General features: G+C 69.8%; 45 protein-coding genes (2 of these 45 cut by a window edge). 15 read left to right on the top strand and 30 right to left on the bottom strand.

Features of this window, described 5'->3' with window-relative positions; translation table 11 throughout:
* The 6 genes from ACP2AD_RS03035 to ACP2AD_RS03010 all read right to left on the bottom strand — a co-directional run.
* Positions 1–1,449: the 5' portion of a sensor histidine kinase gene (locus ACP2AD_RS03035; protein WP_425228744.1), read on the bottom strand. Its footprint begins 21 nt before the window's first position; only the first 1,449 of its 1,470 coding nucleotides appear in the window; the start codon lies at positions 1,447–1,449; its stop codon lies off the left edge, out of view.
* A 69-nt stretch (positions 1,450–1,518) separates the two neighbouring features.
* Positions 1,519–2,076, bottom strand: coding sequence for a single-stranded DNA-binding protein (ssb, locus tag ACP2AD_RS03030; protein WP_425228605.1), 558 nt, complete (start codon positions 2,074–2,076; stop codon positions 1,519–1,521).
* 12 nt (positions 2,077–2,088) lie between these two features.
* Complete coding sequence (gene feoB / locus ACP2AD_RS03025; RefSeq protein ID WP_425228604.1) at positions 2,089–3,975, bottom strand: ferrous iron transporter B; 1,887 nt, start codon at positions 3,973–3,975, stop codon at positions 2,089–2,091.
* A 20-nt stretch (positions 3,976–3,995) separates the two neighbouring features.
* On the bottom strand, positions 3,996–4,280 hold the full coding sequence (locus ACP2AD_RS03020) for a FeoA family protein (protein WP_425228603.1): 285 nt from the start codon (positions 4,278–4,280) through the stop codon (positions 3,996–3,998).
* Positions 4,281–4,341: 61 nt separating this feature from the next.
* Entirely contained in the window at positions 4,342–4,989 is a 648-nt protein-coding gene (locus ACP2AD_RS03015; protein WP_425228602.1) for a COQ9 family protein, read from the bottom strand.
* A gap of 7 nt (positions 4,990–4,996) precedes the next feature.
* Complete coding sequence (locus ACP2AD_RS03010) at positions 4,997–5,923, bottom strand: DMT family transporter (protein ID WP_425228601.1); 927 nt, start codon at positions 5,921–5,923, stop codon at positions 4,997–4,999.
* Positions 5,924–5,983: 60 nt separating this feature from the next.
* On the opposite strand from ACP2AD_RS03010, the gene ACP2AD_RS03005 reads away from it, so the two are divergent.
* Positions 5,984–7,054 (top strand): alkene reductase, encoded by a 1,071-nt coding sequence (locus ACP2AD_RS03005; RefSeq protein WP_425228600.1) that lies wholly within the window; start codon positions 5,984–5,986, stop codon positions 7,052–7,054.
* Positions 7,055–7,228: 174 nt separating this feature from the next.
* Here ACP2AD_RS03005 and ACP2AD_RS03000 read toward each other — a convergent pair whose 3' ends face one another.
* The 3 genes from ACP2AD_RS03000 to ACP2AD_RS02990 are packed head-to-tail and all read right to left on the bottom strand — an operon-like array spanning position 7,229 to position 9,633.
* The gene (locus ACP2AD_RS03000; protein WP_425228599.1) at positions 7,229–8,599 is read right to left on the bottom strand and encodes a cytochrome P450; all 1,371 of its coding nucleotides are present in this window, start codon (positions 8,597–8,599) and stop codon (positions 7,229–7,231) included.
* 3 nt (positions 8,600–8,602) lie between these two features.
* Positions 8,603–9,124, bottom strand: a complete 522-nt coding sequence (locus ACP2AD_RS02995; RefSeq protein WP_425228598.1) for a YceD family protein — start codon at positions 9,122–9,124, stop codon at positions 8,603–8,605.
* The gene (locus ACP2AD_RS02990) at positions 9,121–9,633 is read right to left on the bottom strand and encodes a ubiquinol-cytochrome C chaperone family protein (RefSeq protein WP_425228597.1); all 513 of its coding nucleotides are present in this window, start codon (positions 9,631–9,633) and stop codon (positions 9,121–9,123) included. Before ACP2AD_RS02990 ends, ACP2AD_RS02995 begins: the two co-directional genes overlap by 4 nt.
* A gap of 105 nt (positions 9,634–9,738) precedes the next feature.
* On the opposite strand from ACP2AD_RS02990, the gene ACP2AD_RS02985 reads away from it, so the two are divergent.
* A complete protein-coding gene (locus ACP2AD_RS02985; protein WP_425228596.1) occupies positions 9,739–10,248 on the top strand; it encodes an outer membrane protein assembly factor BamE in 510 nt (169 codons plus the stop codon).
* 103 nt (positions 10,249–10,351) lie between these two features.
* Here the strand turns inward: ACP2AD_RS02985 and pbpC are convergent, their stop codons facing one another.
* From pbpC to ACP2AD_RS02955, 6 genes are all read right to left on the bottom strand, one after another.
* Positions 10,352–12,466 carry a penicillin-binding protein 1C gene (pbpC, locus tag ACP2AD_RS02980; RefSeq protein WP_425228595.1) on the bottom strand — a complete coding sequence of 705 codons (2,115 nt, stop codon included), beginning with the start codon at positions 12,464–12,466 and terminating at the stop codon, positions 10,352–10,354.
* Positions 12,467–12,573: 107 nt separating this feature from the next.
* Complete coding sequence (locus ACP2AD_RS02975; RefSeq protein ID WP_425228594.1) at positions 12,574–18,342, bottom strand: alpha-2-macroglobulin family protein; 5,769 nt, start codon at positions 18,340–18,342, stop codon at positions 12,574–12,576.
* Between the two features lie 85 nt (positions 18,343–18,427).
* The gene (locus ACP2AD_RS02970) at positions 18,428–19,156 is read right to left on the bottom strand and encodes a TIGR02186 family protein (protein WP_425228743.1); all 729 of its coding nucleotides are present in this window, start codon (positions 19,154–19,156) and stop codon (positions 18,428–18,430) included.
* A 64-nt stretch (positions 19,157–19,220) separates the two neighbouring features.
* Positions 19,221–20,135 carry a sulfite exporter TauE/SafE family protein gene (locus tag ACP2AD_RS02965; RefSeq protein WP_425228593.1) on the bottom strand — a complete coding sequence of 305 codons (915 nt, stop codon included), beginning with the start codon at positions 20,133–20,135 and terminating at the stop codon, positions 19,221–19,223.
* A 33-nt stretch (positions 20,136–20,168) separates the two neighbouring features.
* On the bottom strand, positions 20,169–20,828 hold the full coding sequence (locus ACP2AD_RS02960; RefSeq protein ID WP_425228592.1) for a hypothetical protein: 660 nt from the start codon (positions 20,826–20,828) through the stop codon (positions 20,169–20,171).
* Positions 20,829–21,214: 386 nt separating this feature from the next.
* The gene (locus ACP2AD_RS02955) at positions 21,215–22,570 is read right to left on the bottom strand and encodes a glycosyl transferase family protein (protein WP_425228591.1); all 1,356 of its coding nucleotides are present in this window, start codon (positions 22,568–22,570) and stop codon (positions 21,215–21,217) included.
* A gap of 154 nt (positions 22,571–22,724) precedes the next feature.
* Here ACP2AD_RS02955 and ACP2AD_RS02950 point away from each other — a divergent pair, with 154 nt between their 5' ends.
* The 8 genes from ACP2AD_RS02950 to ACP2AD_RS02915 all read left to right on the top strand — a co-directional run bounded on the left by ACP2AD_RS02950 (position 22,725) and on the right by ACP2AD_RS02915 (position 30,356).
* A complete protein-coding gene (locus tag ACP2AD_RS02950; protein WP_425228590.1) occupies positions 22,725–24,377 on the top strand; it encodes an ATP-binding protein in 1,653 nt (550 codons plus the stop codon).
* Positions 24,378–24,441: 64 nt separating this feature from the next.
* Complete coding sequence (pgi, locus tag ACP2AD_RS02945; RefSeq protein ID WP_425228589.1) at positions 24,442–25,932, top strand: glucose-6-phosphate isomerase; 1,491 nt, start codon at positions 24,442–24,444, stop codon at positions 25,930–25,932.
* Between the two features lie 44 nt (positions 25,933–25,976).
* The gene (locus ACP2AD_RS02940; protein WP_425228588.1) at positions 25,977–26,168 is read left to right on the top strand and encodes a type II toxin-antitoxin system VapB family antitoxin; all 192 of its coding nucleotides are present in this window, start codon (positions 25,977–25,979) and stop codon (positions 26,166–26,168) included.
* Positions 26,165–26,575: a type II toxin-antitoxin system VapC family toxin gene (gene vapC, locus ACP2AD_RS02935; protein ID WP_425228587.1), complete on the top strand. Its 411-nt coding sequence runs from the start codon at positions 26,165–26,167 to the stop codon at positions 26,573–26,575. The genes ACP2AD_RS02940 and vapC overlap by 4 nt, the downstream gene beginning before the upstream one ends.
* Positions 26,572–27,918 carry a glutathione-disulfide reductase gene (gorA, locus tag ACP2AD_RS02930; protein ID WP_425228586.1) on the top strand — a complete coding sequence of 449 codons (1,347 nt, stop codon included), beginning with the start codon at positions 26,572–26,574 and terminating at the stop codon, positions 27,916–27,918. The genes vapC and gorA overlap by 4 nt, the downstream gene beginning before the upstream one ends.
* A 102-nt stretch (positions 27,919–28,020) precedes the next feature.
* Positions 28,021–29,217, top strand: coding sequence for an acetyl-CoA C-acyltransferase (locus ACP2AD_RS02925; protein WP_425228585.1), 1,197 nt, complete (start codon positions 28,021–28,023; stop codon positions 29,215–29,217).
* Between the two features lie 42 nt (positions 29,218–29,259).
* The gene (locus ACP2AD_RS02920) at positions 29,260–30,045 is read left to right on the top strand and encodes an SDR family NAD(P)-dependent oxidoreductase (protein WP_425228584.1); all 786 of its coding nucleotides are present in this window, start codon (positions 29,260–29,262) and stop codon (positions 30,043–30,045) included.
* Between the two features lie 89 nt (positions 30,046–30,134).
* A complete protein-coding gene (locus tag ACP2AD_RS02915) occupies positions 30,135–30,356 on the top strand; it encodes a hypothetical protein (protein ID WP_425228583.1) in 222 nt (73 codons plus the stop codon).
* A 200-nt stretch (positions 30,357–30,556) separates the two neighbouring features.
* Here the strand turns inward: ACP2AD_RS02915 and ACP2AD_RS02910 are convergent, their stop codons facing one another.
* The 6 genes from ACP2AD_RS02910 to ACP2AD_RS02885 all read right to left on the bottom strand — a co-directional run bounded on the left by ACP2AD_RS02910 (position 30,557) and on the right by ACP2AD_RS02885 (position 38,932).
* Complete coding sequence (locus ACP2AD_RS02910) at positions 30,557–32,923, bottom strand: HAD family hydrolase (protein ID WP_425228582.1); 2,367 nt, start codon at positions 32,921–32,923, stop codon at positions 30,557–30,559.
* 261 nt (positions 32,924–33,184) lie between these two features.
* Positions 33,185–34,603, bottom strand: a complete 1,419-nt coding sequence (locus ACP2AD_RS02905; RefSeq protein WP_425228581.1) for a dihydrolipoamide acetyltransferase family protein — start codon at positions 34,601–34,603, stop codon at positions 33,185–33,187.
* 4 nt (positions 34,604–34,607) lie between these two features.
* Positions 34,608–35,615 carry an alpha-ketoacid dehydrogenase subunit beta gene (locus ACP2AD_RS02900; protein ID WP_425228742.1) on the bottom strand — a complete coding sequence of 336 codons (1,008 nt, stop codon included), beginning with the start codon at positions 35,613–35,615 and terminating at the stop codon, positions 34,608–34,610.
* A gap of 35 nt (positions 35,616–35,650) precedes the next feature.
* On the bottom strand, positions 35,651–36,937 hold the full coding sequence (locus ACP2AD_RS02895) for a 3-methyl-2-oxobutanoate dehydrogenase (2-methylpropanoyl-transferring) subunit alpha (RefSeq protein WP_425228580.1): 1,287 nt from the start codon (positions 36,935–36,937) through the stop codon (positions 35,651–35,653).
* Between the two features lie 61 nt (positions 36,938–36,998).
* Positions 36,999–37,904 carry a haloalkane dehalogenase gene (locus ACP2AD_RS02890; RefSeq protein WP_425228579.1) on the bottom strand — a complete coding sequence of 302 codons (906 nt, stop codon included), beginning with the start codon at positions 37,902–37,904 and terminating at the stop codon, positions 36,999–37,001.
* Positions 37,901–38,932, bottom strand: coding sequence for a fumarylacetoacetate hydrolase family protein (locus ACP2AD_RS02885; RefSeq protein WP_425228578.1), 1,032 nt, complete (start codon positions 38,930–38,932; stop codon positions 37,901–37,903). The genes ACP2AD_RS02890 and ACP2AD_RS02885 overlap by 4 nt, the downstream gene beginning before the upstream one ends.
* A 186-nt stretch (positions 38,933–39,118) precedes the next feature.
* Here ACP2AD_RS02885 and ACP2AD_RS02880 point away from each other — a divergent pair, with 186 nt between their 5' ends.
* Positions 39,119–40,273: an acyl-CoA dehydrogenase family protein gene (locus ACP2AD_RS02880; RefSeq protein ID WP_425228741.1), complete on the top strand. Its 1,155-nt coding sequence runs from the start codon at positions 39,119–39,121 to the stop codon at positions 40,271–40,273.
* A gap of 127 nt (positions 40,274–40,400) precedes the next feature.
* Here the strand turns inward: ACP2AD_RS02880 and ACP2AD_RS02875 are convergent, their stop codons facing one another.
* On the bottom strand, positions 40,401–42,500 hold the full coding sequence (locus ACP2AD_RS02875) for a transglycosylase domain-containing protein (RefSeq protein ID WP_425228577.1): 2,100 nt from the start codon (positions 42,498–42,500) through the stop codon (positions 40,401–40,403).
* 144 nt (positions 42,501–42,644) lie between these two features.
* Here ACP2AD_RS02875 and ACP2AD_RS02870 point away from each other — a divergent pair, with 144 nt between their 5' ends.
* Positions 42,645–43,226, top strand: coding sequence for an NADPH-dependent FMN reductase (locus ACP2AD_RS02870; RefSeq protein WP_425228576.1), 582 nt, complete (start codon positions 42,645–42,647; stop codon positions 43,224–43,226).
* Positions 43,227–43,297: 71 nt separating this feature from the next.
* Here ACP2AD_RS02870 and ACP2AD_RS02865 read toward each other — a convergent pair whose 3' ends face one another.
* Entirely contained in the window at positions 43,298–44,470 is a 1,173-nt protein-coding gene (locus ACP2AD_RS02865; RefSeq protein WP_425228575.1) for a winged helix-turn-helix domain-containing protein, read from the bottom strand.
* A gap of 60 nt (positions 44,471–44,530) precedes the next feature.
* Between ACP2AD_RS02865 and ACP2AD_RS02860 the strand changes: the two genes are divergently transcribed.
* Both ACP2AD_RS02860 and ACP2AD_RS02855 read left to right on the top strand, forming a co-directional pair.
* Positions 44,531–45,532, top strand: a complete 1,002-nt coding sequence (locus tag ACP2AD_RS02860) for a threonine aldolase family protein (protein ID WP_425228574.1) — start codon at positions 44,531–44,533, stop codon at positions 45,530–45,532.
* A complete protein-coding gene (locus ACP2AD_RS02855; RefSeq protein ID WP_425228573.1) occupies positions 45,529–46,440 on the top strand; it encodes a DMT family transporter in 912 nt (303 codons plus the stop codon). The genes ACP2AD_RS02860 and ACP2AD_RS02855 overlap by 4 nt, the downstream gene beginning before the upstream one ends.
* Here ACP2AD_RS02855 and ACP2AD_RS02850 read toward each other — a convergent pair.
* Positions 46,350–47,174, bottom strand: coding sequence for an NAD(P)-dependent oxidoreductase (locus ACP2AD_RS02850; RefSeq protein WP_425228572.1), 825 nt, complete (start codon positions 47,172–47,174; stop codon positions 46,350–46,352). The genes ACP2AD_RS02855 and ACP2AD_RS02850 overlap by 91 nt on opposite strands.
* 39 nt (positions 47,175–47,213) lie before the next feature.
* Positions 47,214–48,917, bottom strand: coding sequence for a M28 family metallopeptidase (locus ACP2AD_RS02845; protein ID WP_425228571.1), 1,704 nt, complete (start codon positions 48,915–48,917; stop codon positions 47,214–47,216).
* A gap of 106 nt (positions 48,918–49,023) precedes the next feature.
* Between ACP2AD_RS02845 and pepN the strand changes: the two genes are divergently transcribed.
* Positions 49,024–51,636: an aminopeptidase N gene (gene pepN / locus ACP2AD_RS02840; RefSeq protein ID WP_425228570.1), complete on the top strand. Its 2,613-nt coding sequence runs from the start codon at positions 49,024–49,026 to the stop codon at positions 51,634–51,636.
* Here the strand turns inward: pepN and ACP2AD_RS02835 are convergent.
* The 5 genes from ACP2AD_RS02835 to gltB all read right to left on the bottom strand — a co-directional run.
* A complete protein-coding gene (locus ACP2AD_RS02835; protein WP_425228569.1) occupies positions 51,633–52,340 on the bottom strand; it encodes a DUF72 domain-containing protein in 708 nt (235 codons plus the stop codon). The two genes, pepN and ACP2AD_RS02835, sit on opposite strands and share 4 nt — an antisense overlap.
* Positions 52,340–52,711 (bottom strand): tRNA-binding protein, encoded by a 372-nt coding sequence (locus ACP2AD_RS02830; protein WP_425228568.1) that lies wholly within the window; start codon positions 52,709–52,711, stop codon positions 52,340–52,342. The genes ACP2AD_RS02835 and ACP2AD_RS02830 overlap by 1 nt, the downstream gene beginning before the upstream one ends.
* Positions 52,711–53,382 (bottom strand): glutathione S-transferase family protein, encoded by a 672-nt coding sequence (locus ACP2AD_RS02825; protein WP_425228567.1) that lies wholly within the window; start codon positions 53,380–53,382, stop codon positions 52,711–52,713. The genes ACP2AD_RS02830 and ACP2AD_RS02825 overlap by 1 nt, the downstream gene beginning before the upstream one ends.
* 66 nt (positions 53,383–53,448) lie before the next feature.
* Positions 53,449–53,892 carry a hypothetical protein gene (locus ACP2AD_RS02820; protein ID WP_425228566.1) on the bottom strand — a complete coding sequence of 148 codons (444 nt, stop codon included), beginning with the start codon at positions 53,890–53,892 and terminating at the stop codon, positions 53,449–53,451.
* An 87-nt stretch (positions 53,893–53,979) separates the two neighbouring features.
* Positions 53,980–57,671, bottom strand: the 3' portion of a protein-coding gene (gltB, locus tag ACP2AD_RS02815) for a glutamate synthase large subunit (RefSeq protein ID WP_425228565.1). It continues 814 nt past the right edge of the window; 3,692 of the gene's 4,506 nt are visible here — the last part of the coding sequence; its start codon lies off the right edge, out of view; its stop codon occupies positions 53,980–53,982.

Raw genomic sequence — 57,671 nt, 5'->3', positions numbered from 1 at the left:
GCGCGGCACGGCGGCGGTCAACACCAGCCCCTCGGGTCGCCAGTCCCGCTCCACGCTGCCGCCCAGCTGCCGCACGGCGCTGAGCTCGAGCAGCTGCGATCCGAACCCCGTGCCCGTCGGCGCCACCACCGGTGGCCCGCCGCTCTCGGACCAGCGCAGCACCACCGTCTCACCCGGCGCGCTCACGTCCAGTGTCACCCGCCCGCCATCCACCGACAACGCCCCATATTTGGCGGCGTTGGTCGCCAGCTCGTGGAACAACAGCGCCAGCGGCGTCGCTGACCGGTCATCGACCGGCAGGTCGTCGCCGGTGACCGTTACGCCCGCCCCCTCGCCGCGGTCATAGGCCGCGAACAGTTCGCCCAACAGCCCCTGCAGGCTGTCCTGCCGCGCCTCGGGCACCGAGTTGCGGCTGTGCGGACGGACGAAATCGTGCGCCCGGCCGAGCGCCACGATGCGATCACGCAGGTCGCCCGCCGCGTCCTTCATCTCCGGCCTACCCCGTGCGGCGAAACCGATCAGCCCGGAGATGACCGAAAAGATGTTCTTGATCCGGTGGCTCAGTTCCTGCGCGATCAGCTCGCGCTCGTCGGCGGCCATCTTCTGCTGGTGAATATCGGTGCACGTGCCGAACCAGCGCGTGATCTTGTCGCCGTCGCGGATCGGCAGCGCGCGGCCCAGCACCCAGCGATGGCCGCCGTCGCGGTGCCGCAGCCGATATTCGATCTGATATGGCTCGCCAGTCGTCAGCGAGTGCCGCCAGGCCGCCCAGGCTCGCTCCTGGTCGTCGGGATGGAACATGCCGTTCCACGCCTCGCCGTCGGTCGATCCCTCCGGCACCCCGGTGAACTCATACCATCGGGCATTGTAGTAATCGTGATAGCCGTCGGGGAGCGCCGACCATACCATCTGCGGCATCGTGTCCGCCAGCGTGCGAAACCGTGACTCGGAATCGCCAAGCCGCGCGCGTGCATCACGCTCACGGTGGCGCCAGGCCGCCGCGTCGCGCGTATCGCGCAGCCGCGCCAGCACGTTCTCGGCAAGGATCTCCAGCCCCTGCTGCTGGAGCGGCGTCAGCCCGTCGGGATGCGCCACCGTGTCCAGGACGCAGAGCGACCCCATCCCGATTCCGCTTTCGGTGAACAGCGGCACGCCCGCGTAGAAGCGGATATTGTGGTCGCCGGTGACCAGCGGATTGTCGATGAACCGCGCGTCGGTCGTGGCGTCGGCGACGACCATCGTCTCATCGCCCCGGACGGCATGGTCGCAGAAGGAAATCTCACGCGGCGTGCCGTCCAGATCGGTGCCGGTGCGCGACAGGAAGACCTGTTCGGTCTCCTCCAGGATCGTCACCAGCGCCACCGGTGCGTCGCACAGTGCCGCCGCGAAATCGGTGATGCGGGTCAGTTCGGGTGAGTAACGCAGACGATCCAGGTCATAGGCCGCCATCACCGCCGAGCGCTGCGCCTCGTCGACCTGCCATCCCCGTCCGATCCCTTGAGCGCCGATATCGTCCACTCAGAACGGCACGTCGTCGTCGAGATCGTCGGCAAAGCCGCCTCGTCCACCCGTGCCTCCGCCCGAGGCGCCACCACCGCCGAAACCGCCGCTACGGCCCCCCCCGCCGCCGCGCCCGGCGGAACTACCGCCGCCGCCGCCACCGAAATCGTCGCCGCCGCCGCTCCACTCGTCACGGCCGCCGCCCCCGCCGCCGCCTTGCCCGGGGGCGCCGTCGAGCATCGTCAAAACGCTGTTGAACCCCTGCAGCGTCACCTCGGTCGAATAGCGGTCCTGCCCCTGCTGGTCCTGCCACTTACGGGTCGTCAGCGCGCCCTCGATATAGACCTTCGAGCCCTTGCGCAGATATTTCTCCGCGACGTTGGCCAGCCCCTCGTTGAACACCTTGACGGTGTGCCACTCGGTCTTCTCCTTGCGCTCGCCCGAGTTGCGGTCCTTCCACGACTCCGACGTGGCGATGCGCAGCTCCACCACCTTGCCGCCGTTCTGGAAGCTGCGGCTTTCGGGATCCTTGCCCAGATTGCCGACGAGAATGACCTTGTTGACGCTGCCCGCCATGTTCGCCCCTGGTTAGAGGCCGGCGAGTCTCGCCAGCCAATATGTCGCTCCGGCCATGATGTAGGCGGCGGCGAACAGATAGCCAACCATGAAGAGCGGCCATCTCCAGCCGTTGGTCTCCCGCCGCGTCACCGCGATGGTGGAGATGCACTGCGGCGCGAACACGAACCACATCAGAAAGGCGAGCGCGGTCGGCAGGGTCCAGCGGGTGCGCAGATTATGGGTCATCGCCGCGCCGCCCGCGGTCGAATCGGGATTGTCGACCGCGTAGACGGTGCCGATCGCCGCCACCGCCGCCTCGCGCGCCGCCATCGCGGGCAACAGCGCCAGTGCGATGTCGTGGTTGAAGCCGATCGGCCTGACCACGACCTCGATCCCCGAGGCGATCCGCCCCGCGACCGAATATTCGCTCTGCCGCTGCCCCGCGGGCGCGACCGGATAGGACGACAGCACCCACAACAGCGCCACCGTCAGCGCGATGGTGGTCCCGGCCCGCTTCAGGAAGATCAGCGCCCGCGTCCACAGCCCGATCGCGACGTCGCGCAGCCGCGGCATCTGATATTTGGGCATTTCCAGCATGAAGCCCGACGACGCACCCTTTGTCACTGTCCGCCTGAGTACCAGCGCCGCGACATACGCCCCTGCCACCCCGATCAGCAGCAGCGCGAACATCACTATGCCCTGCAACCCGACACCCGGCAGCACGCGCCGTGCGGGGATGAACGCGCCGATGATAAGCGTATAGACCGGCCACCGCGCCGAACAGGTCATCAGGGGCGCGATCAGGATCGTGGTCAGCCGGTCCTTATCGTCCTCGATCGTCCGCGTCGCCATGATGCCGGGCACCGCGCAGGCGAAGCTCGACAGGAGCGGGATGAAGGCGCGCCCCGACAGCCCGACCGAGGACATCAGCCGGTCCATCAGGAACGCCGCGCGCACCATATAGCCCGACGCCTCCAGCACCAGGATGAAGGCGAACAGGATCAGGATCTGCGGCAGGAACACGATCACCGCGCCGACCCCGGCGAGCAGCCCGTCGCTCAGCAGGTCGCGGACGAACCCCGCAGGCAGCGTCGCGGTCAGCCATCCCTGCACGGCGGCGATGCCTGCGCTGATCAGGTCGGCGGGCACCGTCGCCCAGCTGAACACCGCCTGGAACATCACGAACAGGACGCCGAGCAGCAGCGCCGTGCCCCACAACGGATGCAGCGCCACCGCATCGAACGCAGAAGTCCAGCGGCGTACCGGACTCTCGGCGACAATCGCGGTCCGCGCGAACTGGCGCGCGCGACGGCCCAGCGCCTTGCCTTCCTCCGCCGCGATGGCACGGCGGTGTCCGGCGTCGATCGCCCCGCCGACCGCCGCGCGCAGCGCGTCCAGCCCGCGCTTGCGCACCGCGACGGTGGCAACCACCGGCACACCCAGCGCCGCGGCCAGCGCATCGGCATCGAGCGTCAGCCCGTCGCGCTCGGCAAGATCGACCATGTTGAGCGCCACCACCAACGGCCGCCCGAGCGCGATCAGCTGGAGCGTGAAGCGGAGGTGATGCTCCAGATTGCCCGCGTCGACGACGACGATCAACGCGTCGGGCGTGCGCTCCAGGCTGCCGCGCCCGGTCACGACGTCGCGCGTCACCGCCTCGTCGGGGGAGGAGGGGTCGAGGCTGTACGCGCCGGGGAGATCCACCAGCTCGACCGGCCGGCCGTCATCCAGCGCCCAGCGCCCGGCATGCCGCTCGACGGTGACGCCGGGATAGTTGCCGACCTTCTGCCGCGCGCCGGTCAGCGCATTGAACAGCGCGGTCTTGCCGGCGTTGGGGTTGCCAACCAGCGCGATCAGCGGCGTCGCGATGGCGGCCGCAGCGGGCGCGGGGCGGGCGGCGATCAGTTGCTCGGCCATCGGACGAGCGCGCGGGTAGATCAGGCCGCTGAAGCGGCGGGAGCAGGAGCGACGAGGATCGCAGCAGCAACCGCGCGGCGCAGCGCCACCGTCATGCGCCCGATCCGGCACGCCACCGGTCCGCGGCCGAGGCGCGCGCGGTGGAGCACCTCCACCTCGACGCCCTCGTCGAAGCCCAATTCGCGCAGCCGCCGCGCCTCGGGGACGGCGAGTCGCGACCAGTCGATCAGATGCACCGTCGCGTGCGCACGCTGCGGCAGCGTCTCCAGGCTCAGCGAAGCGGTAAGGCGGCCGGTCAGCTCCATGCTGCAACTGATTATCACTAACCATCGAGCTTGGAAAGCGATTTGCGACTAACTCGCAGTCCTACACGGCAGGATAGCGCAACCGGCCCAGGAAGCGCGACAGACTCGGCAGGGTCTCCGTGCGCTTGGCCCACCCCGCCTTCGCCTTTTCAAAGCGCATGATCCCGTCGATCCGCCGCTGCAGGAAAGCGCTGGTGTCGGCGTGATCCTCGCTCTCGTCGTCGAGGAAGACGCTGATCGTCGCGGCATAGACGCCCAACAGGATGCCGCGCTTGGTATAGTGGTTGTAGTCGGTCGCGGTGTCGCCCGCCGCGCGCCAGATCGCGTCCGCCGTCCGCCAGCCGAGCCGCGCCCCGCGTGCGACGTTCTGCGGCAGCGCCAGCACCGCGAGCGCGCGGCGCAGCGCCTCGCGATCGGGGGCGACCGCCGCCAGCCGCGCCTCGACCAGCGCGGCGATCCGTTCGCGGACCTTCAGCGTCGCGACGTCCGGGACGGCGGCCGCCATCGCCCGGTCGATATGCGCAAACCAGGCGTCGATCATGTCGACCGCGCCACCCGGAAAGGCGAGCTTCGCGACGCCGGGATCGGCTTCCGCCGCCACCGCCGCCATCGTCAGCGCCTCTGCGCCCCAGCCGTCGAACGCGGCGTTGGCGGCAATCTCCGGCGCAAGGGCGTCGCGCAGTTCGTCGAGGGTGAGGTCTTCGCTCATTGCCGGGTCAATGCGCCCTGGGCCCGGCCGGCGCAACCGGCGTCGCCCGGCGGACCAGCACCAGCGCGACCGCGATCAGCGCCGCGCCGGTCAGCTCCACCGGGCCCAGCCGCTCGCCGTAGCGCAGCCAGCCGATCGCCGCCGCCACCACCGGCTGCACCAGCAGCGCCAGCCCGACGACCAGCGGCGGCAGCCGCCCCAGCGCATAGATCATGCAGCCCTGGCCGATCACCTGGCTTACCAGCGCCAGCCCGATCAGCGGCAGCCAGTCGCCCAAGGTGCTATGGGGCCACACCCGCTCCCCCAGCGCCAGCGCGACGACCAGCAGCGGCAGCACGCTCGCCACCGTCGACAGCGCCAGCGCCGACAGCGGCGCCATCGTCTCTCGCGCCCGCGCCATCAGGATGAAATAGACGGTGTAGAGCACGCCCGCCGCCAGGCAGAGCAGGTCGCCGGCCAGGTTCTTCGCGTCGAGCTGGTACGACCGCCCCATCAGCAGCGCCGCGCCGGCGAGCGCCAGTGCGAAGGCGAGGCCCTGTCCCCGTGTCGGCCACGCCCGCGCGACGGCAAAGCCGTACACCGGGAAGATCAGCGTCGCCGAGTTGCCGAACAGCGTTGCGTTGGCGAGCGTCGTGCGCAGGATGCCGAGATGCCAGCTGGCGATGTCGGCCGCGAAGCTGAGCCCCGCGCCCGCCAGCGCCCACCACAGCCAGCGGTCGAGCCGGACCGGTCGCGCGCCGGTCGCCAGCGCCAGCCCCGCAAGGAAGGGCGCGCCCAGGGCCAGCCGCCAGAACCCCGCCGCCACGGGCCCGGTGTCCGCCAGCCGCACGAACCACGGCCCGAACGCGAGCGCCACGTTCGCCACCACCACCGCCGCCAGCGGCAGCGCGCTTGATGGTGCGACAGCTTTTCTTGGGGGCTCGGCCTGGTGCATGCCGCCCCCTAACGCCCTATGTCCGCCCCCGACACCCTGCCCGACCCTAACGGAGCGCCCATGACGACCCTGTTCGATCCCATCACGCTCGGCGATATCGACTGCGCCAATCGCATCTTCATGGCGCCGCTGACCCGCGGCCGCGCCTCCGCCGGGCACGTCCCGACCGAGTTAATGGTCGACTATTACCGCCAGCGGGCGGGCGCGGGGCTGATCATCACGGAGGGCACCGGCGTCAGCCGTCGCGGCCTGGGCTGGCCCGCCGCGCCGGGGCTGTGGACCGAGGAACAGGTCGAGGCTTGGAAGCCGGTCACCGACGCGGTGCACGAAGCGGGCGGACGGATCGTCGCGCAGCTCTGGCACATGGGCCGACTTGCGCGACCCGACGTGACCGGCCAGACGCCGCTTTCCTCCTCCGCGACACGGGCGCCCTATCCCAAGGAGCCGAACCCTTACGCCGCGGCACAGGCGGCGACGCTGGACGACATCGCGCAGGCGCAGGACGAATACGCTGACAGCGCGCGCAACGCGATCCGCGCCGGCTTCGACGGGGTGCAGCTCCACGGCGCCAACGGCTATCTGATCGATCAATTCCTGCGCGACGGCACCAATGCGCGCGACGACGATTATGGCGGCAGCCCGGAGAACCGCATCCGCTTCATGCGCGAAAGCGTCGCCCGGGTCGTGGACGCGATCGGCGCGGGCCGCACCGGCATCCGCCTGTCGCCCAATGGCGAGACGCAGGGTGCTGACGACTCGAATCCGGCGGCGGTGTTCGTCCCCGCCGCCAAGGCGCTGGACGCGTTGGGCATCGCGTTCCTGGAGCTGCGCGAACTCGGCCCGACCGGCAGCTTCGGGACGACCGACGTGCCCAAACTCTCGCCCCAGATCCGTGCGGCGTTCCGCGGTCCGCTGGTGCTCAACCAGGAATACAGCCTCGATCAGGGAAAGGCCGACATTGCCTCCGGCCTCGCCGACGCGATCGCCTGGGGCCGCGCGTTCATCGCCAACCCCGACCTCCCCGACCGATTCCGCCGCGGCGCCGCGGTGGCGAAGGACAATTTCAAGACCTGGTACACGCCGGGACCGGAGGGGTACACGGATTACCCGGCGCTGGAGACGGCGGCCTGACGCGATTCTGCTGTCCTACAGGGGCGCCCGGCGTGCATGGGTCGGGCGCTCTTTGACCCTGCCGGTCCGGCCGACGCGCCCGGTTCGCGAATGCCGCGGGCCGATGCGCGAGCCTCTACTTAGCCTCTACTTCCGCGGCCGCGGGGCGGAGCGGCGATGCGCGCGAGCCTCTACTTAGCCTCTGCTTCCGGCCGCGACCAACCGCACCGGCAGCCCGTCCTTGGGCCGGGGGATCGGGAAATACTGCCACGCCTCCCCTGCCCCCGCCCCCAGCTCGATCCGATACGCCGCCAGCAGGTGCGCGACCAGCAGCCGCACCTGCATCGTCGCGAAATGCAGCCCGATGCACATGTGCGCGCCGCCGCCGAACGGCAGCCACGCGAACCGGTGCCGCCCCTTCGCAGCCTCGGGCGTGAAGCGCAGCGGGTCGAACTTGTCCGGCGCTTCCCAGTAATCCGGCGAATGGTGGGTCCAGCCGATGCTGATCCCGATCTGCGACCCCGCCGGGATGGTGTAGCCGCCCCAGCTGAAATCACGCAGCGCCCGGCGCGGCAGCGACGGCACCGGCGGCACGACGCGCAGCGATTCCTTGAACGCCCATTCGGTCTCGACGAGCCGGTCCAGCCGGTCGGGATAGGTGCCGCCGAGCCCCGCGACCTCGACCGCCAGGCGCTCCTGCCAGTCAGGATTGCGCCCCAGCAGCATCACCAGCGATGTCGCGGACGAGGTGATGGTGTCGTGCGCCGCCATCATCAGGAAGTTCATGTGATCGGCGATCGCCGCCGCCGGCAATGGCTGGCTGTCCTCGTCTTCCGCGCGGCAGAAATGCGAGAAGAAGTCCTGCCCGCCCCCCGCACGACGCCGCGGCACCTCGCGCTCGAACAGGTCGATAAGGTAGCGGCGACCATCCACGCCCTTCTTCATTGAGGTGCCTGGCCAGGGCCGCCGGATCGGCGCGACCGACGCCTGGACCTCGTCGACGAACGCCTTGTTGATCGCCGCGGCTTCGTCGCCCAGCTCCATGCCGAGGAAGCAATCGGCGGCCAGATCTAGGCTGAGCTGCTTGATCGCTTCATAGAAGCGGAACGTCCCGCCGGCCGCCCAGCCTTGCACGGCGCGCGCCATTCCCTGGTCCAGGCGGTGCGCATAGTGACGCATCGGCTCGGGCTTGAACGCGACGCCCAGCACCTTGCGCTGGCCGCGGTGATGGTCGAAATCCATCAGCATCAGCCCGCGCGGGAACAAGAGGTTGAGCAGCGGCCCCCAGCCCTGTTCGGACGAGAACAGCCGGTCGCGATCCATCAGGACGAACTCGTTCGCCTCCGCGCCCAGCAGCGCCACCGACCGCTCGCCGAACGAATTGTTGCGATAGATGCGGCCGTGCTTCGCCACCATCGCGGCGCCGAACGCGGCCGGATCGCGCAGCATCTTCAACGTGTTGCCGACGATCGGCCAACCATCCTCGCCCGGGATCGCGTCGAGCGCGCCGCCGCCGAGCTTCGGCAGCCAGTGCGGGTTGGCGGCATAGGTGTGGGCGAGCGCCATCGGCTATTCTCCAGTCAATCGGCGCTTCAGACCGGCAAGGCTGGCGAACGGCCCGGCGGGGTCCTCATCGCTGACGCCCGCAGCGGCAAGGGCCGCGCCGGCGTCGGGGCGGCGCGCAAACGGATCGAGCGCCAGCGCCATCGTTTCCGCCGCCGCCTCGCCCAGGTCGATCAACCCGTTCTCGACCGGCAGGGTGTCGAGCGCATCCTCAGTAAGCTCAAGCTCCTCGGGCACGTCCTGCTCCGCCACGAAGCGCAGGGCGACCTGCTCGTCCACCACCGCGACCAGCGGCTCGCCCGTCGCCGCGCATGCCTGGGTCACGGCGGCGGTGACCCGGCCCGTCGCGAGCACGGCGTCGCCTTCGCGGCGCAGCGTGAACCGCGCCTCCAGCAGGTCGACGGCGATCAGCCCGAACCGCCGCGCCAGCGCCGCTCGCTCTCCCGTTTCGGCCGCGATCGCGACCATGCGGTCCTCAACGCCGATCTGATCGAGCCGCTCCGGCCGGCCGAACTCGGGCTGCGTCACGTCAGCCGACCTTTCAGCAGCGCGTCGAGCGGCAGCGCCGCCAGATCGGCCCGCAACGCCCCGAGCGCGGTTGCGACATGCGCCACCGCCTTGGCCTCCGGCTCACCGGCGCGATACAGGTTGCGCCGCAGTGCCGGGCCGATATCCCCCGCGGCCCAGCCGTCGCGATAAGCGCCCAGCCGCCCGCCCAGCATCGCCATCATGCGGCCGATATGCTTGCCGACGACGATGTCGCCGATGCCGATTTCGCGCAACTGGCCGTCCATGTCGTCGACGAACCGCTCGGTCAGCCTGGCGCTTGGCGCCGCCGCCTCCGGGATCGTCTCCAGCCGCAACAGCACGGTCGCCAGCACCGCGGCGACCATGTCGAAGCGGCCATCGACGGTGTCCGGCACGGCGCCTGCGACATACCAATGCGGCTCCCGCGCGCGCGCCACCACGGCCTGATAGAGCGGCAGCGCGGTCTCGTCGCCCTGACCCTTCAACAGCCTGTCGAACCAGCCCAACATCGCCAACCTTGCCCGTGCCGCCGCCCTCCCCTAATCGGGAGGGTGCGGAGCCTGTTCGCGCGTTGCCACCCGGCTTCGCCGCCCGCAAGCGTTACGGAGTAGCCCATGCCACTGTCCTCCCGCGTCCTCGTCCTCGCCGTGGCGGGCGTGCTGGCGCCGCTGGCGCTCGGCGGGTGCGTGCCGATCCGGCAGCATCAGGGCTATCTGGTCGATGCGGACCTGGTGAACTCGGTGCAGGTGGGCGTCGACAATCGCACCTCCGTCGCGCAGACGCTGGGCCGGCCGACCTTCACCAGCCAGTTTGCCAGAGAGTCCGGGGTCGGCGACTGGTATTACCTCGCCCGCGACACGCACAACCTCGCCTTCCGCAATCCGCATCCGTCGGCGCAGGTGACCCTCCAGATCCAGTTCGACGCGACGGGCACCGTGACGGGCATCCGCCGTGGCGGCCTGCAACAGGTCGCGGCGGTCAGCCCGTACGGGCCGACCACGCCGACGCTGGGCAAGAAGCGAGGCTTCTTCGAAGACCTGTTCGGCAACATCGGCACGCTGGGCGCGGGCGGCGGCGGCGCGGGTGGCGCTGGTGGCGCAGGTGGGGGCGACGGCAGCCCTTAAGCCGCTGCATGCACGCCGCAGCGGAGCAGTGCGCGAGACGAGCATGGCCGACGGCGGCGCAGCCGACCTGTCCGACGTCACGTGGTTTACGCGCGTGACGGCCTCAGCGCACCGTGAACAGCACCTGATCCACCACCCGGCCGCCAAGGTCGACCAGGCTCAGCCGATGGGCGCCCCGACCCGGCAGGATCTGCGGCGTCGTGTCCGCGGCGCCGATGTCGGCGCGATCCAGCAGCACCCGGTGCGCCGCCGCCGCACCCGTCACCGCCACCGCCAGCCGCTGGCGGTCGGCCGGAATGTCAGGATCGAGCGCATAGACGCTGCCCGCGACCGGGTTGGTGAAGTGCGGCCGCCGCGCCGTGTCGGGGGCGGCGGCGATCAGCGACTGGCCGGTGCCGCGGAGGAACCACTCGCGCCGCGGCTGCTCGATCGCCCCCGCAAAGGCGATCCGCCGCGCCTCCACGCCGCCGGGCGCGGACGGCTCTGCCGCAGGCACGGCGGCGTTGAGCGCGGTCATCAAGTCGCGCCACACCGGGGCCGCGCCGCTCGTCCCCGACACTGCGCGCATCGGATCGCCCTCCGCATTGCCGACCCAGACGCCGACGGTGAACCGCGGCGTCCAGCCGATGCACCAATTATCGCGCATCGCCTTTGAGGTGCCCGTCTTCACCGCCGCCCAGAAGGGCAGCCGCAGCGCCGAATCGAGCCCGAAGGTCGCCGCGCGCGCGTTGGGATCGGCGATGATGTCGCCGACCAGCCATGCCGCCGCGGGCGTGGTGATCGCGCGAAGGCCGACCCGTGGTGCGTCCGCCGTCAGCCGCAGCGGTCCCCACCGCCCGCCCAGCGCCAAGGCGCGATAGGCGGCGACCTGTTCTAGCAATGTCACCTCCGCCGAACCAAGCGCGAGGCTGAAGCCGTAGTAGTCGCCATCCTCGACCATGCCATGATAGCCTAGGTCCCATAGCCGGTCGCGGAACGGATCGACGCCGACCAGCAGCAGCGTCCTGACCGCGGGGACGTTGAGCGACCCCGCCAGCGCGGTGCGCGCGGACACCGGACCCTTGAATCCCTTGTCGTAATTCTGCGGGACGTAGAGGCCCGACGCGGTGTCGAGCTGGACCGGCGAATCGTCCAGGATCGACGCCGGGGTCAGATAGCCGCGCTCGATCGCCTGCGCGTAGAGGAAGGGCTTCAGCGTCGATCCCGCCTGGCGATAGCTGTTGGCGTTGTCGACCGCAGGCGCGGTCGACGCGCCGCCGATCCCGCCGACATAGGCGAGCACGTCGCCCGACGCATTGTCAACGACCACCGCCGCGCCGTCCCGCGCGCGCGTGCCGCCCAGCCCGATCAGCTGCCGCCGCAGCGCCTCGATCGCGAGCCGCTGCACGCCTGCATCGAGCGTCGTGCGCACGCGCAGCCCCGGCCGGGTCAGCAGCCGGTCGGCGAGGTGCGGCGCCAGCCCGGGATCGAGCTGCAGCGACCGCGCCGGGCCGAGGGCCGACGCCGCTGCGGCCTGGAAGCTGGCGCAGTCGGACGCATGCGCCAGCCGGCAGGCGCGCCGCGCCAGCCGGTCGGGCGTCGCCTGCGGGTCGGGCAGCAGCGCCGCGAGCAGCAATGCGTCGTCGCGGCTGAGGCTGGCCGGGGTCGCGCCGAACAGCCCCAGCGCCGCCGCGCCGATCCCCTGCGCCTCGCCGCGGAACCCGGCGAGGTTGAGATAGGCTTCCAGGATCTGGTCTTTCGACCACGCCGCCTCCAGCGCCTGCGCCGCCCTGATCTGGCGCAGCTTGTCGCGCCAGCCCCGCACGCCGGGCCGGGCGAGGTCGGGGTTCAGATAGCCTGCAACCTGCATCGAGATGGTGCTGGCGCCGCGGCCCGCATGGCCGCTCAGCCGGTCGCGGAGCGCGCCGCCCAGCGCCAGCCAATCGACCCCGCCATGACGCCAGAATCGATGGTCCTCCGCCGCGACCAGCGTCTCGCGTACCGTCGGCGACACCTGCGCGAGCGGCACCCATGCGAGGCGGCGGCGCGCGAAGTCGACTCGTGACGAATCGAGCAGCACGCCGTTGCGGTCGTACAGCCAGGCCTCCGACGGGGTGACCGCGGCGCGGACGACCTCGAACGGCGGCACCGGCGGCGGCGCGGTGAGGAGGTGCAGGGTGAGGAGCAGGGCGGACGCCGCGATCGCCGCGCCCCAACCGATCTTCCGCTTCTTCGTCATTCTCGCGAGGGCGGGGATCCATCGATCCACCCGCACACGCGGCATGATGGAGCTCCGCCTGCGGGAGGATGACAATACAACAGCGTCAACGCCGTCCGGTTCGCCGCTCACCGGTCGCCCACCTCCACCGGCGCATTGGGCAGCTGCGCGCGAACGGCGGGCGAATACATCGCCTCGACCCGGCTGGGCGGCAGGCTGAAGCGGCCGGCGGTGTTGAGCCGCATCGTGTAGCTCACCACGAAGCGCCCTGCGGGCACCCAAGAGAAATAGCCCCGCCAGCTGTCACGCGCGCGTTCGACATAGGCGGGCTGGGCACCCGACATGACGATGAAAGGCTTGCCGTCGATCGTTACCCGGTCGCTCTGCCCCGGCGTGTCCTCGCCCTGACGGAGCAACCGCGACTGGCCGCCGAGATCGCCGATCACGGTCGCGCCCGCGGGCACCGGGTCATTGACCACCACCCAGTTTCGCTCCGCGGGCGCATCCACCGTCAGCGTCACGCGCATCACGTCGCCGCGCGTCAGGCGGCCGGGAGTGCGCTGTTGCACCATCGTCACCTGCCGCCCCAGCCGGTAGCCCGCGAACAGCGGTACGCGCAGCGGCACCGCCGCGCGCACCGACACCGTCGCCCAGGGGCCGGTCCCGCCCGCCTGGCGCAGCACCAGCGGCGTGATCTGCGCCGGCAACGGGAAGGAGATGCTCCGGGCAGCCACCGCCAGCGGCCAGGCTCGCGCCTCATGCCGCCCGCCCAGCAGAAGCTGCGTCGTTCCCGTCACCGCCGTCGCGGGATACAGCCGCGCGAACTTGCCCACCGCCAGCGTGCCCCAGGCATTGGCCGTCGTCAGGTCCCAGCGGCCATGCTCCTGCCGCTGCGCCAGCCCGAACATCATCCGCCCGGCATCGTCCTGCCACCCCGGCCGCCCCAGCGTCGCCAGCACCACCTTCGCCGCCGCCTCGTCCTGCGACGACATCATCCACCAATAGCTGTTCTGCGCATCGCTGAGATCGAGCCGCACGCCCTCGAACACCAGCCGCGCGCGCAGCTCGTTCTCGACCGCGCCCTTGATCGCCGCCGCGTTGGCGAGCGGCAGCTTGTCGAGCGACAGCAGGTAATCCGCCAGGAACGCGGTCGGCATCTCGTGCACGGTCAGCCCGATCTGCCCCAGCATGGCGGGCGTCGCCGCCCCGGCGCGGGCGAGCGCGTTGAAGGCGACCAGCCGCCGCACGCGGATGTCGCCATAGGTCTCATGCCGGACGCGCCCGTCCAGCACCGCCTTCAGCCCCTCGATCATCCGCGTCCGCGACGCTTCGGGGATGCTCAGTCCCGCCTCCGCCGTCATCGTCAGCACATAGGCGGTCAGCGCCTCCGACGGCTCGGCATTGCCGCTCGGCCAATAGCGGAGCAGCCCGTCCGGAGCCTGGAACACTGGAATAGTTGCCGCCAGCCGGTCCCATGCGGCCCGGTCGCCCAACGCCACGGCTTTCGAAAGCTGCTGCTCGAAACAGGTGTAGGGGTACGCCGCCATGAACTGCCGCACGCCGGTGAGCGGGGGCGCCATGGTGTCGGACAGCTGGATGTCGACCGAGCCGCGCCCCGGCAGCGCGCCTGCGGGCGGGGCGACCGGAACCTGCGCATCTACCCGCGCCAGCGTCGCCGCCCAGGTCTCTACCGGCACCGCGGGGACGATGTCCTGGCTGACGGTCAGCCGGTCCGCCTTGCCGTCGCTCGACCGCGCCGCCACCGACCAGCGCAGGCCTGGCACATTGGCGGGCGCGATCAGATTCCACGCCACCGGCACCGCCCCGCCCGCGGGCACCGTCACGGTCAGCGGCCGGCCGGTGGCGACGCGCGGCTGCAGATCGACCGTGGCGGTGACGGTCATCGGCCGCGACGTCCCGTTCCTCAGCGTGAACCCGGCCGCGAACCGGTCGCCCGCGCGCACCAGCGGCGGGATGCCGGCGAACAGCTGCAGGTCCTGCGCGGTGCGGATGTCGGCGCTGCCCGTCCCGAAGCGATCCGCGCCGTCGGTGGCGATCGCGACCAACTTGAACGCCGACAGCGCGTCCGACAGCGGCACCTGGACCCGTGCGCGGCCCTGTTCGTCGAGCGCGACATGGCCGCGCCACAGCAGCACCGGCTGGAAGTTCTCGCGGTTGAGCGCCGCCGCATCTGCGCCGCCGCCACCGCCCGCCGCCACCGCCTTGCGCCCATAATGCCGCTTGCCGACGACCTGCATCTGCGCGGTCGAGGTGAGCACCGACAGCGGCCGCTCGCCCATCATCGCGGTCAGGATGTCCCAGGACGAGTTGGGCGCGAGCTGCAGCAGCGCCTGGTCGACCGCGGCGAACGCCACGTCGGCGGTGCGCGCGGGGCGGCCGTCCGGCGTGCGCACCTGGATCGCGACCGCCGCGGTCTGGCGCGGGCCATAGCGCGGCGCGTCGGCCTGGACCGCGACCTGCAGTTGATGCGTCTCCCACCCGACCTTGATCCTGGCGATGCCGAGCCGGTAGGCGGGCTTGGCGAGATCGACCAGTGCGGTCGGCGGCGGTGCGGGCTCGGTCGCGCCGAGCAGCCCGACCCGCTCGCCCAGCCGGTGGAACCAACTCCCCCAGCTCTCGGTGATCCGTCCGCGCACCGCCAGCACCGAGACGTAAACGTCGGGCGCATAGCCGCCGTTGAGCGGCACCTCGACCACCGGATCGGTACCCGACAAGGTCGTCACGAAGCTCTTCAGCACGCCCTCGCGCTCCACCGTGACCAGCGCCGTCGCCTCGCGGAACGGCATGCGGACCTGAAAGCGCGCGGTGTCGCCCGCGTGATAGCTGGTCTGTTCGGGCACCACGTCCATGCGGTCGCCATTGTCGCCGCCGAACCACCATTCGTCGTCGCCCGCCAGCCACACGGAGTGAACGGCGCGCGTCGTGTTGCCGTCGGCATCGGTGGTCGTCGCGACAGCATAGACCTCGCCCGACACACCCGGATCGACGTGGCATTGGGCGAGCCCCTGCGCGTCGGTCGTCGCCGAGCAGGACGCGCCCAGCTTGTCGGTCCGCATCTGGTTGTCATAGGCGTAGAAGCCGCCGATCAGCCGCCGTCGCGCGGTCAGGATCTGGCGGCTGTAGAGCGCGACCTGAATGCGCTGGCCGCGGATCGGATGGCCGTCGGTGTCGAGCGCGACGAAGCGCAGGCGCAGGTCGTCCTGCTTCATCAGCCAGCCATCGGTCTTCATCCCCAGCTGCACCGCGGCGGGGAAGATCGGCACGATCCGGCTCGCGGTCAGCGTTTCGCCATTGGCGTCCTGATAGTCCATCTCGACCTGCATGTCGGCGAGCCGGTCGAGTGCTGGCACCTCCACCGTCTGTCGCCCCGTGCCGTCGCCGCCCAGCGTCAGCGGCAGCGTCTGCGTCGGCGGCAAGGCGGTCGGCGTATCCTCACCGTCCTGGTCGAGCGGCTTGACGCCCTCGACGACCGGATCGCCACCGAAGGTGTAGCTCTCATAGCCATCAGGCGTGCCCGCATGCGCGAACCAGCCGACGCGCATCTCGACCGGCAGGTTGCTTGCCGCCCCGCCCGAAAGATAACCGACGAACAGGTCGAGCGGCAGCTGGCGCGGGCGTACCGCCGCCTGGCGCGGCCCGGTGACGGTCGCGCGCATCGTCGGCAGCCGGTATTCGTCGACCTTGATCGATTGGCCAACATGGATCGTCCGATCGTTCGGCGCGACCACCGACAGGTCGTAATCGCCCATCGGCGCGCCCGCCGGCGCGGTCCAGCTCGTTTCCCCGACGCCGTTGGTGATGGTGATCGGCACCTCAAACACCGTGTCCGAGCCGCGGTGCGACAGTTTCAGCGTGCCGGTAAAGCCGGGCGGCAGGCGGAAGCCGGTCCCCGACGGCGCGCGCAGGATGTGCTTCATGTGCACCGTCTCGCCCTGCCGCACGAGCGCGCGGTCGAAGATCGTGTGCAGCGTCTCGCCCGGAGCCTCATAGCCATAGGGCAGGTCGAAATCGAACGGGCTGATGCCGTTTGCCCAGCTGGTCAGCGTAAAGCTGTAATCGTCGCCCGCGGTGGCCGACACCATCAGCGGATGCTCGTCGCCCTCACAGCTGCCCCCCGTCGACGGCGCGGGCAGCCCGGCGGGGGCCATCACCCCGCCCGAACGGTCGGTCGTGCCGTGGGCGAGCAGCTGGCCGGTGCAGCTGTCGGTGATCCTGACCGCAGCATTGGCGACCGGCCGGCCGGTGTCGAGCGACGTAACCCAGGCGAGGCTAGCCTCGCGTCCCCATTCGAAATGCACCGCCATGTTGGTGACGAGGACCGAAGTCGCGACATAGCGCGGGGCGCTGCGGCCGAGCAGCGCGCGGCCGAGCGCGGGGCTCGCGACCTCGACGACGTAGAAGCCGGGTTGGCGAAGCGGGATGCCGACCACCTCGAACGCGCGCCCGCCCAGCGGCGGGCGGACGGCGAACCCCGCGCCCGTCCCCGCGGGCAGGATCGAGGTGTCGCCGGTGTGGTTGACGCGGCCGACCTCCTGCCCGTCACGCTCGATCGGGGTCGACCGCTCCTCGCCGGCACTGTCGACCGTCCGCAGCCATTCGGCGACCTTGCCGTCGGACGCCTCGATGCGCAGCGTGCGGCCCGGGATCGCCAGGTTCGTGCCCCGTAGCGCCGGCTCGACGTTGCGCACCGTCACCGGCAGCACGCCGCCCTCATGCGCCTCAAGAATGCCGAACCCAGCCGTGAACTTGATAAGCGGCGGGGCCTCGTCGAAGCGCACCTGCAGCGGGAAGCGCTCGGCATTCTGGAGCACGCGCCCGCTCTCGTCCCGCACCCCTGCGGGGACCGTCAGCGTCGCGGCGCTCGCGAACGGCAGCGGCGGGGCGAAGCCGACGTCGCTGATCGTCGCGGCGCGCTGCTCGTCCTTAGAGAAGGTGGGTTCGATCGCATGGCCGTCGGGCAGCGTGATGCGGATCTGCCGCGCGACGCTGAGCGCGATGGGCGCGGAGAAGCGGACATAGGCCTTCTCGACCGGGCTGCACCCCGCCTGCGCATTGACGCGGCTGCATTCGAAGCGCGCGGCAAAGGGCTTGCGGACCGTGAAGTCGAAGCGCTGGTCCGCGCCCGCGGTCTTGCCGCCTGCGCCCGCGATCTGCGCCCCCCAGACCAGCGCCATCGCACGGCCCGGCGGCAGCGGGCGGCGGCACTTCAGCGCCACCACCGGCTGCAACGCCCGCGTCCGCGCGCCCGCGTCGGCGGGCAGCCGATCGGGCAGGCTGGCATTACTGAGGAAATTGGTCAGCCGATACTCGATCGGGCTCAGCGCGCCTAGCAACCGCGCCGGGACATCCGATGGCAGCACGTCGACCGGGATGCGCTCGCCGACGCCGTCGACCGCGCAATAGGCGTTGGCGGCGACCGATTGCGGCGTCGGCACCATGTTCGCGGCGACCAGGAAGACCTGATCCTCCTCGATCTCGTCGCCGTCGTTTGCCGGCAGGATCGCGCGCGCGACCGGGCCGCCGGCGTCGACGGTGAAGCTGGGCGTGCTCGCCATCGCATAGCCCGCGACGCTCTTCAGGGTGGCAACGGTCTCGAACCTGCAGCTCGTGCCGCCCGCCAGCGGCGTTGCGAAGTCGAACACCCAGGTCTGCTGGTCGACCCAGCGGCCCTGCCCGGCGCAGGGCGTGGTCAGCGGCGCAGCCGCGCGCGGATCGCCGAGTGGGACCATCGCCTGGCTGAAGCGTACTGAATACCGCTGGATCGCGCCGCCGCCGATGCCGGGCTGCGCGAAGACGATGCGGGGGGCGTTGTCGCCGAACGCCGTCACGGGAGCCAGCGCGAGGATCGACACCGCCAACCGCCAAGCCTTGCGCATCGCCCTGCCCCCCTTGATCTGTGTTGATGCTACCGCGCTGTTGAACAACGGTCTAGCGCACGTCAGCCTCGGCTCGTCGCGATTTTTACCAGCGCCGAGCGGCGTAACCCGCCGCCCAGCCGAGTGTCACGGACAGAGCCACGGCGGCCAGCCCGTACAGCAGTGACGCCTTGTCGGCCGCCTGGGTGACGAACCGTTCCATCCCCTCCTTCTGCACCTCGATCGGCCGCACGGCGGCGGCGAGGACGTGCCCGTCACGGATCAGGAAGGTCTCTGCCGTGAACCGCCCCACCGGCACCCGCGCCGGGATGGTTAGTCGCGCGCGATACAGCACGCCCCCGGTAATCTCGACCGCATGCGGATCGGCAAAATACAGCCCCGCGCGGCGCTTGGTCGCGACCAGCCCGCCTTGGAACCGCGCCTGTTCGTCGGCGGGTGCGTTCGATGCGGGCGACAGCTGCAGCGAGTCGAGACCCAATTCATAGATGGCGCGGGTGCGCGCATCGACGATCTGCTCGATCGGCCGTGCCGACGCGATCGCGTAGAAGGACGGTGCCGAGCGGTACCGCAGCCGGTCGGCATTGACCCAGATGCCCGCGAACCGCTCCTTCTCGCGCACCAGCACCGACTGCGCCGGCCCCTTTACCACGACGACGATGTCGATCGGCCGCTGATCGGCGACACGATCGGGCCGCACGATCGCGCCGAACAGCAGCAGTTCGGCGCCGGTGAAGGAGTAGACGATCCTGACCAGCCGCTGCGAGACATCGGGCACCAGCACCGGCTTCGGCTCGCCCGATGCTTTCGTCGCCATGAGCAGCACCGGCAGCAACAGTGCCGGCAGCGTCCTCGTGGCACCCGCTCTCACGCAGCCCCCTTCACGCAGCTTCGACCGTGAAGATCGCCTCCGGCCGCCACACCAGCCCGAGCAGGATGCGCAGGCCCACCAGCAACACCATCGTCGCCAGCAGCAACCGCAGCCATTCGGGCTTTAGCCGCCCCGCGAGCTTCACCCCGACCTGCGCGCCGATCACCGAGCCGGTCAGCAGCAATCCGGCGAGCACGATGTCAACCGCCTTGGTCGTCAGTGCGTGGATCATCGTCGCCGCTGCCGTGACGAACAGGATCTGGAACAGGCTGGTGCCCACCACCGTCGCGGTCGCCATGCCGAGCAGATAGATCATCGCGGGGACTAGGATAAAGCCGCCGCCGATCCCAAGCATCACCGTCAGGACGCCGGTCGCAAAGCCCAGCAGGAGCGGCGCGATCGGGGAAATATACAAGCCCGAGCGGTAAAAGCGCGTCCGGAACGGCAGCGCCGCGATCAGCGGGTGGTGCCGTCGCTTTGCTGCCCGCGGTGTTTCGCCGCGGCGCGCCAGCAGGATCGCGGTGATCGACTCCCGCGCCATCGACGTGCCGATCGAGCCCAGCAGCAGGACGTAGACGATGGCGATGACGGTATCGAGCTGGCCAAGCGCCTGCAGCGCCGCAAATACCCACGCCCCGGCCAGTGACCCGAAGATGCCGCCTGCGACCAGCACCAGACCCATCTTCACGTCGACCCCGCCGCGGCGGAAATGAGTGAAGACCCCCGACACGCTGGCGCCGGTAACCTGGCTGGCGGCCGACGCGGCGGCGACGGTTGGCGGGATGCCGTAGACGATCAGCAGCGGCGTGGTCAGGAACCCGCCGCCGACGCCGAACATCCCCGACAGCAACCCGACGCCGCCGCCGAGCAGCACGATCACAATCGCATTGACCGACAGATTGGCGATGGGAAGGTAGACGTCCACGTCCGCTTCGTTACCGCCTCATGTCAGGTGCGGCTAGAAGCTGCCGCCGAGCACCAGCGCCGGCCCGGACCCCGGTCGCGCCCGGCCGCCGACGCGCCGCCGATAATCGACCGCCAGCCGAACCGTCGCGCCGCGAACCGGGAGAGTGACGCCAAGCTCGGGCCCGATATCGAACCGCGAGGCGTCGCGCTGCGCCGCGCCCCAGACACCGGCGCCCACGTCCATTGCGACCGCGTGGCGGCGTAGCAGCGCGTGCGACAGCCGTGCCGATCCGTCCGCAAACGCGCCCCGCCGATGCACCGCGCCGCCCTGCGCATAGGTTTCGAGCGTGATGCGGAGCGGTAACCGCACCGCTGCGCCGCCGATCAGCGCGACGGCGGGCTCCGCCGAGCCACTGTCGAGCGGCAGGCGCTCCTCGACCAGCAGGTGCACGGGCAGCCGGGTCGGCTGCCAATCCACCCCCACCGCCGCCTCACGCCCGTGACCGCTCAGCGGCGTGGACAGGCGCGCCGACAAAGCGATTCGCCGCGCCGCGTCGACCGCGTAGGTGACCCGCGCGCCCGCCTGCGACGCGCCGAGCTGACCGAACGCGAGACTCTCGCCGCCGCCGGGCCGGGCGACGAGCCAGGTATCGCCGCGCAGCCGCGCGGCGGCGTGGGAGGACGGCGGGGGTGGGCGTCGCCCGGGAGCCACGAACGGTGCCGGATCTCCGGACAAGGGCGCTGCCGTTGCGCCGGAGGCGGGCGTCCCGTCCTCAGATCGAGCTGAAACGCTAGCTTCGTTCGCACGCGCTGCCGTCTCGATCACCCCGATCGCGTAGCGTGGAACATGGGCTGCAGGCTTGGCATCGCCGCCCCTTGTGACCGAAGCAGCACTGTCTGCGACGGGCGGTTCGGTCGCCGCAGGGGTGAAGACTTCAGATGGTTCGGTTCCCGGTGGCGCGCGCATCGTGGCCGGAACGCCGCGGCGCAGCGCGGCCGGCCCGTCCGTGGCCGCCCCGGCGGGCCACAGCAGCGCGACGCGCGCCGCCGTCCACACGCCCAGCACCATTGCCAGAAACCGGAGCGGCCGCCCCCGTCTCACACCTCAGCCGCCGCCAGATCGGGAAAGACGTGCGCGGTCTTGTCCCAGTGCGGCGACGCCCCGCGGAGGAGGCGGCTGTACAGTAGCAGCGCTCGCGGCGCGGCGAGCAGCGTCACTGCATTGCCGACCACGAACCGCGGAACGGACCACAGCGCCTGCCGCAACCCATAGGCGCGGCCGGTGAACAGCATGCGCATGCCCAGCCGCCAGACGAGCAGCCAGGCATTGATCGTCAGCAGCCACGCGACAAGAGGCGTGATCGCCGGCGGCGGTGTGCCGCTCCGCCAATGCGCCGCCGCTCCGATCAGCCAAGCGAAGATCGACAGATAGGCGGCCGCAAGCACCAGCATCGCCAGCGGCGCGCGACGGTCGCGGAGCCGCATCCAGTGGTCGCCCAGCCCGTGCCCGCGCGACCAGCCGGTCCGGTCCCACCCGGCAAGCGCGATGCCGGTGATCCAGCGCGCCTTCTGCCGCACCGCCGCATCGAGCGTCCCGGGGAAGATCGCGCGCACTGCGACCAGCTGCCCGTCGGCGCGCTCGCGCACCCGGGCGAAACAGCCGCGCGCGCCGCTGCCGGCGAGCAGCAGGCCCAGCTCGTAATCCTCGGTCAGCGACGATGCGTCGAAAGGATCGCCGCCACGCGTCGCCGCGATCGCACGCAATCGGTCGGTCCGGATCGCGCACCCGACGCCCGCCAGCGGCAATCCGGCGCCCAGCGCCGCGCGCACGCTCAAGGCGCGGCTGTGCATCTCTGAGAACTCGTCCGCATAATGCCCGCTCAGCAGCACCGAGCCGCGAGCGACGATCGGCAGCACCGGCAGCTGCACGACGTCATGCCCGGTCAGCAGCGCGGCGAAGGTTCGCAACTCGGCGGGATGAACGACATCTTCGGCGTCGTGCAGCACCACCGCGTCGGCGGCCCAGCCGTCCGCGACCATGGCGGCCCACAACGCGTTGAGATTGTCGGCCTTGGTGGTCGGGCCGGGCCGTCGCGCCGGTGCGAGCCGGATGCGCGGATCGGCGACCGCGGTCACCGCCGCCGCGGTCGCCGCGTCGTTCGGGTAGACGCCGACATAGAAGCGCACGTCCTCGCCGGCGAAGCGGGCGGCGGCCGTACGCAGCATCGGGCCGATCACGGCCGCCTCATCCCATGCCGGCACGAACACCGCGAACCGGGTCGGCGGCGCGATCGGCAAGGTAGCCAGCGTCAGGCGGCGTCGCGGCCGGATGAGGCGAATCGCGGCGAAGCACGCGTCGACCGCCAGTTCGTCGATCCCGCCGATCAACAGCCCCACGCCCGCGAACAGCATCAGCTCGCGCGCGACCGCGTCGACGATCCCTACCGCCCCCACTCTCGTTGCCCCCGGATGCGAACCCTTGGCGCAATCATCGGACGCGGGCCGGTCCGATGCAAGGCCCTAAACCTTTCGGATTAGAGGGCAATCACGCGATCTTAACGCGCCCGCGCCTAGCGCCACCGCTCATCCTTGCGATCGGCACGCGTCCATGAACGACATCCCCCGCTTTTCGTCCTTTGATCCGGCCACGGCGGCGGCGGTGCAGGTCGCAGGCTCGATCGGCACGGTGGTGTCGATCGCGGGCTCCGCCAGCCGCGTGCTGCTCGACCGTGCGGCGGTCGTTACGGCGGGCAGCGATCCCGATCCCGCGGTCGGGTTTGCGGGGCAGGTCGGCGGTCAGATCAAGATGCGCGTCGGCGGTGCCTGGATCGTCGCCAACGTCCGTGCGCTGCGCCTCGACGAGACGAGTGGAACGGCGATCATCGCCGACATCGACTTCCTGGGCGAGGGCGACGAGGAGAAACTGACCGGCAAGCTCTACAATTTCCGCCGCGGCGTCACCCGCTATCCGCAACCGGGCGCCGAGGTGTTCCCCGTCACCACCGCTGACCTCAAACAGGTCTATGCCGCCGACGACCGCGCTCATGTCAGCATCGGCACCGTCTATCCGACCAAAGACATTCGCGCGACGCTGTACGTCGATTCTATGCTGGGCAAGCATTTCGCGCTGGTCGGGTCCACCGGCACGGGCAAGTCGACGTCGGCCGCGCTGATCCTCCACAAGATCTGCGATCTCGCGCCCGAAGGGCATATCGTGATGATCGACCCGCACGGCGAATACTCTGCCGCGTTCAAGAACAACGGCCAGATCCTGGACGTCACCAACTTGCAGATGCCCTATTGGCTGATGAACTTCGAGGAACATTGCGAAGTCTTTCTGACCACCTCGGGCTCGGAGCGGCAGATCGACGCCGATATCCTGGCCAAATGTCTGCTCGCTGCACGATGCAAAAGCCGGCTGGGGCAGGAGATCGCCAAGCTGACGGTCGACGCACCGATCCCCTACCTGCTGTCCGATCTCACCAACCTCATCGGGCTGGAGATGGGCAAGATGGACCGCGCCGGTGACACCGCGCCATACCTTCGCCTCAAAACCAAGATCGAGGAGATCAAGGCCGATCCACGCTACGGCTTCATGTTCTCAGGGATGATGGTCGCCGACACGATGGCGAACTTCCTCAGCCGCATCTTCCGGCTGCCCAGCAACGGCCGGCCGATCTCGATCGTCGACGTGTCGGGGGTGCCGTCGGACATCACCGCGGTCGTCGTCGCGGTGCTGGCGCGGACGACCTTTGACTTCGCGATCTGGAGCCGCAACGAGCCGCAGCGCCCGATCCTGCTCGTTTGCGAGGAGGCGCACCGCTACATCCCGGCGGGCAACGAGACCGCCAGCTCGGTCGGCCGCATTCTCGGGCGGATCGCCAAGGAGGGCCGCAAATACGGCGTGTCGCTGGGTCTCATCACGCAGCGGCCGTCGGATCTAGCCGAAGGGGTGCTGTCGCAGTGCGGCACGATCATCGCGATGCGGCTCAACAATGACCGCGACCAGGCGTTCGTCCGCGCCGCGATGCCGGAGGGTGCGCGCGGCTTCCTCGATTCTATCCCGGCGCTGCGCAACCGCGAATGCATCATCTGCGGCGAGGGCGTGACGATCCCGATTCGCGTCTGCTTCGACGCGCTGGCGGAGGATCGCCGCCCGGCGTCCGGCGATCCGCTCTTCTCGCAGCTGTGGCGCGATACCGGCGGTGAGGAACAGATCATCCAGCGCACGATCGCCAGGTGGCGCGCCCAAGGCAAGTAGCGGCGGGCCGAATGTCGGCGTAGAGCGTTGGGCCACGCACGCCCTCGCTCAACGGAGCCGCCCCATGCCCGACTGGTCCCGCATCGAAGCTCTGCCTAGCCCCACGCTCACCGAGCTCTTCGATCAGGACGGCGACCGGCTCAGCCGCTTCAGCCTCGACGTCGCCGGGCTGCATTTCGATTTTTCCAAGACCCATCTGACCGCCGACGCGGTGGTCGCATTTACCGCTCTGGCCGAGGAGGCGGGGCTGGCGAAGCGACGTGACGCGCTGTTCGCGGGCGAGCATGTCAACGTGACCGAAGACCGCCCCGTCACCCATACCGAGGAGCGCGGCGAGGGCGCGCCCGAGCTGGTCGCCGCCGCGAAGCGCTGCCACGAACGTGAACGCGCGCTGATCGACGCGATCGAGGGCGGGGCGATGGGCGATGTCCGCCATATCCTCCATGTCGGCATCGGCGGCTCGGCGCTGGGCCCCGACCTTTTGGTCGACGCGCTTGGGCGGGAGGAGAAGCGCTACGACGTCGCGGTCTGCTCCAATGTCGACGGGGTGCAGCTTGAGGATGCGTTCGCGCGCTTCGATCCGCACGCGACCCTGCTGGTGGTCGCGTCCAAGACCTTCACCACGACGGAGACGCTCCTGAACGCCGGCTCGGTCCTCGCCTGGATGACCGACCATGGCGTCGCGGACCCCTATGGCCGCGTCATCGCGCTTACCGCCGCGCCGGACAAGGCGGTCGAGTGGGGCGTCGACGAGACCCGCGTGCTGCCCTTCAACGAAGGCGTCGGCGGGCGCTATTCGCTGTGGTCATCGATCGGCTTCCCCGCCGCGCTCGGGCTCGGCTGGGGCGCGTTCGAGGAGCTGCTGGAGGGCGCGGCCGAGATGGACCGTCATTTCCGGCTTACCGCGCTGGAAAAGAGCGCGCCCGCGCTCGCCGCCTTTGCCGACCTTTATTACACCCAGGTCCGGCATTGCGAGACACGCGCGCCCTTCGCTTATGACGTGCGGCTGCGCCTGCTCCCGCCCTATCTCCAGCAGCTGGAGATGGAGTCGAACGGCAAGGGCACGACGCTCGACGGCAAGCCCGTCGGCCGCCCGACCGCGGCGATCACCTGGGGCGGGGTCGGCACCGACGCGCAGCATGCTGTGTTCCAGCTGCTCCACCAGGGCACCCACCTCGTCCCCGTCGAATTCATCGCGGTGATCGAGGGCGGCGATACGCTGGGCGAGGAGCATCACCGCCAGCTGCTCCTCAACGCGTTTGCGCAAGGCGCGGCGCTGATGAAGGGCAAGGCGTCCGAAGATGGCGCGCGCAACTATCCCGGCGACCGGCCGTCGAGCACGATCCTGCTCGACCAGCTGACCCCGCGCACGCTGGGCGCGCTGATCGCCTTTTACGAGCACCGCGTGTTCGTAAACGGGACGCTGCTCGGCATCAACAGCTTCGACCAGTTCGGTGTCGAGCTGGGCAAGGAAATGGCCAAGGCCGCGGCGAAGGGCGGCGGCGACTTCGACCCTTCGACGACGGACCTCATCAAGCGGGCGGGGCTAGACTGAAGCCCCACCCACGCCTATGTGTACGGTTTGCGGAGTTCATACACATGCGGACGAACATAGAGATCGATCCTGCTTTGATGGCGGAGGCCATGCAGGTCGGTGGAAAGAAGACCAAACGTGAAACCGTCGAAGAAGCGTTGCGTACCTTCGTGCGGTTGGAACGACAGCAGGGCATTCGCAAGTTACGCGGCAAGATCAACTGGATCGGCGATCTCGACGCCATGCGTCTCGATTGATCCTCGTCGATTCGGGCGTTTGGATCGACTATCTTGGCGGCAGGTCAACGCGCCAGGCTAATTGGCTCGACCAGCAGCTTGGCGTGCAGCGTGTTCTGGTCGGCGACCTGATGCTCGCCGAGGTGCTACAGGGCTGCCGGACCGATCGCGAGTTCAACAATACGCGCGCGCAGCTGCTCTCCCTCCCCTTCGTCGAGATCGCTGATCGCGAGGTGGCGATTGAAGCTGCCCGCAACTACCGTACGCTCCGCGCGATGGGGGTGACCATTCGCAAGACGATCGACACGCTGATCGCCACGCGCTGCATCGTCGATGACATTCCCCTGCTCTACAGCGACCGTGACTTCGACCCGTTCGTTGAGCATCTCGATCTGCGCTCCGCCCTTGCCGATACGGGACTGAATTGATGCCCTACGACTATGATCTCCTCGTCATCGGTGCCGGGTCCGGCGGCACCCGCGCCGCCCGCGTCGCGGCGCAGCACGGCGCGCGCGTTGCGGTGGCGGAGGAGTATCGGGTCGGCGGCACCTGCGTCATCCGCGGCTGCGTCCCCAAGAAGCTGCTCGTCTATGGCGCACATTTCGCGGAGGATCTGAAAGACGCCAAGCGCTTCGGCTGGGACGTGCCCGACGCCTGCCATTTCGACTGGCCGCGGCTGCGCGACAATGTGCTGGCCGAGGTCGACCGGCTCAACGGCGCCTATACCGACACGCTGACCAACAACGGCGTCGAGATCATCCTCCAGCGCGCGGAGGTGACCGGACCCAACACCGTCCGCCTCGCCGATGGGCAGGAGAAGACCGCCGAACGCATCCTGCTCGCCGTCGGCGCGCATCCCGCGATCCCCGATTGCCCGGGCAACGAGCACGGCATCACCTCGAACGAGGCGTTTCACCTTGACGCCATCCCCCGGCGCATCCTGATCGCGGGCGCAGGCTATATCGCCAACGAATTCGCCGGCATCTTCCACCAGTTCGGCGCGCACGTCATCGTCATGAACCGGACGCAGGAAATCCTGCGCGGCTACGAGCTGGCGCTGCGCGACCGGCTGCTCCAGATCAGCATGATGAAGGGGCTTGAGTTCCGCTTTGACGCGACGTTCGAGGGAATCGCCAAGGGGGAAGACGGCTGCCTGACGGTGCGCATGTCGAACCATGAGCCGGTGGTGGTCGACTGCGTCATGTTCGCCACCGGCCGAGTACCGAACACGCGCGGGCTGGGGCTCGATAGCGCAGGCGTCGAGCTCGACGGCAAAGGCGCAGTCGGGGTCGACGCGGACAATCGCTCCACCTGCCCGAGCATCTTCGCGGTCGGCGACGTCACCAACCGCATCCAGCTCACCCCCGTCGCGATCCGCGAGGGGCAGGCGTTCGCCGACACCTTCTACGGCGGCAAGCCGACGCGGGTGGACTACAGCTGCGTGCCGTCGGCGGTGTTCAGCCACCCGCCGATCGCGCAGGTCGGCATGACCGAGAGCGAGGCGCGCCAGAAGCTGGGCGAAGTGAAGATCTACTCGTCCGATTTCCGCCCGATGAAAAACGTGCTTGCCGGCCGCAACGAGCGCGCGCTCTACAAGATGGTCTGCGACGCGACCGACCGGGTGGTCGGCATCCACATGATCGGCCCCGACGCGCCGGAAATTCTGCAAGGCGCGGCGGTCGCGGTGAAGGCCGGGCTGACCAAGGCGCAGTTCGACGAGACCGTCGCGCTGCACCCGACTATGGCGGAGGAGCTGGTGCTGCTGCGGTAAACACGTCGGTCCGGTTGCGGCCAGGTGCCGCCGTCATCCTGCTTGCGCGGGAATGCCGGTTAAGAGAGAACGCCCCCCCCCGTTCATCGCAGGATCGAAACCATGCGCGAAGCCGCCATCGTCGCCACCGCCCGCACCGGGATCGGCAAGGCCTATCGCGGCGCGTTCAACGCAACGGAGGCGCCCGTGCTCGCGGGGCACGTCATGGCCGCGGCGGTCGAGCGGGCGGGGATCGATCCGGCACGGATCGACGACGTGTTCTGGGGCGTCGGCAACCAGTGGGGGACGCAAGGGGGGAATGCCGGACGGATGGCGATCTTCGCGGGCGGGCTGCCGCAGTCGGTGCCCGCCTTCACCCTTGATCGCAAGTGCGGCTCCGGGCTGACCGCGCTGGCGCTCGCAGCGCGCTCGATCGTCGCGGGTGACATCGACGTGGCGCTGTCCGGCGGCGCGGAGTCGATCAGCTTCACCGTCACCAAGGATGCGCCGCGCTACGTCAACAGCTCGGTGATCGCGCGTGAGCCCGCCGCCTACATCCCGATGATCGAGACTGCGGAGATCGTCGCCGAGCGCTACGGCATCAGCCGCGCGGCGCAGGACGCCTATGGCGCGCAGTCGCAGCAACGCGCCGCCGCGGGGCTGGCCGACGGCGCGTTCGCCGAAGAGATCGTGCCGATCACGGTCGAAAAGGCGCTGTTCGACAAGGCGGGCGAGCGCACCGGAACGGAGACCGTCACCGTCACGCAGGACGAGGGCATCCGCCCGGGCACCACCGCCGAGGCGCTGGCGGGGCTGAAGACGGTATGGCCCGGCGGCGACTTCTCCGGCCCCGGCGCGCACGTCACCGCGGGCAACGCCAGCCAGCTCTCCGACGGCGCGGCGGCGCAGATCGTGATGGACCGCGCCACCGCCGAAGCCGAGGGCAAGGATGTCCTCGGCGTCTATCGCGGCTTCCAGGCGGCGGGCTGCGCCCCGGACGAGATGGGCATCGGCCCGGTTTTCGCCATTCCCAAGCTGCTCGCCCGCGCCGGGCTGAGCGTCGCCGACATCGGGCTGTGGGAGCTGAACGAGGCGTTCGCGTCGCAATGCCTGTATTGCCGCGACCATCTCCGCATCGATCCCGAGAAGTACAATGTCGACGGCGGCGCGATCGCGGTCGGCCACCCCTTCGGCATGACCGGCGCGCGGCTGGTCGGCCACGCGCTGATCGCGGGGCGGAAGCGCGGCGTGCGCTGGGTGGTGGTCAGCATGTGCACCGCCGGCGGGATGGGCGCAGCGGGGTTGTTCGAGGTCGTATGACGTGAAATCCTCCCCATCGCGGGGAGGATTCAAGGAGGAACCATGGCCACTCTCATTACCGGCGCGTCCGCTGGCCTCGGCGAAGGTTTTGCCCGCGCACTCGCGGCGCAGGGCGTCGACCTGATCCTGACCGCGCGGCGGATCGACCGGCTGGAGGCGTTGCGCGCCGAGCTGGACCAGAAGCATGGCGTCGCGGTCCATATCGTCGCCGCCGACCTTGCCGACCCCGCCGCGCCGGACAAGCTGGTCGCCGACATCGCCGCCGCGGGGCTGATCGTTGATCAGCTCATCAACAATGCGGGCTTCGGCCTGCGCGGCGGCTTCGCCGACCTCGATGCCGGGCAGCAGCTCGGGATGATCGACCTCAACTGCCGTGCGCTGGTCGCGCTCAGCCGCGCCGTCCTGCCCGGCATGGTCGAGCGCCGGGGAGGCGGCATCCTCAACGTCGCCTCGACCGCCGCCTTTCAGCCGGGGCCGTGGATGGCGGTCTATTATGCGTCGAAGGCGTTCGTGCTCAGCTTCTCCGAGGCGCTGCACGAGGAGGTGAAACCGCACGGCGTCCGCGTGGCGGCGCTCTGTCCCGGGCCGACCCGGACCGAGTTCGCCGATGTAGCAGGGATGGGCGACAGCGCGCTGTTCAAGACCTTCGCCAGCGACGCCGACGCGGTGGTGCGCGACGGGTTGAAAGCACTAAAGGCGAACACGGCGGTGAAGGTGTCGGGCGCGGCCAACATGGTGATGGCAGAGAGCATCCGCCTGACCCCGCGCGGGCTGGCGCGCCGGATTGCGGGGGCTATGCAGAAGACGAAGTCGGTCGACCGCCTCTGACGGCGTGCCGATTCTTGCACCGATCAACTACCGGATGCGCCAGGGACGTTGTAAAACACACGATGCGCAAACGAAGCGCTGGTCCGCTGATGATCTGTGCGGCTGCGATGTGCCTGACAGCAGGCTGCGGGGCCGAGACGCAGACCACCGTCGTCGACAACACCGTGGTGACTGACATGGCCGACAGCATCGCGGGGCCGCAGCCGGTGGCGAGTACTCACGCTGCGCCGTCGTCGCCACGGCAGGTCGAAAGGCTGGCGGCGCATAGGGTGTCACCCGGCCGCCCTGGTCCGCGGCACAACGGCAGCTAATCGCCATCTGGCGCGACGACATGGCAGCGTGCGATCCGGCGGGGGAGGCGGACGCGGCCGCTGCCTGTGATCGCCTCGCCCGCACCCAGCGACGCCTGCGGGGCGCCGGGATCTGCACCATCAACGTGCCCGATACCGACGTCGAAGACGTCCACCCATGTTGAAGCCGGCCGCTCACCTGGCGTGAAGTCGACCTCGGGTCAGGCCGCCAGTCGCAGCGATGGCGCGGCGCGCGTGCCGAGGGTGCGGAAGACCAGCGTCAGCAGGAGCGGGCCCTCGGCGACGGGCGGCTGGACGAGCGCGAAGCCGGCGGGCTCGGCGCGCCACAGTCCGTCGCCCGCGTCGGTCATCGCGTCGAACAGCGGCTTGACCGGATCGCGCCGCGCGGGCGGCTCGCCCTCGCCCGTCAGCCGCTCGATCGTCACCTCCTCCACCTCGATCCAAGGCGCCAGCGCGCCCAGCTGTACCGCGACGGTCGGACGGCTGGCGCCGATCGGCACCTGCAGCCGGTAGAAGCCGTCGCAGGTCGGCCAGGCGGTGACCGGCTGGACGAGCTGCTCGGTGGCGGTGACCATCATCACGCCCACCGCGATCCCGCCGACCTCGAAGTCGGTCAAGCGCAGGTCCAGCCCGAAGCGGTGCGCGGCGAAGCTCGCCAGGCTGAGCGGCAGGCCGTGGCGGTGCAGGTCGCCGGCCAGGAACATATGCGCCCGGTCGTTGGTGAAGGACAGGCCGCGCCGCCGCAGCGCGCGGCCGCTTGCATCGACGTCGATCAGCGCCTCTGCATTGTGGCTGCCCAGATTGGCGTCGAAGCCGAACTGCGCGAACAGCGACACCTCCGTGGCCGACGGCAGGAAGAACAGTCGCGCCAGCGCCGCGGCGGCGGCCCGCTCACGCGCCTCGGGCGTGTCGGCCGCGGCCGGGCGCAGCACCGCGCGGCCGGCATCGCGGGCAAAGGCGAGCGCACCTTCCTGGGCGCGGTCGCGCACTGTGCTGTGCGCCGCCTTGGCACCAACGTCCTCGCGCACCGGCGCGCCGGTGGCGTCGAAGCCGATGCACGATCCCTGGGCAAGGTTGCACAGCTGCTCGATCGCCACCACCGCAGTTGAGAGACCATGGAGCGCGCGATTGTCGAAGCGGCGGACATCGATCATCCCCCGTTTGTCGAGCCCCGACGCCTGCGTCTCGCGCAGGAACAGGTAGCGGCCGCCCACCTCCAGCCCCATCCGCGCGGTCAAGATCGGCGCGACAATGTTCTGGACCGTGCCGTTGAAGCCGATATCGACCAGCATCACCGCATCGCCGCGGGTGATGCCCGCGCGCGCCAGATGGGCGATCAGCCGGTCGCCGAACGCGCGGCACCGGGCGATGATCTTGGCGCGGACCGCAGGCTTGGCGACCAGCGCCGCCAGCGCGCCCGCCGCGGCGGCATGGGGGGTGCGCCGGACGATCGACGCGACCTCTTGCTCATAGAGCATCAGGTGGCGCGCCAACACCGCGACCGGCAGCTTGTCGAGCCATTCACCCAGATACCGGTCGAGCGACGCGTCATCGTGGATGCTCGCCCGCCCGGCGACGAAGCGGCTGATCTCCACCGTCGCCGCGCCCGCGCCGGGGTAGAGCGCATCGAAGACGCGGAAGGGCAGCCAGCCGTCGCGCATCACGAACAGCGGCCGGACGCGGCGGCCGGCCTGCGCCGCGGCCGTTTCCAGCTCGTCGTGGAGCCAGTCGGCGAAGCTGCGCATCACCGGGCCCAGGACGTCATGGCCGAGCACGAAGGCGGGGTCGTCGTCGCGGCGCAGCGCGACCGCCGGACGGTGCGGCTGGTGCACCGGGTACGACGCGCGCGCGGCGGGATCGATCATCACCGCCGCGCTCGCTTCGTGCCGCAGGCGGCGTTCGGTCGCGCGGTCGAACTGGACGAAATGAGCGGCATGGAGGCCATGCGCGGCGGCCGAATCATGATCGGCGCGGCGATTGTCGCCGACGTGGAGCACGCGGTCGGCGGCGACGTCCAGCACCTCCAGCACCCGGTCGAACAGCCCGTCATTCTTGCCGATGCCGTGTGCGCCCGAGACGAAGACCCGGTCGATCATGGCGAGCACCTCGGCCCCCGCCGCGGCGGCGATGTGGACGCGCAGTTCGGCCTCGGTCAGGTACATGTCGCTGACGATCACCACCGTCAGCCCGCGTCGCTTCGCCGCCGTGATCAGGTCGACGGCGGGGCGGAAGGCAAAGCCGTGCCGGGCCTCGAGCGCCAGCTCCGCGGCGGCATGCGCGCGTACCGTCGCATCGTCCGCCTGCGGCATCATCGCGGCATAGATGTCGGCGAGCCCCACCTCCAGCGCGCCGTGCCGGTTGTGTGCGACGCGCCGCGCCAGCTGCTCGCCCCATTGCCGCGGCTCGATACCGCCGCCGGGCAGATCGAGCGCGGCGAAAACGTCATGGGGCGCGTGGGTCGTGCGCCAGATCAGCGTGTCGAAACAGTCGAGGCTGAGGACCTCGATCCCCGCGGGCGCCCGATCGAGCAGCGCCGCCATTTCCCACCCGCGCACCGTCAGCTGCATGTCCCGCTCCCATCGGCGGCGAGCTATCGGTCAAGATGGTTAGCGGCAGGTTAACCCTGTGCCGCCTGACCTGTACGCCCAAGCTGTATCGGCCGAACTTCAGGCCAACTTCAGGGCTGGAGCGACGCGATCGCGCGATCGCGCGACCGGAACTTCAGGCGAACCTCAGGGCCGGAGCACCATCATGCCACGGTCGACGACGCGACGGCGATCGTCACGGGGGGCATAGGCCGGAACACCGCCTGTAGGAGAGTATGGCCGTCAGTCGGCAAAGAGCAGCACCGGCGTTTCGAGCAGCTGCTTGAGCGCCTGCACGTATGACGCCGCGTCCCAGCCGTCGACGACGCGGTGATCGCAGCTGATCGAGATGTTCATCAGCTTGGCGCGGACCACCTCGTCACCCCGGAAGACGGGGCGCTCGACGATCTTGTTGGGGCCGATGATCGCCACCTCGGGCCGATTGATGACCGGCGTGGTGGCGATGCCGCCCAGCGAGCCCAGGCTGGTGACGGTGATGGTGCCGCCGCCCAGCTCCTGCGGCGTCAGCTTGTTGGCGCGCGCGGCGTCGGCGAGGCGCGCGATCTCGGTCGCCAGCTGCCAGACGTTCCTGTCCTGCGCGTCGCGGATAACGGGGACGGTGAGCCCGGCGTCCGTCTGCGTCGCCATGCCGAGATGCACGCGGCCGCTCCGCGTCACCACGCCCCCTCCTTCTGCGGTGTCGTCGTAGCGGGCGTTGAGCATCGGGAAGTCGGGCAGCGTGCGGCAGATCGCAACGATCAGGAGCGGCAGCAGCGTCAGCTTGGGGCGGCCGCCGCGGTTCGCGTTGAGCGCGGCGCGGGCCGCCTCCAGCTCGGTCACGTCGCACTCGTCGACATAGGTGAAGTGCGGGATGGCGCGCTTCGACGCGGCCATGTTCTCGGCAATGCGGCGGCGCATGCCGATGACGCGGACCTGCTCGTCGGCGCGCGCGCGGCTGGCGTGGGGGGCGTGATAGCCCTGGCCGCTGCCGTAGCGCAGGTACGCGTCTAGGTCGGCATGGCGAATGCGGTCGCCTTCGCTGACCTTCACCGCCGCCAGGTCGACGCCGAGTTCCCTAGCGCGCTGCCGCACCGCGGGCGACGCGAGGACCTTCTGCTCCTCCCCGGAACGGGGAGGGGGACCATCCGCAGGCTGGTGGCGGGGGCCCGCCTCGGGGATTGTCGTTTGGGGCGCGGCCACCTCCACCACCGAGCTGCGCTCGGCGGTCCCCTTCCCCATTCCGGGGATGAGCTTATTGTTGAGCACTTCCTCGACGCCTGGATTCTCGGCCTCGTACTGGCTCTCGGGCAACTCCACCTCTGGCTGGTCGCCGGGTGCGCCGCTCGTGGTTTGCGCAGCACGCTCCGGCCGCGCCGTCTCGTCCATCGGCCGCGCGCCACCGGCGTCGGCCGCTTCCTCGGCGTCCGTCTCGATCACCACCAGCGCCGCGCCGATCGCGACCTGATCGCCGACCGCGCCGGCCAGCTCGACCACCGTCCCCGCGACGGGCGACTCCATCTCGACCGTCGCCTTGTCGGTCATCATGTCGGCGATGTTCTGGTCCTCCTCGACGCGATCACCGATCGCGACATGCCAGGCGACGATCTCGGCCTCGGCGATGCCTTCGCCGATGTCGGGCAGCTTGAAGGTGAAGCGGGCCATGTCCTCAGGCGTCCTTCATGATCTTCTTGAGCGCCTCGCCGATGCGGACGGGGCCGGGAAAATAGGCCCATTCCAGGCTGTGCGGATAGGGCGTGTCGAAGCCGGTGACGCGCTCGACCGGCGCTTCGAGGTGGTAGAAGCAGCGTTCGGTGACGAGCGCCGACAGCTCCGCACCGAAGCCGCCGGTCCGCGTCGCCTCGTGGACGATCATGCAGCGGCCGGTCTTGCGCACCGACGCCTCGATCGCCTCGATGTCGAGCGGCACCAGCGTGCGCAGGTCGACGATCTCGGCATCGACGCCCATGTCAGCCACCGTCGCGGCGACCACATGGACCATGGTGCCATAGCAGAGGATCGTCACCGCCTCGCCCGCCCGCACCACATTGGCGCGGCCAAGCTCGATCTTGTAATAGCCGGTCGGCACCGCGCCCGCGGGATGCGCCGACCAGTTCTTCGCCGGGCGGTCCCAATGGCCGTCGAACGGGCCGTTGTAGATGCGCTTGGGCTCGAAGAAGAGGACGGGATCATTGTCCTCGATCGCCGCGATCAGCAGCCCCTTGGCATCGTACGGCGTCGCCGGAATGACCGTCTTGATGCCGGACACGTGCGTGAAGATGCCCTCCGGACTTTGCGAGTGCGTCTGCCCGCCGAAGATGCCGCCGCCAAAGGGCGAGCGGACGGTGATCGGCGCGGTGAACTCGCCCGCCGAGCGGTAGCGCAGCCGCGCGGCCTCCGACACGAGCTGGTCAAGCGCGGGGTAGATGTAGTCGGCGAACTGAATCTCGGGCACTGGCCGCAGGCCATAGGCGCCCATCCCGATCGCGACGCCGATAATGCCGATTTCGGTGATCGGGGTGTCGAACACGCGCGTCTTGCCGAACTTGGCCTGCAGCCCGGCGGTGGCGCGGAAGACGCCGCCGAAATAGCCGACGTCCTCGCCCATCACGAGCACGTCCGCGTCGCGCGCCATCGTCACGTCGAGCGCCGAGTTGATCGCCTGGATCATGTTCATGCGGGCGGTGGCGGGGGCCTCCCCCGCAACGTCAGTCACTTCCGCGCCCATGGCCGTCCGCTCGCCTGTTCTTCCGCCATCATCTGCGCCTGTTGCTCCCGCAGATGCCAAGGCATCTCCTCGAACACGCCGTCGAACAGCGTGTCGAGCGGCTGGTGGAGGCCGTGGCCGAGGATGCCGTTCTTCTCGGCCTCCTTCTGATCGGCCCGAACCTGTTCGGCCAACTCCCTGTCCTGCGCGGCGTGACGTTCCTCGTCCCACTCGCCCAACGCGATCAGGTGGTCCTTGAGCCGCCGGATCGGGTCGCCGAGCGGCCAGGCGTTGGGCTCGCCAGCCGAGCGGTATTGTGTTGGATCGTCCGACGTGGAGTGCCCCTCGGCACGATAGGTGAAGTGCTCGATCAGCGTCGGCCCCTGGTTGGTCCGCGCCCGCTCCGCCGCCCAGGCAGTCGCAGCATAGACCGCCAGCGCGTCGTTGCCGTCGACGCGCAAGCCGGCGATGCCATAGCCGACCGCACGCGCCGCAAAGGTGGTCGCCTCCGCGCCCGCGAAGCCCGAGAAGCTGCTGATCGCCCACTGGTTGTTGACGACGTTGAGGATTACCGGCGCGCGATAGACGCTGGCGAACGTGCAGGCGGAGTGGAAATCGCCCTCGGCCGTCGATCCCTCGCCACACCACACCGCGGCGATCCGCGTGTCGCCCTTTGCCGCGGACGCCATCGCCCAGCCGACCGCCTGCGGGAACTGCGTCGCGAGGTTGCCAGAGATCGAGAAGAAGCCGTGGTCCTTCGCCGAATACATGATCGGCAGCTGCTTGCCCTGCAGCTTGTCGCCTTTGTTGGAGTAGATCTGGTTCATCATCTCGACCAGCGGATAGCCGCGCGCGATCAGCAGCCCCTGCTGGCGATAGGACGGGAAGCACATGTCGTCGGGGTCGAGCGCGAAGGCCTGGGGCACCGCCACCGCCTCCTCGCCCGTCGCCTTCATGTAGAAGCTGGTCTTGCCCTGGCGCTGGGCGCGGAACATCCGCTCGTCGAACGCGCGCAGCAGCGCCATCGCGCGCAGCATCCGGCGGAGCTGGTCGGGCGACAGCTTCGGGTCCCACGGGCCCACCGCGTGCGCCTCCTCGTCGAGCACGCGCACCAGCGTGTAGACGAGATCGGTGAAATCACGGGCGGGGGCGGCGGTGTCGGGGCGGCGGACGCTGCCGGCGGCGGGCACCTCCACCTCGGTGAAGTCGACCGCATCGCCTGGCCGGAACTTGGGCTCGGGCACATGCAGGCTCAACTTGGGCAGGTTCGGGCGCGACTGGACGTCCGCCATCGGCACTCCTCTCGACAGACGCAACGCCTGCGCGGCTCCTTCGGCTCCGCGCAAGATTATTTCAAGCGGCGTTGAAACTCTCGAGCGCCGCCCGCGCGATCGGCTCGCCCCATTCCTGCACGAAATGGCCGCCGCCCGCGATGATCATCGGCTCGGGACAACCGCGGATGACCTTGCGCAACGCCTGCATGGCGGGCGGCCCCAGCACCGGGTCGGCGTCGCCGATCGCCATGAAGCTCTTGCCCGTCCAGCGCCCGGACCAGAACCCCATCGCCTCGCGCGACACCGCCGCGCCGTCCATCTCTGGCGTCACCGGCACCAGGGCGGGGAAGACCCGCGCGCCCGCCTTGTAGGTCGCGTCGGGATAGGGCGCGTCATAGGCCGCCTTCTCCGCAGGCGTTATCTGCGGCGTCCCGCGTGCGATAATGTCGCCGACCGGCAGGTCGTGGGTCGACAGCGCATAGGTCTTCCACGCCTCGAACCCCGGCCCCGGCGAAACCCCGACGGCAAGCGCGGTGTTCATCACGATCAGCCGTTCCAGCCGCGCCGCGAAACCGGGGTCGACCGGCAGCGTCAGCCCGAGCAGCCCGCCCCAGTCCTGCACCACCAGCGTGATCCGTCGCAGGTCGAGCCGCTCGACCAGCGCGAGGAGATAGGCGCGGTGCCAGGCGAAGCTGTAGTCCGCCTCGCGCACCGGCTTGTCCGACCTGCCAAATCCGAACAGGTCGGGCGCGACGACCCGCGCGCCGGCCTTCAGAAAAACGGGGATCATCTTGCGATAGAGGAAGGACCAGCTCGGCTCGCCGTGCAGACAGAGGAAGGTGCGCTGCGTCTCCGCAGGGCCGGCATCGACATAGGCGCCGCGCAAGCCTTCGTACCCGGGCAGGTCGTCGACATAGCGGACGGGAAAGTCAAAATCCGGCACCGCGGCGAACCGCTCGTCCGGGGTGCGCAGCGCCTCGATCATGCCGCTTCTCCCTTGCCCACCACCTGCTCGCCCACCACCTGTTCAATCGCGCCGAAGATCGAGTGGTGCTTGTCGTCCTCTGCCCAGATGCGCACCGTGTCGCCGTGCTTCAGGAAGGGGGTCACCGGCTTGCCGGTCGCGATCGTTTCGACGGTGCGGACCTCCGCCAGGCAGGAATAGCCGACGCCGCCCTCGCTGATCGGCTTGCCCGGGCCGCCGCCGGCGTCGCGGTTGCTGACCGTGCCCGAGCCGACGATCGTCCCCGCGCCGAGCCGGCGTGTCTTCGCGGCGTGCGCGACCAGCGTGCCGAAATCGAACGTCATGTCTTCGCCCGCGTCGGCGCGGCCGAACGGCGCACCGTTGAGATCGACCATCAGCGTGCGGTGGAGCTTGCCGTCGTGCCACCAGTCGCCGAGCGCATCGGGCGTCACGAACACGGGGCTGAACGCGCTGGCGGGCTTTGACTGGAAGAAGCCGAAGCCCTTGCCCAGCTCACCGGGGATGAGGTTGCGCAAGGAGACGTCGTTGGTCAGGCCGACCAGCAGGATGGCCGCCAGCGCCTCCTCACGCGCGGCGCCTAGCGGCACGTCGCCGGTGACCACCACCACTTCCGCCTCCAGGTCGCAGCCCCAGCTCTCGTCGGCGAGGGGAATGAGATCGCGGGGCCCAAGAAAGCCGTCCGACCCTCCCTGATACATCAACGGATCATGCCAGAAGCTGTCGGGCATCTCCGCCGCGCGCGCCTGCCGCACCAGCGCCACATGGTTCACGTAAGCCGAGCCGTCCGCCCATTGGTAGGCGCGCGGCAGCGGCGAGGCGGCGTCGTGCTCGTGGAAGCGTTTCAGCGGGATCGCCTGGTTACGCACATCGGTCGCCAGCACCTGCAGGTCGGGCAGCATCCGGTCCCAGCCGTCGAGCGCCGCCTGCAACGTCGGCGCGATATGCGTGGCGTCGGCATACCAGGCGAGGTCATCCGACACGACGACGAGCCGCCCGTCGCGGCCCTGCTTGAGGCTGGCCAGTTTCATGCGCGCTCTCCTTGGGCGGCAAGCCTTACCCGAACCACCCCTCCCTGCAAGGTTAGGGCCGGGGAGGGTTCGGGGGCGGATGCACGGCCCGCCGGATCGCCACGCGCGACACCATAACTTTTGTTCTGTTCGCTTGACGAAGGGCGGTCGGACCCGGCACCACGCGTCGCAAAGGAGATTGACATGCTGACGCTCGACGAAATCGCCGGCCGCTTTGCCTACACCCCCGACCACGAGGCGTTCCGCCAGACCGTGCGGTCGTTCCTGCAAAAGGAGGGCGTGCCGCACGTTAACGACTGGGAACAGAGCCGGCTGGTGCCCAAGGATTTCTGGCGCAAGGCGGGGGAGATCGGGATGCTTTGCCCGACCGTGCCGGAGGCCTATGGCGGACTGGGGCTCGACTTCGGCTATAACGCGATCGTCGACGAGGAGATGAGTTATAACGGCGTGCCGGCCGGCTTCTCGCTCCAGTCGGACATCGTCTGCGACTATATCGCGCACTACGGCTCGGAGGAGCAGAAGCAGGAATGGCTGCCGCGCCTCGTCTCCGGCGAGACGATCACCGCGATCGCAATGACCGAGCCGGGCACCGGCAGCGACCTTCAGGCGATACGGACGACCGCGAAGAAGGACGGCAATCACTACGTCGTCAACGGCTCCAAGACCTACATCACGAATGGCCAGAACGCCGATCTGGTGCTGGTCGTCGCCAAGACCGATTCCGACGCCAAGCCGGCCTACAAGGGCATGTCGATCATCCTGGTCGAAGCGGACCGCGACGGCTTCCGGCGCGGCCGCAAGCTGGACAAGATCGGGCAGGACGCCGCCGACACGTCCGAGCTGTTCTTCGACGACGTCCGCGTGCCGATCACCAACTGCCTGGGCGAGGAGGGCAAGGGTTTCATCTATCTGATGAGCCAGCTGCCGCAGGAGCGGCTGTCGATCGCGGTGGGGGTGCATGCCAGCGCGCAGCGGGCGTTCGATGACACGGTCGAGTTCGTGCGGACGCGCAAGGCGTTCGCCGGCATGGTGATCGACTTCCAGAATACCCGCTTCGTGCTGGCGGACCTCAAGGCCAAGCTGCAGGTCGGCTGGGCGCATCTGGACTGGGCGATCGCCCGGCACCTGAAGGGCGAGCTGACCAACGAGGAGGGCGCGGCGGCGAAGCTGTGGCACACCGAGCTGCAATGGGAGGTGATGGACAAGTGCCTCCAGCTCCACGGCGGCGCGGGATACATGAATGAATACCCGATCGCGCGGATGTGGCGCGGGGCGCGGGTGAGCCGGATCTACGGGGGGACGAGTGAGATCATGAAGGAGGTCATCGGGCGAAAGCTGTAAGCTGCTTCCGTCATGCCGGGCTCAACCCGGCATTGAACTGCCGCGTGCCCCGCTACGTCATCTTTGCGGCACGTTTGTCCCAGGCTCAAGGCCGAGGTGACGAGGAGACCGGGGAACCGAACCCTTGCTACCGCTCGTCTTCTGGCCGCCGCTCGTCCCTGGCCGGGGGGGGCGGCGGGTCGTCGCGGCGGCGGTCGTCCTTGCCCAGCGTGACGCCGTCGCGGCCGATATGGACGTCGAGGCCCAGTCCTTCCAGCGTGCCCGTGATATTGAGCGCGCCGGCGCTGTCATTGCCGGTCGCCTCCGTGTCGTCCGTCGCCGCCGCAGCGGCATGCTGCGCCGCGCGGGTCTGGACCCCAAGCGCCTGCGCCATGAAGCTGCCCCACAGCCGCGCCGGCACGCCGCCGCCGTGCAGCCCCGGATTGGGGGTGTTGTCGTCGTTGCCGACCCAGACGCCCACCACGAGGTCGCGCGCCCAGCCGATGAACAGCGCGTCGCGCCCGTCCTGCGTCGTCCCCGTCTTGCCCCAGGCGGGCACCGATAGCGCCGCCTCGACCCCGGTGCCGCGGTTGAGCGACGAATCGAGCAGCGCCTTCATCCCGCTTTCGACGTCGGCAGGGATGGTCGAGGGACGCGCCGTGAACTGCTCCAGCCAGCCCCGCTCGCGCGCCGCCGTCACCCCATGCGGATGGACCGGATATTCGCCGCTCGCAACCGCGGCATAGGCGGCCGTCAACTCCAGCAGCGACACCTGCGAGGTGCCGAGGCTGATCGTCGCCTCGTTAGCGATCGGGGTCGAGATGCCGAGGTCGCGTGCCGCCCGGATCACCGAGCGCACGCCGACCTGCTGCGTCAGCCGCGCCGCGCAGACGTTGCAGCTGCGCGCAAAGGCGCGGCGCAGGTTGATCGGGCCGAGATAGCGGTTGTCGTCATTGTGCGGCCGCCACCCCGCCCAGTCGAGCGGGCTGTCGTCGACCGTCGAATCGGGGGTCATGCCGCTGCGCAGCGCCGCCAGATAGACGAACAGCTTGAACGCAGAGCCCGGCTGGCGCCGCGCCTGCGTCGCGCGGTTGAAGGTGGAGGCGCGGTAATCCTTGCCGCCCACCATAGCGACAACGCGGCCGTCGGGATGCATCGCCACCAGCGCGACCTGCGCCTGGCGGAGCCCCGAACGGCGCACGGCCGCCTCCGCCAGCCGCTGCAGCCGCCGGTCGAGCGTGGTGCGGACCTGCACGTCGCCGCCGAACGCGCCTTCATGCTCGCCGGAGACCTCGCGCGCCTCGGGCAGCACCCAATCCGCGAAATAGGTGCCCGTCGGCAGCGCGTCGGGGCGGGCGGGAAGAACACGCTGCGGCTGCACCGCCGCCGCCTGATCCGGGGTGATGAACCCCGCCTCCGCCATCGCCGCGACCACCACCACCTGCCGCCGCCGCGCGCCGTCCAGGTTCGACGTGGGCGCGAGCCGCGACGGCGCCTTGACCAGCCCCGCCAGCATCGCCGCCTGGCCGATGCTGAGCTGCTGCGGCGTCCGTCCGAAATAATGCTGCGCGGCCGCGGTCAGGCCATAGACGTTGTCACCGAAATAGACGTTCGACAGATAGCGCGACAGGATCTCGTTCTTCGAAAGCCGCGCCTCCAGCCAAAAGGCGATCATCACCTCGCGCAGTTTGCGCCCGACGGTGCGATCGCTGTCGAGAAAGGCGTTCTTCGCCAGCTGCTGCGTGATCGTGCTGGCACCCTGGTTGCGCTCGTCGGTGGTGGCGTTGTGGAACAGCGCACGCGCGATGCCGCGCGGGTCGACGCCCCAGTGCGAATAGAAGCGCCGGTCCTCGATCGCGACAAAGGCGTCGGTGACGTGCCTGGGCAGCGTCGCCGCATCGACCCGCGCGCCGATGATCGCGCCTCGCCGGGCGATCGGATTGCCGTCGGCATCGGTGATCGTGATCGACGGCGGCGCCGGCGGCTGCAGCGAGCGCGACAGGGGCGCGGTGATCGCCAGCCAGACGATCGCCACCACCAGCAGGAGTATTCCTGCGGCCACCCCCCGCACAAGCCACCGCAGCCAGCGATGGCGCCGCGACACCGGCCGATCGACGGCGGGGTAGAGCGTATCGTCCTCGCCATCGGTCGCCCACAGCCGCTCGGGCGCCGCGGGCACGGCATCAATGACCCGGTCATAGGCGTGGCGCACGCGAGCAGCGGGCGGAAGGCGATCATAAGGGGCCATGTTGGGGTGCGTGGGATCGCTCCGGCGGTCGGTGACTACGTGTGCTATCGTTCTAATACAGCCGGCAACTCGGCAAGCAAATAGGGACCGGTGCCGCGCGATGGAAGGCCTGTCATTTCGCACAAGGCTGCGCAATGAGGCGACATGTCCTCTCCTCCCCTTGTTGTCGGCATCGGCGGTACCATCGGCGCGGCCTCATCGACCGAACGGGCGCTGCGCATCGCGCTGGAAGCGGCGGCGGCCGAAGGCTTCCGCACCAGGCTGTTCGGCGGGGGGGACATGGCGCGGCTGCCGCTCTACGACCCGCGCGCGACCGAGCGTACCGAACCCGAGCGGGCGTTCGTCAATGCGGTGCGGGAGGCCTCGGCCGTGATCATCGCCAGCCCCGGCTATCACGGCTCGCTGTCCGGGCTGGTCAAGAACGCGCTCGACCTGCTGGAAGAGACCGCACGCGACACGCGGCCCTACCTGGCCGACATGCCCGTGGGGCTGATCGCGACCGCCTTCGGCTGGCAGGCGACGGGGAGCACGATCGCCGCGCTGCGCTCGATCGTCCACGCGCTGCGGGGTTGGCCGACGCCCTTCGCGGCGGCGATCAACACGCAGGAGACGAAGTTCGACGACGAAGGCGGCGCCAGCGATCCGGTGGTCGTGGAGCAGCTGCAGCGCATCGGGCGTCAGGTTGCGCGCTTTGCCCCTCTGGCGTCGCCGTCCGCACGCACTTAGCGCAAGCTAAGTGCGAGACGGTCGAGGACGGCCGGCGGGCGGCGCAGCCGACCCGTTCGACGTCACGGAATCTACGCCCGTGACGTCCCCGGCAGCCCTAGCCACCCCGCCATCACGTCCAGCTCGGCGTCCAACTCGCGCATCGTCTCCCCCGGCGCGTCCGGCTCCAGCGTCACCTGCCGCACCAGCAGCCGCCCCGCCGCCCGGTCCGCTTTAAGGTCGACACGCGCGCGCAACCGGTCACCGAGCAGGAAGGGCAGGACATAATAGCCGTGCACTCGTTTTGCCGCCGGCGTGTAGATCTCCAGCCGGTAGCGGAAGCCAAACAGCCGCTCTGCGCGCGTCCGCTCCCAGACCAGCGGATCGAACGGCGCCAGCAGTGCGCGGGCGTTTACCCGCCGCGGACGTCGCGCATCGCGGTGGAGGTAGGCGTGCTCGCTCCAACCGGGGACGCACGCCGGGATCAGCACGCCGTCGGCGACCAGCGCCGCCACCGCCGCTTGCGATTGGCCTGGGGAGAGCCGGAAGTAATCGCGCAGGCACGGCTCGGTCGCGATGCCCAGCGCGCGCGCCGCCCGCTCGACCAGTGCCCGCCGCGCCGCCGCCGGCGAGGGCGTCGGCAGCGCCAGCACCGCGGGCGGGATCACCCGCTCGGTAAGGTCGTACACCCGCTCGAAGCTCCCGCGCCGCGTCGCCGTCGTCAAATGCCCTGCCCAGAAAAGCCATTCCAGCGCCCGCTTGGCGTCGCTCCACGTCCACCATCCGCCAGCACCCGACCGCTGCTCGATGTCGGACGCGGCAAGCGGCCCATCGCGCCCGATCCGGTCGCGCAGCGCCATCGCTTCACTCCGCCGCTCACCGGCATAGGCGCGCAGCGAGCCCCAGCCGCTCTCCCCCCGGTCCGCCGCCGCCATCCGCCAGCGCAGCAGCGGATGCAGGTCGAGCGGCAGCAGCGATGCCTCGTGCGCCCAATATTCGAACAGCCGCCGCGCGCGCCGCGGCCCCCAGGCCAGACGATCGAGCAGTGCCCGGTCGTACCCGCCGAGCCGCGCAAAGGCGGGAAGGTAATGTGCCCGCGCAACGACGTTGACCGAATCGATCTGGAACAGGCTGAGCCGCTCGACGGTACGCAGCAGCGCGCCTCCCGTGACGAGAGCGGGCCGCGCGCGATCCAGCCCCTGCGCCGCGATCGCAATGCGGCGGGCTTGGGCGAGGGTCAGGGTCGGGGTCAGGCGTTCGGCCACCGGGTGTTGGTGAGCGGGACGGGCGTTGACCGCAAGCCCGCTCTCCCTACAGCGCGGCGCATGCGCTTCTTCTGTGACAATGCCGCCGCGGTGCACCCGCGCGTGCTCGACGCGCTCGGCCGCGCCAATACGCTGGACACCGCCTATGATGGCGACCGCTGGTCACAATCGCTGGACGCCGCCTTTTCCGCGTTGTTCGAGACCGCGGTCGCGGTGCTGTGGGTCCCGACCGGCACCGCCGCCAACTGCCTGGCGCTGGGCGCGCTATGCCCGCCCTGGGGCGGGGTGATCTGCCACCGCGACGCGCATATCCAGAACGACGAGGCGGGGGCGCCCGAGTTCTACACCGGCGGCGCCAAGCTGATGCTGGCCGAAGGTCCCGGCGCGAAGCTCACCCCCGATGGCATCGCCGCGGTCGCCGGCGCGATCGTTGATGACGTCCACCGGGTCCAGCCGGCGGCCGTGTCGCTGACCAACGCCACCGAATATGGCCTCAGCTATCGCGCCGAGGAGGTCGCGACGATCGGCGCGCTGTGCAAGGCGCACGGCTGGGGACTGCACATGGACGGCGCGCGGTTCGCGAACGCGGTCGCGTTCACCGGCGTGCACCCCGCCGACCTGACCTGGCGCGCTGGCGTCGACGCCTTGTCGTTCGGCTTCGTCAAGAATGGCGGCATGTCGGCAGAGGCGCTGGTCTTCTTCGACCCGGCGCTCGCCGCCCAGGCGCGGCGCCGCCGCAAGCGCGCCGGGCTGCTGCTGTCGAAGGGCCGCTACCTCGCCGCGCAGCTGCTCGCGATGCTGGAGGAGGACCTCTGGCTTGACCTCGGCCGCGCCGCCAACGCGCGTGCCACGACGCTCGCCGCCGCGGCGGGGCAGCGCCTGGTCCACCCGGTCGAGGCCAACGAGCTGTTCCTCCGCGCCACGCCGGCAGAATCGGCGGCGTTGCGTACGCAGGGGTTCGATTTCTACGACTGGGCGCCAGGCGAGATCAGGCTCGTCACGGCATGGGACAGCAACGAGGCTGTCGTCGCGCAGCTGGCCGACGCCATCGCCCGGCTGTGAGCACCGCACCCAACTCGACCCGGCTCGCGATCCTGCTGCCGTTCGCGATCGTCACGCTGATCTGGGGGTCGACCTGGATCGTCATTCGCGGGCAATTGGGCGTGGTGCCCCCGCAATGGTCCGTCGCCTACCGCTTCGCGCTCGCCGCGATGGCGCTCGGCAGCTATGCGGCGTGGCGCGGCGAGCGGTTTCGTCTCGACGCGCGCGGCTATTTCTTCGCGGCTGCCAACGGGCTTGCGCAATTCTGCCTCAACTTCAACTTCGTCTATCAGGCTGAACGGTGGATCACCTCAGGACTGGTCGCGGTCACCTTTGCGCTGCTCCTCATTCCCAATGCGCTGATGGCCCGCGTCTTCCTCGGTCAGCGGCTGGGACGGCAGCTGCTGCTCGGCTCGGCGGTCGCGATGACGGGGGTCGCGCTGCTGTTCGTGCACGAGCTCCGCGCCGATCCGCGCGGGTCGGGCGCGTCGCTGACCGGCATCGCGCTGGCACTGTGTGCGATCATGGCGGCGTCGACCGCCAATGTGCTGCAGGCGACCGCGACCGCAAAACGCTATCCGCTCTACGCCACCGTCGCCTGGTCGATGGCGATCGGCGCGGCTGTAGACGCCGCCTTTGCCTGGGCGCTCACGGGGCCCCCGGTGATCGAGTGGCGGCTCGGCTATATCGCGGGCGTCGCCTATCTCGCGCTTGCTGCCAGCGCGCTCGCCTTCCCGCTCTATTACACCGTGCTGCGCATGATCGGGCCGGCCAAGGCGGCGTACAGCAGCATCATCGTGCCGGTGATTGCAATGACGCTGTCGACGCTGTTCGAAGGCTATCGCTGGGGCGTGCTGGCGGTGGGCGGGGCGGCGCTGGCCGCGGTCGGGCTGGTGATCGCGCTGACCGCCCGCAGACCTGCCCGATAGTCGGGATAGCGCGGGGTCCAGCCGAGCACGCGCTTCGCCTTTGCGTTCGCCACCCGCCGGTTCTCCGCATGGAACCCGCGCGCGGCCGGCGTCAGCGCGTCCAGCCCAACGACCGGCGGCGGCACGACCCCAAGCAGCGCCGCCGCGAAGTCGATCACAGCATCGTGCGGCGCAGGGTGGTCGTCGGCGAGGTTATAGGCGCCCGGCGGCGCGTCGAACCCCGCCACCACCCCCGCCGCCAGATCGTTGACGTGGAGGCGCGAGAAGACGCCCTCCCCCCCAACGCGATGCGCCGCCCCGGCCGCCACCCGGTCGAGCGCCGACCGGCCCGGCCCATAGATGCCCGGCAGCCGGAACACCCGTGCGCCGCGCTCCAGCCACGCCACGTCGGCGGCTGCGCGCGTCGGCCGCCGACCGCCGATTGCCGCGCTCTCGTCCACCCACGCGCCGCCGGTGTCGCCATACACGCCGGTCGAGGAGAGATAACCCAGCCACTTGGTCCCGAGCACATCGCCATAGCAGTTCAGCACCGGATCGCCGTCAGGGTCGGGGGGGACGGAGGATAGCACATGCGTCGCCGCGCCGAGCGCGCCCCGCACCGCTCGCTGGTTGTCGAACGTCAGCGTGCCTTCACGCCCGTCGCGCGTGGTCGCGTCGATCACCGCGCCCCGTCGCGCGGCCTGCGCCGCAATGCGCCCGGCGCTATAGCCGAGCCCGAAGATGAGCAGGCGCACCCGACAGAATCACCCGTTCTCAGAAGCGCAACGACGGACTCACCGTCCCATCGTTCCCCGGTAAAGCGTCCCGAAATAATCCCCCCGGTTCCACACCGGCCGGGTCGGGCCGTCGGCCACCTCGCGCGCGATGCGATAGTTGACGTCGACAAAGCGCACGCCTTGGTCCCACAGGATCGGCTGCTGCGCCAGCTCGTCGCACGGGCGGTGATAGCAGCGGCCCATAAACGCCGCGACCGCTTCGCGGCCGGGTCCGCGCTGGCCGGGCCACAGGAACACCGCCGGAATGCCCTTCTGCACAAAACGGAAATGGTCGGAACGCACGAAGATGCCCTGCTCCGGCATCGGATCGGGCGACATGCCAACGCCCGCACGCTCCACCGCGCGCCGCACGATGGGTCCAAGCGTCGTGCGATCCGCACCATAGACGATCATGTCCTCGAACCGATAGGTCAGGATCGGCATGTCGAGGTTCACGTCGGCGACGATGCGGTCGAGCGGCACCGTCGGGTGGTTGGTGAAATAGTCGGAGCCGACCAGTCCCTTCTCCTCGCCGGTCACCGCCAGGAACATGATCGTGCGCTTGGGCGGCGAGCCCGACCCGGCAAAGCGCTTCGCTTCTTCAATCAGGCTGGCGATGCCGATCGCGTTGTCGAGCGCGCCGTTGTTGATCTGATCGCCGGTTGCGTTCGGGTTCACGCCGATATGGTCGAGGTGCGCCGACAGGATCACCACCTCATCGCGCAGGGCTGGGTCGCTGCCGGGTATGACCCCGATGACATTGCTGCTCGCGCCCGGGGTGAAGGCGGTGCGGCTTTGCACCGTCAGCACGCCCGCGGGGCGTAGCGTCGGGTAATGCGGCGCTGTTGCGGCGGCCGCGGCGGTGATCTGCGCCCAGCCTGCACCAAACAGCTTCGCCCCGCCAGACGCGGTCAGTGTCCCAAGGACCGGCGCGCCGGGCGCGTCGGTCCGCCCCGTGCCGTCGGGCCGCGCCCAGGTCATCCTCGTCAAGCTCGCGCGCATCGGCCGCACCGGCCCCGGTCCCACGCCGACGGCCCGGGTAGATACCGTGATTACGCCGACCGCGCCGTGCCGCTCGGCGATCGCCGCCTTCGTCCCCGCCGAGCCGAAGAACGCGCGCTCCTCACCGCCAAGGCTGGCGGGCGAGCCCTGGACCACCGCGACGATCTTGCCGCGCACGTCGACACCTGCATAATCGTCCTCGCCGAGTGTCGGCGCATCGATGCCATAGCCGACGAACACGACCGGCGCGCTGACGCTCGTCTCGGTGCGTGCGCCGTTAGCGCTCGCGATGAAGTCCTCGCCGATCGTCAGCGGCTGCGCCGCCGCACGGCTGGGCGCCCAGCTCGCGGCCGGTGTCCCGTCGAGCAGATAGCTGGTCAGCGGCACCCGCTGCAGATACCCCGCATCGTCACCGCCCGGCCGCAGCCCGGCCGCATAGAATTGCGCGGCGACATATTGGGCGGCGATGTCGAACTCGTGAGAGCCCGCCTCGCGTCCGCGCATCGCATCGGACGAGAGGAACAGGACATGCGCCTTCATCGCCGCCTGATCGGGCGGCAGCGCGGCGTTGACGCGGGTGTTGATGGCGACGGGGTCGGCCGCGGGCGGTGCGACGAGCGGCGCCTGCATGGGCGTCGGCGTGGGCGTGGGCACCGGCGTGGTCTGGGCAATGCCGGTCCCGGCGAGGAGCGCCAAAGCAGCGGCGGAAAGACGAAGCATCCCCAATCCTTTTGATATTGTGCCGTGCGCCTAGCAGCGCCGATCCGACGCGCAAAGCGGCAGCGATTGTACATGCAAGCCGCGCCTTCCCGCGTATATCGCGCCTATGGATATGCAGCAGAGCATCAGCACGCCTTCCGTCGTTCGCCGCGAGGATTATGCGCCACCCGATTGGCTGGTGCCGGCGGCCGAGCTGGATTTCGCGCTCGACGCCGCCCGAACGGTGGTCAGATCGGTGCTCCACGTCGAACTGGCGCCGAACATGCCGACCGGCACCCCGCTGCGCCTCAACGGTGACGGCATCCGCCCCGATTACGTCCGGCTGCGGGGTGGCCCGGGCGGGGATGCGCGCTGGCGGATGGAGGGCGACGACTTGGTGATCGAGACCGATCTCGACGTTCACGACGTCGAGATCGCCGTCACGCTCGCCCCCGACAAGAACACCCAGCTGATGGGGCTCTATGCCTCGGGCGGCAACCTGTGCACCCAATGCGAGGCCGAGGGTTTCCGCCGCATCACCTTCTTTCCCGACCGTCCCGACGTCCTCACCCGCTACCGGGTGAAGATGACCGCGGACAAGAAGCGCTACCCGATCCTGCTCGCCAACGGCGATCCGGTGGCGGCGGGCGACCACGCCGACGGCACCCACTGGGCGGAATGGCGCGATCCGTTCCCCAAGCCCTGTTATCTGTTCGCGCTGGTCGCGGGCGATCTACAGGCGAACCGCGCCACCTTCACCGCCCGCTCGGGGCGGGCGGTGCAGCTGGGCATCTGGGTGCGCGCCGCCGACCTGCCCAAGACGAACCACGCGCTTCACGCGCTGCAGCTGGCGATGGCGTGGGACGAGCGCGTTTATGGCCGCGAATACGACCTCGACGTCTTCAACATCGTCGCGGTCGACGACTTCAACTTCGGCGCAATGGAGAACAAGGGGCTCAACATCTTCAACAGCCGCTACATCCTCGCCGATCCCGACACCGCGACCGACTATGATTACGACGCCATCGCCGCGGTCGTCGCGCATGAATATTTCCACAACTGGTCGGGCAACCGGGTCACCTGTCGCGACTGGTTTCAGCTCTCGCTGAAGGAGGGCTTCACCGTCTATCGCGACCAGGGCTTCTCCGCCGACCAGGGCTCGGCCGCGGTCAAGCGGATCGAGGACGTCCGGGGTCTGCGCGCCGCACAGTTCCCGGAGGATGCCGGCCCGCTCGCCCATCCGGTGCGCCCGGAAAGCTATCTGGAGATCAGCAACTTCTACACTGCGACGATCTACAACAAGGGCGCCGAGCTGATCCGCATGATGGCGACGATCCTCGGCGCGGAGCGCTTCCGCACCGCGACCGATCTGTATTTCGACCGCTATGACGGCACCGCCGCGACCTGTGAGGATTTCGTGCGCTGCATGGAAATGGGCGGCGGCGTCGACCTGACCCGGTTCCGCTTCTGGTACAGCCAAGCCGGGACGCCGCGCGTGTCCGCCAGCCTTGACGGCCACGGCGGCCGCACCACGCTGCGCCTAGCTCAGGCGCTGCCGGCCACCCCCGGCCAGGCGGTCAAGCAGCCGATGGTCCTGCCACTCAAGCTGCGGCTGTTCGGCGCGGAGACGGGAAAGCCGCTGACCCCGGAACGCCTTCACATGCTCGACGAGCCGAGCCAGACGATCGTGTTCGAGGGGCTCGGCGAACGTCCCATCCTGTCGATCAACCGCGGCTTCTCCGCGCCCGTCATCATCGAAAGCGACCGCACCGCCGCCGACCTCGCGTTCCTGTCGGCGCATGACGACGACCCGTTCGCGCGCTACGAGGCGATGCAGCAGCTGATGCTCGACGCGCTGATCGCCTGGACGGTCGAGGGCCGCGCCGAAATCGAGCCAGTGATCGCCGCGGTCAGCGCTACCGCTACCGATCCGGCGCTCGACCCGGCGTTCGTGGCTGAAGCGGTCCTGCTGCCGTCCGAAAGCTTCATCGGCGACCAGCTCGCGACCGTCGATCCCGACGCGATCGCCCGCGCCCGCGAAGGCCTGCGCCGCGCGCTGGGGCAGCGGCTGGACGCGGTCTGGCGGGAGAAATATGACGGTCCGCGAGCAGCTTACGCCTATACGCCCGCCGCCAAGGGTATCCGCCGCCTGCGTAATGTCGCGCTCGGATATATCGCCGCGGGCCAGGGAACAGGGGGGGGCGGCGCGGACGCCGCCAAGCTCGCCTTCACCCAGTTCGAGGCGGCCGACAACATGACCGATCGCCAAGGCGCGCTGACGACGCTGGCGAATGGCGATTCCGATCAGCGCATCGCGGCGCTCGACATCTTCTACAACCGCTATGCAGACAACGCGCTGGTGCTCGACAAGTGGTTCCAGACGCAGGCTTTATCGACCCGCGAAGATACGCCGGGCACGGTCGCGGAGCTGCTGGGCCACCCCGATTTTACCCTCGCCAATCCCAACCGGGCGCGCGCGCTGGTCGGCGCCTTTGCGGTCAACCAGCGCGCGTTCCACGTCGCCGACGGCCGAGGCTACCGCCTGCTGGCCGACCAGCTGCTCGCGCTTGACGCGATCAACCCGCAGACCGCGGCCAAGCTGCTGCCGCCGCTGGGGCGCTGGCGGCGGTTCGATCCAGGCCGCGGCGCGCTGATGCGGGCCGAGCTGGAGCGGCTGGCCGCCGCGCCGGGCGTGTCGAAGGACCTGTTCGAGCAGGCCTCGAAGAGCCTGAACGGCTAAGCGTCGAGCCGCGCCTTCAGCGCCAGCGCGTTGGCCGCTGCGGCGCCGAACATGGTGTTGTCGTAGAAGGTCCAGCTGTCGTCGGCCGCCCGCGCGATACCGGCGTGTTGCGCTAAAGCGTCGTCCTCATAGGCGGACCGATAGATCGCGGGCGAGCCATGCCAGCGCGCATAGGTCAGCCCGCGCCAGCCGCCGGGCAGCGCCGCTTCGGGCACGCGCGCGGGATCGGCGGCGACCCGCGCCACGTGGTGCGCTGCGAACAGGGCATCCGCTTCGGGCGCGAACCAGCTCGCATGCCGCGGCTCGCAGACGATATACTCGCCGAGCATGCGGGCCGCCGCGTCGAAGAACCGCCCGGCCGTCGCGCCGTCGAAGGCGAGGCTTGGCGGCAGCTGGACCAGCACGGGTCCGCGCTTCGCGCCCAGCCCCGCCATCTCGCCCTGAAATCGTGCAAGCACTTCGTCACAATCGACCAGCCGCAGGTCGTGGGTCGCCGCGCGCGGCAGCTTCACCGCGAACCGGAAGGCGTCGGGAACGCTCGCCGCCCAGCGCGCATAGGTCGCGGCGCGGTGCGGCCGGTAGGAGCTGGAATTGATCTCGACCGTGTCGAACACCGCGGCATAGCGGGTGAGCGTGCTGCCCTCGTCCGGAAAGGCGTCGCGCACCGCCGCCGGGATCGACCAGCCGGCGGTACCGACGCGCATCAGAACAGGCGGCCGCCGTCCGGCACGCGCTGATCAGGCGCGATCAGCACCACCCGGCCATCCCCATCCGGGAAACCGAGTGTCAGCACCTCCGACAGGAACTTCCCGATCTGGCGCGGCGGGAAGTTGACCACCGCCGCGACCTGCCGCCCGACCAGCTGCTCGGGCGCGTAATGCTCAGTCACCTGTGCCGACGAGCGCTTGACCCCGATCGCCGGGCCGAAATCGATCCGGAGCTTGAGCGCCGGCTTGCGCGCCTCGGGAAAGGGTTCGGCCGACAAGACCGTTCCGATCCGGATGTCGACGCACATCCAGTCGTCGAACGCGACCGTCGCCGCGGCGGGCGCCGCCGGATCAGGCGTGACGTGCATCAGAAATCGACATTGTCGTAGTGCGGCGGCGGGGTGACCATCTCCATCCGCTCGCTCAGCAAGGGACGGAAGCTCGGCCGGCTCTTCAGCCCGCGATACCAGCGCGCGGTCTGCTCATGCCCCTTCCAGTCGATGCCGCCGAGATAATCGGTCACCGAAATCTGCGCGGCGGCGGCCAGGTCAGCCAGGCTCAGCGTCGCGCCGCCCAGCCACTGGCGATGATCGAGCAAATAGTCGGTATAATCGAGATGCCGAATCGCCGCCTTCATCGACTCGCGCAGCACCCTGGCATCGGGGGCGGCACCGTGCGCGACGCGCTTCTCCATTCGCTCAAACAACAGCGGCCCGGTCACGTCGCGGAAGAACTGCGTGTCGAACCAGGTGACCAGCCGCCTGATCTCCGCCCGGTTCGCCGCCGTGCCGTTGATCGTCGCGGCACGATCAACCGTCTCCTCGAAATATTCGGCGATCGCCATCGAGTCGATCAGGAGCAGGTTGCGCGTCGCGTCGACCATCACCGGCGTCTGTCCGGCAGGGTTCATGTCGACGAACTCGTCGCGCCGCTGCCACGGCGACTCGCGCACCAGCTCATAGCCGATGCCCTTTTCCCCCAGCAGCAGGCGGATCTTGCGGCTGAACGGGCACAGGGGGAATTGGTAAAGCTGCCACATGGCGGCTGCGTTAGGCTAGCGCAGGCCGAGCGGAAAGCGCCTTGCTTGCGCGCCGCGGTCAGCCGGTCAGCGCTGCGCGGTCGTCAATGCCGCGATCAGCGGCGCGAGGGCGGCGTCGAGGCGGTCGGCGGTGCGCTTCAATTCGCGGGTCTCGGCCGCCGCGCCGCCGGCGACCGCCGCGGCGGTGCCGAGCGAGCGGCGGGTGTCGCGGTAAAGATGCTCGTCGAAATGCGGATCGTCGCGACGGACCAGGTCACCCAGCGTGTCGGCCGGGCGGATATGTTCGGCGCGATCGGTCAGCGCCGCGGCGGGGCCGACGTGAGTATCGAGGACGATGTCGACCAGCTGCGTCAGCGATCGCGCCGCAGCCTCCTGCACCAGCGGGTTGCCGAGCGCCGCAGCCGCCTGGTCCGGCGTGACATGCAGCGGGCGATGATCCGCACCCTGGGCGAGCGCGGGGGCGGGGGCGGCGACGGCGGTCAGGGCAAGAGCGGCAAGGGCGGCACGCATGGAAAACTCGCAAACGCAAACGGGCGGACGACTCCGCGAAAACCATGACGATATAGCAGCTTGGCCGCGCCGATCCAACGGGGGCGGCTACTCGGCCGCGACCGCGGCGGGCAACTCGTCGAGCGGGTGGGGCAGCCGATCGAGCATCTCCTTGGGTACGACCTGCCAGAACCGGCTGATCGCGCGCGCCCAGTCGTCAAGCAACCCGCGGGCCCATTTGCTGTCGGTCTGGCGGACGTGCTCCTCGACCAGGCCACGCAGGGCGGCTTCCCAGTGAGCGGTGGCGATGCGTTGCCAGACGATGCTGTCCGGGTTGGCGCGGCGCCCGAAACTGCCGTCACCGTCGTGGACGAACGCCATGCCACCGGTCATCCCCGCGCCGAAATTCTGCCCGACCTCGCCCAGCACCGCCGCGACGCCGCCGGTCATGTACTCGCAGCCGTTCGCACCACAGCCCTCGACCACCACCGTCGCGCCCGAATTGCGGACCGCGAACCGCTCGCCCGCGCGGCCCGCCGCGAACAGCCGGCCCGAGGTCGCGCCATAGAGCACGGTGTTGCCGACGATGACGTTCTCCTGGCTGGCAAGTGGCGAGCTTACCGCCGGTCGGACGACGATGGTGCCGCCCGACAGCCCCTTGCCGACATAGTCGTTGGCGTCGCCGAACACCTCCAGCTTGACGCCGCGGACCAGGAAGGCGCCGAGCGATTGGCCTGCCGACCCGCGCAGGCGGACGGTGACGTGGCCCTCCGCCAGCCGGTTTGCGCCGAAGACGCGCACGATCTCGCTCGACAGCCGCGTGCCCACCGCGCGGTGGACGTTGCGGACGCTGTAAGCGAGCTGCATCTTCTCGGCACGATCGAACACGTTGGTGGCGTCGCGGATCATCTGCGCGTCGAGGCTGTCGGGCACCTCGTTGCGGAAGGTCGCGAGGCTGAAGCGCCGCTCGGCATCGCTCGCATCGACCTTGGCGAGGATCGGGTTCAAGTCGAGGTCATCGAGATGCTCCGCCCCGCGGCTGATCTGGCGCAGCAGCTCGGTGCGACCGATCACCTCGTCCAGGCTGCGGACGCCCAGCCGCGCGAGGATGTCGCGTACTTCCTCGGCGATGAAGGTCATCAGATTAATGACCTTCTCCGGCGTACCGGTGAACTTCGCCCGCAACCGCTCGTCCTGGGTGCAGACGCCGACCGGGCAGGTGTTGGAATGGCACTGGCGCACCATGATGCAGCCCATCGCGACCAAGCTGAGCGTGCCGATGCCGAACTCCTCCGCGCCCAGGATCGCGGCGATGACGACGTCGCGCCCGGTCTTCAGCCCGCCGTCGGCGCGCAGCCGCACCCGTCCGCGCAGGCCGTTCAGCGTCAGCACCTGGTTGACCTCGGACAGCCCCATCTCCCACGGCGTGCCCGCATATTTGATGCTCGACTGCGGCGATGCGGCGGTGCCGCCGACATGGCCGGATACGAGGATGACGTCGGCATGCGCCTTGGCGACGCCCGCCGCGACGGTGCCGATGCCCGCGGAGCTGACGAGCTTGACGCAGACCCGCGCACGCGGATTGATCTGCTTCAGGTCGTAGATGAGCTGCGCCAGATCCTCGATCGAGTAGATGTCGTGGTGCGGCGGCGGGCTGATCAGCGTGACCCCCGGCGTCGCGTGACGCAGCTTGGCGATGTACTCCGTCACCTTGAAGCCGGGCAGCTGACCGCCTTCGCCGGGCTTGGCGCCCTGCGCGACCTTGATCTCGATCTCCTCACAGGCGTTGAGATACTCGGCCGTCACGCCGAAGCGGCCGGACGCGATCTGCTTGATGACCGAGTTGGCGTTGTCGCCATTCTCCCGCGGGGTGAAGCGCGCCCGGTCCTCGCCGCCCTCGCCCGACACCGCCTTGGCGCCGATCCGGTTCATCGCGATCGCCAGCGTCTCGTGCGCCTCGGGGCTGAGCGCGCCCAAGGACATGCCGGGAGTGACGAACCGCTTCCTGATTTCGGTGATCGCCTCGACCTGATCGATCGGGATGCCCTCGGTGGGGAAATTGAACTGGAGCAGGTCGCGCAGATAGACCGGCGGCAGGTCGGCGACGCCGCGGCTGAACTGAAGATATTGCGTGTAGCTGTCGTTGCCGACCGCGGTCTGGAGCAGGTGCATCAGCGGCGCCGAATAGGCATGCGCCTCGCCGCCCTGGCGCTGACGGTAGAACCCGCCGATCGGCAGCGTCGCGACCGCGCTGTCAAACGCCAAGTCGTGCCGCAGCGTCGCGTTCAAATGAAGCGAGGCATAGCCCTCTCCCGAAATCTTCGCAGGCATGCCGGGGAACAGGTCGTTGACCAGTGCGCGGCTCAACCCGACCGCCTCGAAATTATAGCCGCCGCGATAGGATGAGATCACCGCGATCCCCATCTTCGACATGATCTTGAGCAGCCCGTCCTCGACCGCGACGCGATGGCGGCGCAGGCATTCGTCGAGTGACAGCCCGGCGAACAACCCGCGCGCGTGGCGGTCGGCGATCGACGCCTCGGCCAGATAGGCGTTCACCGTCGTCGCGCCGACGCCGATCAGTACTGCATAATAGTGTGTATCCAGGCACTCGGCGGTGCGGATGTTGACACTGGCATAGGAGCGCAGGCCGCGGCGCACGAGGTGGGTGTGCACCGCCGCCGCCGCCAGCACCCCGGCGATCGCAACGCGGCCCGCCGACACGTTCTCGTCGGTCAGGAACAGCTCGCTCTTGCCCTGGCGAACCGCGGCCTCCGCCTCGTCGCGGATGCGCGCGATCGCGGCGCGCAGCTTCTCCGGGCCGCCACCATCGTCGAAGGTGCAGTCGATGACATGCGCGCCGTCCGAGAAATGCGCCTGCAGCCGCGTCCAGTCCGCCCCTGTCAGCACCGGCGAATCGAGCACCAGTACCGCGGTGCGCCGCTCCTCCGCGTCAAGGATGTTGGCGAGGTTGCCGAACCGCGTCTTGAGCGACATGACGTGCCGCTCGCGCAGGCTGTCGATCGGCGGGTTCGTCACCTGGCTGAAGTTCTGGCGGAAGAACTGGCTGATCAGGCGCGGCTTGTCGGAGATCACCGCCAGCGGCGTGTCGTCCCCCATCGAGCCGACCGCTTCCTTTCCGCCTTCCACCATCGGCGACAGGATCAGCTCCATGTCCTCCATCGTCTGCCCCGCCGCGACCTGCCGCCGTGTCAGCTCGGCGCGCGGATAGCGGACGACCGAGTCATTCGTCGGTAGATCGCGCATTGTCAGGAACTGGCCGATCCGCGCGGCGTAATCCGCCTCGCCCGCGATCCGGTCCTTGACCGCGCGATCATCGAGCACCTCGCCAGCGTCGAGGTCGACCGCGATCATCTGCCCCGGCCCCAACCGCCCCTTGGCGACCACGGTGGACTCGGGCACCACCACCATGCCGCTTTCCGAGCCCACGATCAGCAGGCCATCGCTGGTGCGGGTGTAGCGCAGCGGCCGCAGCGCGTTCCGATCCATCCCCGCCACCGCCCAGCGGCCGTCGGTCATCGCCAGCGCCGCGGGGCCGTCCCACGGCTCCATGACGGACGCGAGATAGCGGTACATCGCCTCGTGGCTGGCGGGCGTGTCGCCTTCCACCAGCGATTCAGGCACCAGCATCAGCTTGGCGGTCGGCGCGTCGCGGCCCGAGCGGCAGATCGCCTCGAACACCGCGTCCAGCGCCGCGGTATCGCTCGCGCCCGCCGGGATCACCGGCTTGATGTCCTCCGACTGCTCGCCGAACGCGATCGACGCCATCCTGATCTCGT

Source organism: Sphingomonas sp. (genome assembly GCF_965248875.1).
Taxonomy (GTDB): domain Bacteria; phylum Pseudomonadota; class Alphaproteobacteria; order Sphingomonadales; family Sphingomonadaceae; genus Sphingomonas.
Note: the sequence above shows the minus strand (reverse complement) of the source record. Positions and strands in the feature narration are given on the sequence as shown.

Excerpts from the sequence above, each read along its gene's own strand:
- ssb (WP_425228605.1), bottom strand. The coding sequence starts at position 2,076 with ATGGCGGGCAGCGTCAACAAGGTCATTCTCGTCGGCAATCTGGGCAAG.
- feoB (WP_425228604.1), bottom strand. The coding sequence starts at position 3,975 with ATGGCCGAGCAACTGATCGCCGCCCGCCCCGCGCCCGCTGCGGCCGCC.
- ACP2AD_RS03020 (WP_425228603.1), bottom strand. The coding sequence starts at position 4,280 with ATGGAGCTGACCGGCCGCCTTACCGCTTCGCTGAGCCTGGAGACGCTG.
- ACP2AD_RS03015 (WP_425228602.1), bottom strand. The coding sequence starts at position 4,989 with ATGAGCGAAGACCTCACCCTCGACGAACTGCGCGACGCCCTTGCGCCG.
- ACP2AD_RS03010 (WP_425228601.1), bottom strand. The coding sequence starts at position 5,923 with ATGCACCAGGCCGAGCCCCCAAGAAAAGCTGTCGCACCATCAAGCGCG.
- ACP2AD_RS03005 (WP_425228600.1), top strand. The coding sequence starts at position 5,984 with ATGACGACCCTGTTCGATCCCATCACGCTCGGCGATATCGACTGCGCC.
- ACP2AD_RS03000 (WP_425228599.1), bottom strand. The coding sequence starts at position 8,599 with ATGGCGCTCGCCCACACCTATGCCGCCAACCCGCACTGGCTGCCGAAG.
- ACP2AD_RS02990 (WP_425228597.1), bottom strand. The coding sequence starts at position 9,633 with ATGTTGGGCTGGTTCGACAGGCTGTTGAAGGGTCAGGGCGACGAGACC.
- ACP2AD_RS02985 (WP_425228596.1), top strand. The coding sequence starts at position 9,739 with ATGCCACTGTCCTCCCGCGTCCTCGTCCTCGCCGTGGCGGGCGTGCTG.
- pbpC (WP_425228595.1), bottom strand. The coding sequence starts at position 12,466 with ATGACGAAGAAGCGGAAGATCGGTTGGGGCGCGGCGATCGCGGCGTCC.
- ACP2AD_RS02975 (WP_425228594.1), bottom strand. The coding sequence starts at position 18,342 with ATGCGCAAGGCTTGGCGGTTGGCGGTGTCGATCCTCGCGCTGGCTCCC.
- ACP2AD_RS02970 (WP_425228743.1), bottom strand. The coding sequence starts at position 19,156 with ATGGCGACGAAAGCATCGGGCGAGCCGAAGCCGGTGCTGGTGCCCGAT.
- ACP2AD_RS02950 (WP_425228590.1), top strand. The coding sequence starts at position 22,725 with ATGAACGACATCCCCCGCTTTTCGTCCTTTGATCCGGCCACGGCGGCG.
- pgi (WP_425228589.1), top strand. The coding sequence starts at position 24,442 with ATGCCCGACTGGTCCCGCATCGAAGCTCTGCCTAGCCCCACGCTCACC.
- ACP2AD_RS02940 (WP_425228588.1), top strand. The coding sequence starts at position 25,977 with ATGCGGACGAACATAGAGATCGATCCTGCTTTGATGGCGGAGGCCATG.
- ACP2AD_RS02925 (WP_425228585.1), top strand. The coding sequence starts at position 28,021 with ATGCGCGAAGCCGCCATCGTCGCCACCGCCCGCACCGGGATCGGCAAG.
- ACP2AD_RS02920 (WP_425228584.1), top strand. The coding sequence starts at position 29,260 with ATGGCCACTCTCATTACCGGCGCGTCCGCTGGCCTCGGCGAAGGTTTT.
- ACP2AD_RS02915 (WP_425228583.1), top strand. The coding sequence starts at position 30,135 with ATGATCTGTGCGGCTGCGATGTGCCTGACAGCAGGCTGCGGGGCCGAG.
- ACP2AD_RS02910 (WP_425228582.1), bottom strand. The coding sequence starts at position 32,923 with ATGCAGCTGACGGTGCGCGGGTGGGAAATGGCGGCGCTGCTCGATCGG.
- ACP2AD_RS02905 (WP_425228581.1), bottom strand. The coding sequence starts at position 34,603 with ATGGCCCGCTTCACCTTCAAGCTGCCCGACATCGGCGAAGGCATCGCC.
- ACP2AD_RS02900 (WP_425228742.1), bottom strand. The coding sequence starts at position 35,615 with ATGAACATGATCCAGGCGATCAACTCGGCGCTCGACGTGACGATGGCG.
- ACP2AD_RS02895 (WP_425228580.1), bottom strand. The coding sequence starts at position 36,937 with ATGGCGGACGTCCAGTCGCGCCCGAACCTGCCCAAGTTGAGCCTGCAT.
- ACP2AD_RS02890 (WP_425228579.1), bottom strand. The coding sequence starts at position 37,904 with ATGATCGAGGCGCTGCGCACCCCGGACGAGCGGTTCGCCGCGGTGCCG.
- ACP2AD_RS02885 (WP_425228578.1), bottom strand. The coding sequence starts at position 38,932 with ATGAAACTGGCCAGCCTCAAGCAGGGCCGCGACGGGCGGCTCGTCGTC.
- ACP2AD_RS02875 (WP_425228577.1), bottom strand. The coding sequence starts at position 42,500 with ATGGCCCCTTATGATCGCCTTCCGCCCGCTGCTCGCGTGCGCCACGCC.
- ACP2AD_RS02870 (WP_425228576.1), top strand. The coding sequence starts at position 42,645 with ATGTCCTCTCCTCCCCTTGTTGTCGGCATCGGCGGTACCATCGGCGCG.
- ACP2AD_RS02860 (WP_425228574.1), top strand. The coding sequence starts at position 44,531 with ATGCGCTTCTTCTGTGACAATGCCGCCGCGGTGCACCCGCGCGTGCTC.
- ACP2AD_RS02845 (WP_425228571.1), bottom strand. The coding sequence starts at position 48,917 with ATGCTTCGTCTTTCCGCCGCTGCTTTGGCGCTCCTCGCCGGGACCGGC.
- pepN (WP_425228570.1), top strand. The coding sequence starts at position 49,024 with ATGGATATGCAGCAGAGCATCAGCACGCCTTCCGTCGTTCGCCGCGAG.
- ACP2AD_RS02835 (WP_425228569.1), bottom strand. The coding sequence starts at position 52,340 with ATGCGCGTCGGTACCGCCGGCTGGTCGATCCCGGCGGCGGTGCGCGAC.
- ACP2AD_RS02830 (WP_425228568.1), bottom strand. The coding sequence starts at position 52,711 with ATGCACGTCACGCCTGATCCGGCGGCGCCCGCCGCGGCGACGGTCGCG.
- ACP2AD_RS02825 (WP_425228567.1), bottom strand. The coding sequence starts at position 53,382 with ATGTGGCAGCTTTACCAATTCCCCCTGTGCCCGTTCAGCCGCAAGATC.
- ACP2AD_RS02820 (WP_425228566.1), bottom strand. The coding sequence starts at position 53,892 with ATGCGTGCCGCCCTTGCCGCTCTTGCCCTGACCGCCGTCGCCGCCCCC.